Origin of the sequence: Bacillus sp. ISL-47 (assembly GCF_018613175.1) — a bacterium.
Taxonomy (GTDB): Bacteria; Bacillota; Bacilli; order Bacillales; family Cytobacillaceae; genus Cytobacillus.
Map to the genome: position 1 here is coordinate 133884 of NZ_JAGGQS010000020.1, position 53195 is coordinate 187078.

Sequence of the window (53195 nt, forward strand, 5' to 3'; positions counted from 1 at the left end):
TGTGGACAACATGTTTTTCCCAAATCTTATCTATAATTGATTTTCCCATTATTTACTCCACGCCCTTTTAAAAGAAACACGGCCGATTAAGGCCGTGTTTCAGTTTTTAGTGATTGGCTTTGTTAAACTTGTCTGTTGAATTCTCCTCCGGTCAACAGGGTGCCAAAAATTCAACAGGGTGCCAAAAATCAATCATGTGGCCTAGTGATTAAATCTATGCATAAGCTCCCATGATATTTAAGATTGCTTCGTTATCAAGAAGAGTAGCCTTCACTTCTTCGATCATCTCCGAAGTAGAAACCTGTTTTTTCCCGAATGAGGCGATATCTCTCGTACGGTAGCCTGCATCCAGCACTTGATTTACGGCATTTTCAATCGCCTCTGCTTCCTCTTCCATTCCAAAAGATAAGCGAAGCATCATGGCAGCCGATAAAATCATGGCAATTGGGTTTGCTGCATTCTTACCTTCAATATCCGGGGCTGAACCATGGATTGGCTCGTATAAATATGGTCCATTTTCTGAAATGCTTGCAGATGGCAGCATTCCCAGAGAACCCGTCAATACGGATGCTTCATCGCTCAAAATATCTCCAAACATATTCTCTGTTACCACAACATCAAACTGTTTAGGATTTTTAATCATTTGCATGGCTGCATTATCAACAAGCATATGCTCCAAAACAACGTCCGGATATTGGTTTGAAATATCCTCCGCTACCTCTCTCCACATTCGGCTTGATTCAAGAACATTTGCTTTATCGACAGATGTGACTTTTCCGCGCCGTTTTCTGGCAAGTTCGAAAGCCAGTTTTATCACACGGTACATCTCTTCTTTTTGATAAAATAATGTATCAACTACTGCATCTTCACCGTTCTGATGTGTGCGCTCGCTTGGCTTTCCGAAATAAAGGCCGCCCGTTAATTCTCTGACCATCAGCATATCAACGCCCTCAATAACTTCCTTCCTTAATGGTGAAGTATCTGAAAGGCTTGAATAATACTGGGTCGGCCTTAGATTCGCATATAAATTCAGTTCTTTGCGGATCTTCAAGAGGCCCCTCTCAGGACGAAGGTGGGGAGGCTGCCGGTCCCATTTTGGGCCGCCAACCGCTCCAAGCAATACCGCATCGCTCTCTTTGCAAAGCTCCAAAGTTTCTTCAGGCAGCGGAGTGCCTGCTGCATCAATTGCCGTTCCGCCAATTTTTCCGTAAGAAAAATAGAACTGGTGCCCGAAACGCTCCCCAACAGCTTGCAGGACTTCAATTGCTCCATTCACCACTTCTTTGCCGATTCCGTCTCCAGGAAGTACCGCGATACGTTTTTTCATTTTAATCCCTCCGCCTAGTTTTTTAGGTTGAAAGGTGCCGCAAAAGCGGTCGCCTCTATTGTCATTTTTTTATTTTGACTCAACTGCAGGTACTGCTGTTTTCTCATTCATGTAGATTACTCTATTAACAGCATTCAAATAAGCTTTTGATGAAGCTTCCAATACGTCCTGAGCTAATCCCCGTCCGCTGGTCTCCACTCCATCATACTTCAGCTTTACAAATACCTGGGCTAAAGCATCTCTGCCTGCCCCAACAGATTGAATGCGGTAATCAAGAAGGTTAACCGTACCATTTACGCACTTTTCCAAAGTGTTATATAGCGCCTCTATGCTTCCGGCTCCTGTACCCGCTTCTTGTATAACCTCATTGCTTGAACCTGATAGTGTAACAGTCGCCGTTGGGACAGAGTTGGTGCCATATTGGATTTGGATGCCGATCAGCTCGTAGAAACGCTGTTCTTTGGAGAGCTTTTCTTCTAATACGATTGCTGCAAGATCATCATCTGTCATCTCTTTTTTACGGTCAGCCAAATCTTTGAATACTGTAAATAATGGTTTAATTTCTTCATCCGAAACGTCAAGCCCCAGTTCCATCAGGCGATTTTTAAATGCATGCCGTCCTGAATGCTTTCCAAGCACCATAGAATTGGATTGGAAACCTACCAAATCTGGAGAAATAATTTCATAAGTTGTTTTCTCTTTTAATACGCCATCCTGGTGTATGCCAGATTCGTGGGCAAAAGCATTACGTCCGACAATGGCTTTGTTGGCTGGTACCGCCATGCCTGTAAGTTTGCTGACCAGGCTGCTGGTTCGGCTAATTTCCTGCAGATTCAAACTGGTTGATGCCTGATAGTGATCATTGCGGATATATAGAGCAACCGCAAGTTCCTCCAACGCTGCATTTCCGGCTCTTTCGCCTATGCCATTAATGGTTCCTTCTATCTGTGTTGCCCCATTTTCAATCGCTGACAAAGAATTGGCGATGGCCATCCCCAGGTCATCATGGCAATGAGCTGAAAGGGAAACCTTTTCTATAGAAGGAACATGATTTTTTAAGTATTGAAAAATCTCGCCATATTCCTGTGGAGTTGTGTAGCCGACTGTATCTGGTATATTGATAATCCTAGCCCCTGCCTGGATTACTTTCTCAATAATTTCAGCAAGGAATGGCAATTCAGTCCGGGATGCGTCCTCCGCTGACCATTGGACAATCGGAAACCTGGCCGCAGCATATTTCACTGTTTCTACTGCTGTTTCAATTACTTCTTCTTTTGTTTTTTTCAATTTATATTGCCTATGGATGGGAGAGGTTGCCAGGAATGTATGTATTCTTGGCTCAGCTCCATCTTTTAGCGACTCCCAGGCAGCATCTATATCTGAAATCACTGCTCTAGCAAGACCCGTTACCGAGCAGTTCCTGATTGTTTGGGCAATTTTTTGCACGGAAGCGAAATCACCCCTTGAAGCAGCTGGGAATCCTGCTTCGATAATATCAACATTCAGGCGCTCTAGCTGTCTGGCAATTTCCAACTTTTCCGAAAAATTAAGATTTACGCCGGCTGACTGTTCACCATCTCTTAAAGTTGTGTCAAAAATCTTAATTGTTCGCACTGACAGCAACTTCTTTCTTTTTGCTGCTATTTACAAATGGCATCATTTTACGAAGCTCTCTTCCCACCTGTTCGATTGGGTGCTCATTCTCTCTTTGGTTCACTGCGTTGAAAACTGGACGATTTGCCTGGTTTTCCAAAATCCAGCCTTTAGCAAACTTTCCTTCCTGAATATCCTTTAGAACTGCCTTCATTTCTTCTTTTACTCTTGCATCTACTACACGCGGTCCGCTGACAAAGTCTCCCCATTGAGCTGTATCAGAGATTGAATAGCGCATTCCTTCCAGACCGCCTTCATACATAAGGTCTACAATGAGTTTAAGCTCATGCAAGCATTCGAAGTATGCTAATTCTGGCTGATAGCCTGCCTCAGTAAGGGTTTCAAAACCAGCTTTCACAAGTGAAGTCAACCCTCCGCAAAGTACTGCCTGTTCTCCAAATAAATCAGTTTCAGTCTCTTCCTTAAAGGTTGTTTCCAAAGCACCTGCACGAAGGGCTCCAATAGCTTTAGCATAAGCAAGTGCAAGTTCCTGGGCTTCACCTGTAACATCCTGGTAGATTGCAAACAGTGCCGGTACACCTGCATCCTGTTCATATGTTCTTCTGACAAGATGTCCTGGACCTTTAGGTGCAACAAGCAATACATCACATTCTTTAGGAGGTACGATTTGACTAAAGTGAATATTAAAACCATGGGCAAACATTAATGCCTGGCTGGTTAGATTTGGTTCGATTTCTTCCTTATATACCTTTGGCTGAAGTTCATCAGGCAATAGAATCATAACCACATCTGCCTGGGCAGTTGCTTCCCCTACTGTATATACCTGAAACCCGTCTTCTGTTGCTTTTTCCCATGATTTTCCTTTTCGAAGACCGATTACAACATCAACACCGCTGTCTCTCATATTTAGGGCGTGTGCATGCCCCTGGGATCCATACCCGATTACCGCTACTTTCTTTCCGTTTAAATATGATGGATTTGCATCTCCGTTATAATACATTTTTGCCATTTTAAATCTCCCTCTCTTTTTTAAAGTTTATTAGATTATTAATTTTATAAATTGATATTAAACAATGGAATAAGACTTCTGCTGCTGGGAAGAACGCTGAGTTCCCCTTGGAAATGCAGTTGTTCCGGTTCGGGCAAGCTCTTTAATGCCGTACGGTTTAATCAAGTCAATGAAAGCTTCGACTTTATCAGATTCTCCGGTTATTTGAATCGTCATGCTGTCCTTGCTTACATCAATAACCGAAGCCCTGAATGGCTCAATCAAAGAGTATATTTCATTCCTGGTGTATGGAACTGCCTGAACTTTGATGAGAGCAAGTTCTCTTGCAACAATTGACTGGTCAGTAATATCCGTTACTTTAATGACATCAATTTGCTTGTTTAATTGTTTGGTAATTTGTTCGCTGGCCCTATCATCCTCTACATGGACGACACAGGTTATTCTGGACATCCCTTCGTGTTCGGAAAGGCCGACAGAGATACTCTCTATATTAAAATTTCTTTTTGAAAATAGATTTGTAATTCTGTTCAGGACGCCTGGCCTGTTCATTACAGTCAGGCAAATTACTCTTTTCATGGTTTAACACCTACCATTTCGTGAAGTCCTTTTCCAGGGGCAATCATTGGATATACATTTTCACCCTGATCGACTCTGAAGTCCAAAAGAACCGGTTCACGGCTATGAAGCACTTCATCTAAAATAGCTTCAGCCTCTTCTTCTGTTTGGATTACATAGCCTTTAATGTCGTATGCTTCCGCCAGTTTAACAAACGATGGCTGTACAGGAATTTTACTGTGTGAAAAGCGCGATTCATAAAAGATTTCCTGCCATTGGCGAACCATGCCGAGAGCCATATTATTTAAAATAACTATTTTTACAGGCAAGTTCAGTTCTTTTATGACTGCCAGCTCCTGAGTGGACATTTGAAAACCGCCATCTCCGCAAACAGCGAGCACACATGCTTCAGGATCGGCCAGCTGTGCACCTATGCTTGCAGGAAAGCCAAATCCCATAGTACCCAGACCGCCTGAGGTTACCCATCTGTCCGCTTTATTAAAGCGGTAATACTGGGCTGCCCACATTTGATGCTGTCCTACGTCTGTTACCACAATCGCATCTCCTCCAGTTTTGGAATGGAGCATTTCCATAACCTTTTGAGGCTTTAAACCTGCTGTTTCTTTCTCGTAGAAGTAAGGATATTCCTCCTGCCATTGCTGGATGGTTTCGATCCATTTTTTATGTGCTGGCGGTTTGCCATCCTGCTGGATCAGCTGCTCAAGGGCTTCTTTTGCATCTGCCACAATCGGGATGGAGGTTGGAACGTTTTTTCCGATTTCGGCAGGGTCGATATCAATATGGGCCACTGTTGCATTTGGTGCAAAATGATTTAGATTTCCTGTCAGCCTGTCATCAAACCGCGCACCAATATTTATTAGCAAATCACATTCTGTCAATCCCATATTGGCTGCATAGCAGCCGTGCATCCCTGCCATTCCGATGAACAGCGGATGATTAGCCGGGAATCCTCCAAGCCCGAGCAATGTATGGATAACCGGAATCTGCTGCTGCTCTGCGTACTCCTTTAACTCCCCGGAAGCCCTTGCATGAAGAACTCCCGCTCCTGCCAAAATCACAGGCTTTTTTGCTCTGCTAACTGCTTCGGTTAATTTTCGGATCTGCAAATAATTAGGCTTTAATGTTGGCTGGTACCCCGGTAAATTAACTTCCTGGTCATCTGGCGGCTCTGCTGCAGATGCTGCGATATCTTTAGGAACATCGATGAGTACCGGTCCAGGTCTTCCAGTTGAAGCTATATAAAAGGCTTCTTTTACTACTCTCGGTATATCTTCGATGCTGCGGATCTGATAGTTATATTTTGTGATAGGGGTTGTTATCCCGAGGATGTCCGCCTCCTGAAAGGCATCCGATCCAATAACGCCTGTTGCCACCTGGCCTGTAAAAACAATAAGCGGAAGTGAATCCATCATGGCATCCGCAAGTCCGGTTACAATATTTGTAGCTCCCGGTCCTGACGTGGCAATCACAACACCCGGCTTTCCTGAGATTCGGGCATATCCTTCGGCTGCATGAATACCTCCCTGCTCATGGCGGGGTAAAACATGAAGAATCTTTGAATCATACAGCTTGTCGTAAATTGGAAGAACAGCTCCTCCCGGATAACCAAAAATCACTTCAACATTTTCTTTCTCCAAGGCTCTTAATAACAGATCTGCACCGGTAACCGGTTCGGTCTCCGTTTTGGTTTCTGTTAAGGCAGCTTCCTGCAACATTTGTTGATAACCTCCTCTTGTTTTTTAATCCAATATAAAAAGCCCTTCCACCCCATACAAACCTATTGATTATAGGCTTAAGGGATGAAAAGGCTTTGATAACCTGTTCCACGGTACCACCCTGATTCACGCTTGATGCGTGCACTCATGGATAGCAAAATTGCTATCCGTTTTGATAACGGGTGAAGCACACCCGGCAGCCCCTACTCGATGATCATCTTTCAGGCCTGCGCTCCGAGGTGAGTTCATTTTATGAGGGCATTGCCGGTTTTCAGCAGCTCCGGCTCTCTGTGAACGCCTTGTCATAAAACTACTTATCCTCTTCCACGCTTTTCCTATTTGTTTAAGTTATTTTTTCAGCTTACGTGCGGAGCTGCCAGCGAGATTACCTTAATCCCTTCTGCACAACCCGCTCCCTGAATTTCTCCAGGAGATTTTTTGTGTAACTTCCCGGAACGCCGTCACCTATTGTCCGGCCATCCACTTTTACAACTGCGATGACTTCCGCGGCAGTGCCGGTTAAGAAAACCTCATCAGCTGTGTACACATCATGCCTTGTAAAGGGTTCTTCCTTCACTTCATATCCAAGCTCTCTTGCTATATCGATCACAGCGTTTCTTGTGATTCCTTCCAATGCTCCGATATAACCAGGAGGAGTGTAGAATACCCCGTCCTTTATAATAAATACATTATCTGCCGAGCCTTCCGCTACATAGCCTTGATCATTTAGCATTAATGCTTCATTCACATTGGCAAGGCGGGCTTCAATTTTGACAAGAATATTATTCAAATAGTTCAGGGATTTTACTTTTGGACTTAATACATCGGGTCTGTTTCGCCGGGTTGCAACTGTTACAATTTCCAATCCTGTTTCGTAAAGATGTTTAGGGAAAATGGCCAGAGGCTCTACAATGATAACAACATTGGCGCTCCTGCAGTTGTTTGGATCCAGACCAAGATCGCCGACTCCCCTTGACACCACTATTCGAATATAAGCACTTTCATGCTGGTTTCGTTCAACCGTTTTTACCACCAGGTCAGTGAACTCTTCTTTTGTATACGGAATGTTAAGCATAATTGACTTTGCTGATCGATACAGGCGATCCATATGCTCTTTCATTCTAAAAATATTTCCGCTGTAAACCCTGATACCTTCAAAAACTCCATCGCCATAAAGAAAACCATGGTCATAAACAGAAATTTTCGCGTTTTCTTTTGTGACGAATTCTCCGTTTAAAAAGATCCACTGTTCAGGCACGAAAAACACCTCTCACTAAGTACAAATAATTTAACACTTTAAACCACTGAATTTTTAGCTTAAAAAAATCTGCAAATTTCTATACAGAATATTTTAATTTTGCTTTTGCGATTCTGTTTAATTCAGGTTTTGATTTCTTATATTGAGGACTATCTTACGCCCATTTTGAACAGTCGTCAACACCCTTTTTATGAATTATTTGATAATTTAGATTAATCGGTTTAGCTGTATCCGCTTACAATGTTGATATATTCACATTCCTTGAGAAAAAAAATTTTTTAAAATTTTATAATCTGTAGGGATCCCAGATAACTTTGCAGGAGGGGTGCTAGAGGATCTTAGGGCACAAAAAAACTCACCAAAATGGTGAGTAAAATTCGGTAAGATATGTAGTGTTGCTAGGTGTGTAAATGGCGTCCCAGGAGAGATTCGAACTCCCGACCGACGGCTTAGAAGGCCGTTGCTCTATCCTGCTGAGCTACTGGGACGTATAATATATTAATTAAATCTTTACTACTACAGTAGGTTTCTTACTATCCTGTTCCTTCCTCTTCTAGTCTTTCAAGGAAGTATATGCGTCGGAACAAAGCTACAAAGATGTTACTTCAGTGACGTTTACGCTTTGCTGAGCTACTGGGACGTATAATATAATAACTTCTGTCTGTTTTCGAGAAAGATTATCTTAAAGACAAGTTTTATTATATTAGACAAACAATCCGAAGTCAACACTTTATTGAAAGTTTTTTGTGATTGAGGGAAGCCTTGCTCCCCTCAGTTATTATAATCAAGTTATTCCTTTTTTGCCAGTGAAAATTTTTGAGACAGACGTGGCATTTTCCCTGTGGCTAAATCATAAACATCCAGAGTAATATCTCTTTCCTTAGCCTCCAGGATTATATATGTTTTTTCTCTTCTTCCCCTTGGCAGCCTGATACTTCCAGGATTAATAAATAAAGTGTTATCAACCATTTCAGCTCCCAGATAATGCGAATGACCAAAACATACAATATCCGCTTCCATTTCACGTGCGCGGTAAGTGAGATTCATTAGTGTAGACTTTACAGAATACCTATGGCCATGTGTAACAAACAGGCGCAGCCCTTCAACTTCTTCAAAACGATCTTCCGGGAATCCTGTCTCAAAGTCACAATTTCCCCTTACTGCAGAATACCCTTTAATAGATTCGTCATCAGCTTGCAGTTCCGAATCTCCGCAATGAATCAAAAGATCCATCCCAGCATGCTTGTTACGGATTTGCTTCAGTTCGGAAGTTAGGCCATGGCTGTCGCTCAGAATGAGTATTTTCATGCTTTTTCATTTCCGGAAAGAAAAGCAGGGAGAAGCTCTTCAAGCTTTTTTAGCGCCTTTGCCCGATGACTGATTTGGCTTTTTTCTTCAGGCTTTAGCTCTGCCATTGCTTTTCCTTTCTCCTCCGCAAAGAAGATGGGATCATAGCCAAACCCATGAGTACCTCTTTTCTCTCTCAAAATAAAGCCTTCGCAGGTCCCTGCAACTGTTAATGTTTCTTTTCCAGGTGCAGCAATTGCCAGCGCGCAGTAAAATCTCGCCTGCCTGCTGTTATCGGGTGTGTTCTCCATCTCCTTCAAAACTTTGTCCATGTTTTTCTGGTCGTTTTTCTCTTCACCCGCATAGCGCGCAGAATAAATGCCAGGCCTGCCCTCCAGCGCATCTATCATCAGTCCCGAATCATCAGCAATGACCATTCTTCTGAACGCATTGGCAACCGTTTCAGCTTTTAAAATGGCATTCTCTTCAAAGGTGGTGCCGGTTTCTTCTACATCATGAAAGTCAGGATAGTCCAATAAAGTTTTGACCTCATAGCCAAGAGGCTTGAACATCCGCTCAAACTCCCTTGCTTTGCCTGCATTTTTTGTAGCGATTATAACTTCTTGCATGCTATACCTTACCCTCCAGCTTCTCTCTTTTATTATTAATACTTGTTGTGATTTTCTCTCCAAGTGCAGCCTTTTGCTGCTCAAACAGCTCTGAGATGCCTCCTTGGGCAGCACCTAATAGTTCCTGAAGCTGTGCATACGAAAATGTCGCCTCTTCCCCTGTACCCTGAAGTTCTACAAATTCTCCGCTGCCTGTCATGACTACATTCATATCCACTTGTGCTGAAGAGTCCTCAATATAATTTAAGTCTACTGCCGCCTGCTTATTATCGAGTATCCCCACACTTGTAGCAGCAAGAAAATCATTGACCGGGTACTGCGGAAGCTTCTTATTGTTGTAAAGCTTGTCCATTGCCTGTGCCATTGCAATGAATGCACCTGTAATAGAAGCTGTCCGTGTGCCTCCGTCGGCTTGTATTACGTCACAATCCAGCCAGACAGTTCTTTCTCCAAGTGCCTCTAAATCTACAACAGCACGAAGGGCACGGCCGATCAGGCGCTGGATTTCCATTGTTCTTCCGGAAATCTTGCCTTTAGCCGCTTCTCTAATATTTCTCTGTTCTGTAGCTCTTGGCAGCATGGAATATTCAGCTGTTATCCAGCCTTTTCCCTGGCCCCTCATAAATGGCGGCACTCTCTCATCGATACTAGCTGTACAAATCACCTTTGTATCTCCTACTGTAATAAGAACAGAGCCCTCGGGATGCTTTAAGTAATCTGTTTCAATATGTATAGGCCTGAGCTGCATTGGTTCACGTCCATCTGCGCGCAAAGCTGATTCCCCCTTTAATATCCATTCATTCGTCTTAAACAGAAAAACTTCCCTTCTCTGTATAAAAGGTTTGTAATTTTTGAAGGGAACTGCAATTTAATTTCGCAGTGCGTTTTTCTGCAACAAAGAAGAGGCGGCAATAAATGCCTACCTCTTTTTCCTGTTACTATATAGTATAACAAAATCCGCTTTTTTAAAAACTTCCCGTATTCACATTTTCTGGACGTGTTACTGGCTCTGTTAACTTTTCCCCATTCTCATTCACAATTTCTGCATTTCCATCAACTGTGACAGCAACACTCTCGATCCCTTTTTGTTCAGTTAATGAGAGGACAAGGGCATTCAACAGATGCTGGGAGATCATTTTATCTTCAAAGCTGCTAAACACGTTTTCGTTAAAGTTAAGAGTGACTTTTCCATCCTCCACTTTAGGATCATTAAGCAGCTGAACATCCGGCAGGAAGTCTGTTACCAGATTGGAAGCATAGTTTGGCCCTTTAATCAATTCGGTTACTACAGCTTCGACTTTGTTTTCCATTTTATTGCTTACACGTTTTGTGACAGGAACATAATAATAGTTTTCTTCATCCCCGCCAAGGTAGTACACTGTAACCGGTTTTGTATTGGTTATATCAACTACTTCTGTCGTGTCCATGTTAATTCCATTGGCTCTGCTTATTGATGCGGCAATTGGCGTTCCATTTACAGGCATTTCTTTTAATTCATGCCCGTTCAAAGTCAGCTTCACCTTATCAATGGAGTCAAATTGCGTAAGCGTCCAAGTAACAGATTCCAGAATCTTCATTTCATCTTCAGGAGCGTATTCCTGAAACTCCTTGGAAAAGTCCACAGTAGCAACTTTATCCTTAATATTGACTGAAACCTTTGTATCAGCTGGGAGGACTGCTCTGAAGTCGTTAGGAAGCAGGTCGGTTACAGGGCCGTTTTCTACCAGGTATTCCAAAGCCTGTGTAGCAACTGAATTTGTTTTCGGAAGCTCCAGCGTCTGTGGTACAACATAGCCATTTTTATCAATCAAATAAAGCTCAATTTGAAGATTTGCTACCACACCATCTTCGTTTTCTGCTGTTTCCATTTCTGTGCCGTTTGTTTCTTCAGCTACCTTTCCTCCTTCATCAGAATATGTTACTTCTTTTGGCGGATCTACTTTTTCCTTTCCCTGGCTTCCAAATAATCCGCACCCTGATAATAAAACGGATGAAACGAGAACAGCTGAAACTATAGTCGATTTTTTATTTATAGACATATTTAATCCCCCCTGAGACAGTTTGTACTACATGTATACGAGCCTATCTGTAATTTAGACCGCCTTTCGGGAGAAAAGTGTTAATAGATTTTTGACAAATTTGGACAAACCGCTTGATTCAGGCATCGATAACTGCCCATCTCTACTTTCATTTCAATCCTTGGAATCTTCAATTACGCACTGAGCAGGCTCAGGTTCTCCTTTCAGGTTAGCCAAAATTAATTATAGGGAACACAAACTCTAAAAATTGCAGTCACACAAAAAGAAGCCCAATTAGAGCTTCTCTCCCTTGTGCTATTTTTGTTCCTGCAGATCGTTCTTAACCAGCACAGCTTTTATTTTGAAATAATCGATTTCTTCAGGAAGTTCTTCCTTAATCGGCTTAAGCTTGTCCCTTCCAACTTTATCCACCGCTTCCATGACCAGCTTTTCTTCTGTATCATCAAAAATATCTGACCATATAACTGTATTGCCTTCTTTTATGGACCGGAGTATATGTTCCTGGATCGTTATCGGTGAAAAGTTTCGCTTTTTGGCTATTTCCCTAATCGGTACCCCATCCTTATAAAATTCAAATGAAATCAGGTAACTGGGGCGGTCATCCAGAGGCTCTTCAATCTCTGCCGATTTTTCCTTAACAGGGACAGCCTTAATCTTATGTTCCTCAACAAAGCTTTTAATTTCGTCGATAAAGTACTCTCCATACTTATCAAACTTCATTTGCCCAACGCCTTTAATGTTTAGCATCATTTCCTCGTTAATAGGGAAGCACCTGCTCATTTCTTTCAATGTAGTATCGGCAAACACAATATATGGCGGGACTTTTTCCTCGTCTGCGAGCTTTTTTCTTAAATTGCGTAAAACGGAGAATAGTTCATCATTTTCTTCTGTTTCCTGCATAAGATCAGGATCTTTAATTTTCATGGCGATCTTTTCCTGTCCTTTTAAAACCGGAACCGCATTTGCTGAGAGCTTAACAGTTGGAAACTTTCCGTCCGTTAAAGCTAAAAAGCCTTCAGCAAGCAGGTAATTCATAATGTCTGCAATCTCTTTTTCCTTACGGTTATTTAATAACCCGAATGTGGATAGCTGATTAAAGTTCATTTCGCGGATTCTTTTATTATGGGATCCTCTTAAAACCTGAGCGGTTAATGTAATCCCGAACCTCTCTCCCATCCGTTTAATGCACGAAAAGATCATTAAAGCTTCCTGTGTAATATCTATGCTTTTACGGTCATCCAAACAGCTGCTGCATTTTCCGCAGCTGAACGATTCTGCATCCTCATCAAAGTATTCAATGATATAGGATTGGAGGCATTTTTCAGTATGGCAATAATTCACCATTTCCTTTAATTTGCTGTATTCCTGCTCCATTTTGTGACGGTCCAAATTGCTTTCTTCTATTAGGAACTTTTGGAGTTGAATATCCTGCGGAGCAAACAGCAAATAGCACATGCTCTCCTCTCCGTCTCTTCCCGCTCTTCCTGCTTCCTGATAATAGGCTTCAATATTGCGGGGCAGATTATAGTGGATAACATATCTGACATTGGATTTGTCAATCCCCATCCCAAACGCATTTGTAGCAATCATAATTTCCGCTTCATCATAAACAAACGCATCTTGGGCTTTTTTTCGATCTTCTTCCTTTAAACCGGCATGGTATTTCGCAACAGAATAGCTCTTTCCTATTAAAAATTGATGAAGCTGGTCTGTTTCCCTGCGGCTGGAAGTATAGATGATGCCCGCTTCATTTTTGTGTTTTTCAAGGCATTGAATAATAAAATCTCTTTTATTAACACCCTTCATTACTTGAAAAGCCAGGTTTTCCCGTGCAAAACCGGTAATAAAAGTATCTTCCTCGCCAATATTTAATAGCCTTCGAATATCATCCGCCACATCCCGTGTCGCGGTTGCAGTCAATGCAGCGACCACAGGTTTCTGATTCAGGCTGCCAAGCTGGCTGACAACAGAACGGTAGCTTGGCCTGAAATCATGGCCCCATTGCGAAATGCAATGAGCCTCATCAAAAACAATTTCACTGATAGGCACTTCATTTAACAGCTCTAAAAACGAGTGTGAATCGAACCGTTCCGGCGCGACATAAACAAGCTTATATTCGCCATGACGTATTCCAGCCATTATGTTTTGGTACTCATCAGCAGACAATGAACTGTTGATATAAGCAGCAGGGATTCCGGCAGTCAATAGGGCATCTACCTGATCTTTCATTAAGGAGATTAACGGAGAAATGACGATGGCCGTTCCGGGGAGTACAAGAGCGGGAATTTGGAAACAGATTGACTTTCCGCCTCCTGTCGGAAGAATTCCTAGGGTATTGGTTTGTCCAATAATATTTTGGATTATCTCCTTTTGTCCTGGACGGAATGAGGTATATCCAAAATACTCATTCAAATAGTTTTCAGCTTGTGCCAGCAAATCGATCACCAACTCAATTAGTTTTTTGTATTTCACATTTCATGATACCAAAGCTTTCTTTTCATTGTAACCTTAAAGAAAATCGAAAAACACCTTCTGTAATAATACGATTAGAAGGTGTTTGCAGGACTTTAAAAGTTAAAGCGTCATTTTTTCTGCTTTATTCACAGGTATTTTAAGCCATTTGGATGCAATTTTTGAAAAAATTGCAGTGGATCCTGTTGTAAAAAATTTATATTCGGGTTCTTCAAGGTTCTCCTTCAGTAATCCGTGATGATGGAGAATGGTACTTGCTTCCCTTGCGGTTTCTTCACCAGAACTAATTACCTTTACGTCTTTTCCCATAACATTTTTAATAATCGGCTCTAAAAGAGGGTAATGTGTACATCCAAGAATAAGTGTATCCATTCCTCTGCCTTTTAAGGGGTGCAGTGTTTCAGCCACTATTTTTTTAGCAACAGGCCCTTCATATTCCCCGCTTTCAACAAGCGGAACAAACTTTGGACATGCGAGACTGTGAACGATCGATTTACTGTTAATTTGAATCAAGGCTTTTTCATAGGCTCTGCTCTTGACCGTACCTTCCGTTCCGATAACACCGATTGTATTGTTTTGCGTTACTTTAATGGCTGATCTTGCACCAGGAAAAATAACACCAATAACAGGGATGGACAGTTCCCGGCGAATTTCTTCGAGCGCTACTGCTGTAGCTGTATTACATGCGATTACAAGCATCTTAATATTTTTTCCTAATAAATACTGAGTCATTTGCCATGTAAAAGCTTTAACCTCATCTCCACTGCGAGGGCCGTAGGGACAGCGGGCCGTGTCACCGAGGTAAACAATGTCTTCATTTGGCAGCTGCCGCATAATTTCTTTCGCGACAGTTAAGCCTCCAACTCCGGAGTCAATAATTCCTATAGGTTCTTTCAAACGTACCGCCTCATTCTATGCGCATATCTTGATGTAACTTCATTAAGTTATCTTTAAGGAACAATACCTCTTCGTTTGTGAAGTCCTTTAGAACTTCTTTCAAGTATTCCTGCCTCTTCTTAATAACCTCTTCAATAATCCGTTCGCCTTCTTCCAACAGTTGGATGCGGACTACTCTCCGATCGTTTGGATCTTTGACCCTTTTTACCAGATTGTTCTTTTCCATGCGGTCAACCAGGTCTGTTGTCGTGCTGCAGGCAAGATACATTTTATTTGAGAGCTCGCCTATAGTCATATCGCCTTCTTCAAAAAGCCATTGCAATGCTACGAATTGCGGCGGTGTGATTGTAAAATCACTTAAGATTTCCCGTCCTTTTTGCTTGATTATACCGGATATGTATCTTAGGTCTTTTTCTATGTCAGCCACAACATCATGTATTTCGTTTGTTTTAGGATCTTCAAGCTTCATTCATAAACACTCCCATTTCAGCTTTTACGATTTAAAGAAAAGCGCCAGGCACCCGCCTATTGGCTAAAGGACTCAAACTGATCGATGGTGCCCAGAACTAAACATTATCGAAATTAAGATACTATATACTCTTTAAATAAAGGTTAATTTTTTGCCCTTGTGCATTTATTTTCACCTTTTTCGGCACAAATTTCAAGACAGAAATAAATCCCTGCCTTAAAAAAACCCATATAAATGTGTTAACCGGCATCCCAGAAGGATAGCCGGTCTAGATTAAAGTTCTAGCTCTCCCATTCGAAGGAGCTCTACAACAGCTTGTGAACGCCCCTTTACACCAAGCTTTTGCATGGCATTGGAAATGTGGTTCCGAACCGTTTTTTCGCTTATAAACAATTCACCAGCGATTTCCCTTGTTGTTTTGTCTTGTACTAACAATTCGAATACTTCTCTTTCTCGTTTGGTGAGTAACGGCTTGTGAGTATATTCATTCTCCTTCAAGTATTGTAACCCTCCTTGCCTTTCGCCAGCTATGAACCGCGGGATGGGTATATATTTAGTCACCATATCATATGTCAGCAAAAGTGCTGAAGTGACTATATTTACATAAAGGAGAAAGTTATTTTTAAAAATATGTCTTTGAGCCGCTAGGCTCGTACTTTCACTCCGCTCTTCAGCAATTCTTTCATCTCTTCAGTCCACGGGACACCTTTGCCGTTCTTCTTGGATATCTGCACCATCGTCCCTCTGCCAGCAAAACAAATTGATCCATCTGGTTTCTTGCCCATATAGTGCAGATCGACAGAAGAATTTCCGATGGCAGCAGCCTTGACATATATTTTGATCTCTTCATCAAAGAATACCTGACTTAAAAAATCGCATTGAAGGTCCGCAACAACCGGGATTGTTTCGTTATCTGGTTTTACCCAATCCTGCATAAATCCTTTGCTTTTAAAGAATTCAATCCTCGCTTCTTCATAATATGTGAAAGGAACAGTATTGTTCAAATGTCCAAACATATCTGTTTCAGAAAAGCGCACCTTAACGGGATGAAAAAAGATGAATTCTTCTTCCCATGTTTTAAAATCGTCTATATAGTTTAATTTTCCCATGGTGTTTCCTCCCGATTTTATGAATGAGCATTCACTCTGTTTTATTTTATTATAGTGTTTTTCGAATTATTTGAAAACCCTTCAGCGCCGATTTAAAAGGTAATGACTCTAAATTAATTCAGCACGTTGATTTCCGTTGCAACTCAGCGAAACAACGGGGCTACCGACGCTCCTCGACGCTCTGCGTCTGCGGGGTCTCCCTTGGTATGCTGCTCCCGCAGGACATTGAATAAGCATCCTCGAATGAATACCGCATGAAGAAAGTGCGATAGCATTTTCGAGAATCTCGCACTTCCACTCCAATCATCTCAGTGATTAAATTTAGTTAGCAACCCAAAGAAACAAATGATAAAAATACAGCTTAAAAAACCCCTCTCCAAAATGGAAAGGGGTTTTCTGTAATGTTAAATCTGGTCACTTCCAAAGAAATTTTTGAAAGACTGGAATGTTGTATCACGGTTAAGTGCCGCAATGGAAGTTGTTAAAGGAATGCCTTTCGGGCAGGACTGTACACAGTTTTGGGAGTTACCGCAATTGGCAAGTCCGCCATCACCCATGATTTGCTCCAGACGTTCCGCTTTATTCATTTCTCCAGTTGGATGAGCATTGAATAAACGAACTTGTGATAAAGGTGCTGGTCCAATGAAATCGGATTTGCTATTTACATTCGGACAAGCTTCAAGGCATACTCCACAAGTCATGCATTTTGACAGCTCATATGCCCATTGTCGTTTTCTTTCAGGCATACGTGGTCCTGGTCCCAAATCGTAAGTTCCGTCAATCGGAATCCATGCCTTAACTTTTTTCAAAGAATCGAACATACGGCTTCTGTCTACCTGCAAGTCACGGACTACAGGGAAAGTGCGCATCGGCTCAAGTCGGATTGGCTGTTCAAGCTGGTCTACAAGTGCAGTACATGACTGGCGCGGCTTGCCATTAATCACCATGGAACAAGCTCCGCAAACCTCTTCAAGACAGTTCATATCCCAGGAAATCGGTGTAGTCATTTCACCTTTTACATTAACCGGGTTACGGCGGATTTCCATAAGGGCAGATATAACGTTCATATTTGGACGGTAGCCAAGCTCAAACTCTTCCTGATAAGGGGCTGAATCAGGAGTATCCTGGCGGCTTATTATAAAACGGACAGTTTTAGCTTTAGTTTCTTGCATGGTTTAGTTCTCCCCTTTCTTTTTAGAATAATCACGCTTACGCGGTTTAATTAAACTTACGTCTACATCTGCATAATGGAATTCAGGAGCGGAATTTGCATCTACAAACTTCGCCATTGTTGTTTTAAGGAATTCCTCATCATTACGTTCAGGGAAATCAGGCTTATAGTGGGCACCGCGGCTTTCATTACGGTTATATGCACCGATTGTAATAACGCGTGCCAATTGAAGCATATTCTGCAATTGGCGGGTAAAGCTTGCTCCCTGGTTGCTCCACTTCGCCGTATCGTTAATGTTGATGTTCTTATATCGCTCCATAAGCTCAACAATTTTTTCATCGGTCTTTAGAAGTCTGTCATTATGGCGAACAACTGTTACATTATCAGTCATCCATTCGCCAAGCTCTTTATGAAGGACATAGGCATTCTCTGTGCCATCAAGAGACATAATATTGTTCCACTTTTCTTCTTCCTGTTTAACATAACGGTCAAATAATGATGAAGGAAGATCTTCAGCACTCTTATCCAAACCGCTGATGTATTTTACTGCATTAGGGCCGGCAACCATACCGCCATAAATGGCTGAAAGAAGAGAGTTGGCACCTAAACGGTTTGCACCGTGCTGTGAATAATCACACTCACCTGCAGCGAACAAGCCAGGAATGTTTGTCATTTGGTCATAATCAACCCATAGACCGCCCATGGAATAATGGACTGCAGGGAAGATTTTCATTGGAACCTTACGAGGGTCTTCACCCTGGAATTTCTCATAAATTTCAATGATTCCGCCAAGCTTAATATCAAGTTCCTTAGGGTCCTTATGGGAAAGATCCAGGTAAACCATGTTTTCTCCATTAATACCAAGCTTTTGGTTAACGCACACGTCAAAGATTTCACGTGTAGCAATATCACGTGGCACCAGGTTTCCATAGGCAGGATATTTCTCCTCAAGGAAGTACCAAGGTTTACCATCTTTATATGTCCAAACTCGTCCACCTTCACCGCGGGCTGATTCACTCATAAGGCGGAGCTTATCATCTCCCGGAATGGCAGTTGGATGAATTTGTATAAATTCTCCATTTGCATAATAGACACCTTGCTGATAAACGATCGAAGCAGCTGAGCCAGTGTTAATGACAGAGTTAGTTGATTTACCGAAAATAATCCCCGGTCCGCCCGAAGCCATAATAACTGCATCTGCAGCGAAGGATTTAATTTCCATTGAAGTCAGGTTCTGGGCAACGACACCTTTACAAGCTCCATCATCATCGATCACTACCCCTAAGAATTCCCATCCTTCATACTTTGTTACCAAACCGGCAACTTCATGGCGGCGAACCTGCTCGTCCATCGCATAAAGCAGCTGCTGGCCAGTTGTAGCACCAGCGAATGCTGTACGGTGATGCTGTGTTCCACCAAAGCGTCGGAAGTCAAGTAATCCTTCAGGTGTACGGTTAAACATAACACCCATTCGGTCAAATAAATGAATGATTCCTGGTGCAGCTTCTGCCATTGCTTTAACAGGCGGCTGGTTTGCCAAAAAGTCACCGCCATAGATTGTATCGTCAAAATGAATATAAGGAGAATCTCCTTCTCCTTTTGTATTTACTGCTCCGTTAATACCGCCCTGGGCACAAACAGAGTGAGAACGTTTAACCGGCACTAACGAAAATAATTCAACCGGAGTCCCTGATTCTGCAACTTTAATTGTCGCCATTAAACCGGCTAATCCGCCGCCGACAACTATTACCTTTCCTTTACCCATCGTGACTCACTCCCTTAATCCTAATACTAAGAAAAGCGCAAGGCGCCCGCTTATCGGCGATAATTCCCTTAAGCCGATGGCTTCTATCCTAAAAGCTGCCGCTTTTAGCCGAGGGCAATTTATGCTAGCGAAGCTTGCCTTGTGGAGCTAGACAGCTGCCTAGCTTCAAAGCTTATATTTCTTATTTTTAATATCCGAACATAGTCTGATAGTGTTTTAATGTCTATTAAATGAATGCTGTAAGCGCACGTACGCCCACAATAGAAAGTGCGATAAAAATACCGATTGTTACATAAGTTGAAATAACCTGAGAACGAGGTGATACTGTAATTCCCCAGCTTACAAGGAATGACCAAAGGCCATTAGCGAAGTGGAAAATCGCAGAAATAACGCCAATAATATAGAACCAGAACATAAATGGATTTGATAAGATGTTCTCCATCATTTGAAAGTTAACATCTGCTCCAAAAGCGGCCTGCACACGAGTTTCCCAAACATGCCATGCAACAAACACCAAAGTAATAACACCCGTTACACGCTGGAGCATAAACATCCAGTTGCGGAAGAATCCAAATCTGCTCGTATTATTTTTCGCAGTAAAAGCAATATAAAGACCATAAATTGCATGGAACAACAAAGGTAAATAAATAACAAACGTTTCAAGGAAAATCCTGAATGGAAGACTTTCCATAAAATGCGCAGCATTATTAAAAGATTCCTCTCCCCCTGTTGCAAAATGGTTCACTACAAGGTGCTGAACCAAAAACAGCCCAACTGGTATAACCCCAAGTAATGAATGCAATCTGCGATTAAAAAACTCTCGATTACCTGCCATAAACTTTCCCCCCCTGATTTGTAAAAAATGATGCTGAGCCCCCGCTCAGGACATCATCTCGAAAATGTTATTCATTTTCTTACAATTATGTGACATGTCCATTTTACTCCCAAGATAATAGAGCGTCAAGAAAACGGATACATAAAATGTTCCATATTAAAAAAATTTTTAAAAAATATTAATAGCTTTAAAACCAGTCACCAACATGCTTTCAGCTTGGCTGAAACTCTAAGCCTCGCATATACTAAAATAGTAATATTTTCTGTGCAAATCGTGCTATTTTTTCTTGAATGGATATTAAAACCCTCTGCATATTGTATATAATAGAATAATAGAAAGAGGGGAGACTATTGAGCGAATTAGCATCTGCGAAATCCACTAACGAAGATCATATACAGTCAGTCCCGGTATTTGGATATGAACTAATCCGGGAAGTGCTGCTTCGTGACCTATTAGGCAATGAAGCACCGGAAATTTTATATTGGGCCGGCAAAAGGCTTGCACGCAAATATCCTCTTGGTTCAGCCGAACATCTTGCCGAGTTTTTCCATAGCGCCGGCTGGGGAAACCTTTCCATAAAAAACGAAACAAAGCACGAAGTTGAAATGGAATTATCCAGCCCCCTGATCACCGACCGATGCAAAAAGAATGATGACTGCACCTTTCAGCTTGAAGCTGGGTTTATAGCCCAGCAAATAGAATTTCAGAAGGATGTCATTTGCGAAGCCTTTGAACATCCACGCAAAAAAACCGGAAAAATCCAAATCACAGTAAAATGGGATAAAAAAGATGCTTCCGTGTGATTTCATTTAAGTTTGGGCAAAAAGCTTTCAAAAAATTTCCTTTTGAAAGCTTTTTGTTTATGTTTTTGGCTCTGTTAAATTAGCTTGTTGGTTTTGCTTCAGGTGCTCAGCCAACCGGGGCAGTCCCGGGGCTTCTCGGCACCTGCACCTGTGGGGTCTCCCTTTGACTCGCTTTTCCCGCAGGACTTTTGAATGAACTTCCCAATTTTACACCTAAGAAGGAAATGCGAAGCATTTTCGAGGATCTCGCACATTCCGCTTCAATCCACAGCCAAATCAACAATGATCCTATAACACAGCAAATTTATTTACCTCGTGTCTAAAATTAGGCTTTTACCGCAGAACCTGACAGCTGGAAGGCTTCATGCAACGCATCAACTGCTTCAAGCATTTTTTCGTTTTTCACCACAGCAGAAACCTTTATTTCCGATGTGCTGACCATTTTCACCTGTATTTCATTATCTGAAAGCACTTCAAACATTTCTGCTGCCACCCCTGGATTGGAAATCATACCTGATCCTACAATCGAGACTTTCGCCAGTCCTGACTCCCATTCAATGCGTTCGTAATTTAAACTAGCCCTATTCTTTTCCAATACCTTTACAGTATCAGTCAGATCTTCATTTTTGATCGAGAATGACAGGTTGGTGGTTTTGGCCTCTGTCATGCTTTGAATAATGATGTCCACATTAATGTGATTTTTAGCAAGTGCTGAGAATATGGTTGATAAGCCAGTAAGTGAATTAGGAAGGCCGAGTATTGTCACCCTTGTAATATCATCTTCAAATGCCACACCGCGCACGACCAAGTTTTGTTCCATTTTTACTTCCTCCTCAATAATTGTTCCGGATTCCTTTTCAATACTTGAACGCACTTCAAGCGGAAGTCCATAGTTTTTGGCAAATTCTACTGCTCTTGGATGGAGAACGCCTGCCCCTAAATTCGCAAGCTCAAGCATTTCATCATAGGAAACGGAATAAAGCTTTCTTGCATTTTTTATATACCGCGGATCGGTTGTAAATACCCCGGTTACATCGGTGTAAATATCACATTTATCAGCTTTTAGTGCAGCCGCTAATGCAACAGCGGTAGTATCCGATCCTCCGCGGCCCAATGTAGTGATTGAACCATCCTCTGTCATCCCCTGGAATCCGGCAACAATGACAATATTGCCTTGCTGCAGTTCCTTTTGGATTTTATTTGTATCAATGTCCAATATCCTTGCATTCCCGTGGACTGGTTCAGTCTTAATCCCGGCCTGCCAGCCTGTAAATGAGACGGCAGGGTGCCCTTTCGCACCTAAAGCCATGGAAAGCAAAGAAATGGTCACCTGTTCACCGGTTGTTAGCAGCATGTCCATTTCCCGTTTATTTGGAGCAGGAGAGATCTCCTTTGCCATACCGACTAGCTGATCTGTCGTTTTCCCCATGGCTGAAACCACCACGACGACATCATTTCCTCTTTTCTTTTCCTCAATCACCCGATTGGCCACATTTTGAATTCGGTCAACGGTACCAACCGAGGTGCCTCCGAATTTTTGCACAATGATTCCCACAACTTCCCCTTCTTTCTAAACAATCTTGTTGTATTGTATTGTTTGCCGTCCCTATGTAAATTACCCTTTACCAGTTTACTTCCGTTTTTTGGACATTAAAAAAAGCAATGAGATATACTATCCCATTGCTGTGCAGCCAAATGTAAAAAAGAAGCAAACACAGTGAGATAGCTCTCCAGGACGGCATAGCCCTGACAATTCTGCATTTATTTAATGCAGAACCAGCAAAGAAATTGATGAGATTTTCTTCACTTCGGCAAACATTCCCTTTCAAAGCTTTTCACGGAAGCTCATTCTTCTCCAAGCTCTTACTGATGAAGTTCGCACCTCTACCTTCACTTAACGATGCTGTTCGAAAAATTTAGAAAAGCTTTCTTTTCGAACACATACTTTATCGCTATAAAGTGATATTGATATAAAGTTTCAATTATTATAACATATCAAAAAATGGCTGTCTATCTCCATTTAATCGCTTATGGTTACGCTTTTCCGTTCTTTTCCTCAAGGCGCTGCTTTAGTTCTTCTGCTACATTTGCAGGTATGCCTATTTCCCTGAAGTCTTCAAGGGATGCCTCTTTCATTTTCTTAACGGAGCCAAAAGCCTTTAACAATTGCTTTTTCCGCTTCTCGCCAATGCCCGGAATCTCGTCAAGGATTGACTGAAAAGCACTTTTTCCACGGAGCTGACGGTGAAAAGTGATTGCAAAGCGGTGAACCTCGTCCTGAATTCTCTGCAGCAAATAAAATTCCTGGCTGTTTCTGGAAAGCGGAATAATCTCAAGCGGACTGCCATAAAGGAGCTGGGATGTCCTGTGCTTTTCATCCTTAACCAGCCCGGAAATAGGGATATCAAGACCCAGCTCATTTTCAAGCACATCTCTTACAGCTTCCACATGGCCTTTGCCTCCATCAATCAATATCAAATCAGGAAGAGGGAGCTCTTCTTTCAATACCCTGGTATATCTGCGGCGAACCACTTCCCTCATGGATTCATAGTCATCAGGGCCTTTGACAGATTTAATTTTAAATTTCCGGTATTCCCTTTTCTCCGGCTTTCCATCAATAAAGACAATCATGGCAGAAACAGGGTCTGTTCCCTGTATATTTGAATTATCAAATGCTTCAATTCGGTGGGGAGTGTAGATGCCAAGCTGCTGCCCAAGATTTTCTACTGCCTTTATCGTACGTTCCTCATCCCGTTCAATTAAAGAGAACTTCTCCTGCAGAGCGATCTTCGCATTTTTATAGGCGAGCTTAACGAGATCCTTCTTTTGGCCGCGCTGTGGCTTTAACACTTTCACACCAAGAAGCTGTTCTGCCATTTCAGTATCAACAGAGTCGGGAGCCAATATTTCGCGCGGTTTAAAATGGTTGGCTTTTGAATAAAATTGGCCAAGGAATGTTAAAATTTCTTCCTCAGGTTCATTATGAATCGGGAACATGGATACATCCCTCTCAATGAGTTTGCCCTGCCTAATGAAGAAAACCTGCACGCACATCCAGCCTTTATCAACCGCATAGCCGAATACATCACGATCTGTAAAATCTGTCATCGTCATTTTTTGCTTTTCCATGGTTGCATCGATATGGGCAATTTTATCCCGGAGCTCTTTAGCTCTCTCAAAATCAAGTTCCTCTGCGGCTGCTGCCATTTTCTCCATTAAATCCTTCTTAATATCTTTGTATCCCCCATTTAAGAACCTTGCAATTTCATCTGTCATGCGTTTATATTCTTCTTCGCTTACATCTTTCACACAAGGAGCAAGGCATTGGCCCAAATGGTAGTATAGGCATACCCGATCAGGAAGGGTTGAGCATTTGCGCAGCGGATAAATTCTGTCCAGAAGCTTTTTCGTTTCATTGGCAGCCTGCACATTTGGATAAGGTCCGAAATACTTTCCCTTATCCTTTTTAACCTTTCGGGTTGTAATCAGGCGCGGATGCCGTTCAGCTGTCAGCTTAATAAAAGGATAGCTCTTATCATCCTTTAACATCACATTGTATTTTGGGTCATACTTCTTGATCAAGTTCATCTCAAGAATCAATGCTTCCATATCTGAGGAAGTGACAATGTATTCAAAATCCTCGATTTCATTGACAAGCCTTAATGTTTTTCCATCATGGGAACCGGTAAAATAGGATCTGACGCGATTTTTCAGGATTTTCGCCTTTCCTACATAAATGATAGTACCCTGCCTGTCCTTCATTAAATAACAGCCTGGCTGTGCTGGAAGCAGCATCAATTTATTTCTAATATTATCATTCATCCAATTCACCTCCCGGGTCCTTATTCCACTTATATAACACGATATGATGATATACTGGATCAAATATCGGTTCTGAATGAAACTCGCTGACTTTTACAAATTCCTCTTCCACTTTTGCTCCCTGTTGTTTGAACCCATCAACTGCTTTGCCGGTCACATATATGCTGGCACCTTCTCTATTTTTAATATCCTGTAAAAATAAAGGATATGTATAAATTCGTTTATGTGAAAATGGCATCTCAAGGTATTGAAATACTCTTGTTTCCTCCCACGTATAGACAATAAACTTTTCTTCCTTCTGTTCCAGGTAACTTGCAAGCTGATACATTGCTGGTATCTCTTCAGCCTGCTTCCTTACATAATAGAGCCCTGTGAGTGTTTGGGCAAGTATAAACAATCCAATCAAAACGTTGACTAATTTCCCAGAATTTCTAAGAGAAATAACAGCAATAAAAAAAACAAGCAGCATCAAAAGCGGAAGTATATGTCTTGGTTTGTCAATATTTTGAGCAAATAATGCCCAAAGAAAATAGAAAGCTCCCAATAAAACCATAAGTATTAATTGAGGATTCCTTTTTAAATCCCGTGCATTTTTAAACTTAAAAACAGCGATAACTGCAAGAACCATACTGATTATAAAGACGATTACGTTTCCGGAGCCTAAACCCACCCAAAGCAAATTCCTGCCTATTAATAGGAATAGCGTTTCCCAAAAGGGATCAGCTTGTACAGCGGCAGTTCCTCCCCAGTCTGAAAAATGTCCTTCTGTAAAGCCGAAAGCGAGCTGAAAAAGATAAGCAAATCCGCCAGTACTAAACGCCAGTGCTGAAACCCACACAAGCTGGGCCATAAGAGCGATAAAGCAATACACTAATATCTTAGGTACTGCTTTTCTTCCTTGTTTTTTAAAAAGGGCAAGCCACTGAAAGATAAGGCCTGCAGCAAACACTACATAAGATAGCCTTACCCCAAGAAGAAGTCCAAGTAAAATAGCCGGTATAAATCCTATTGCCACTTTATCTTTTTTCATAGCTGCGCTCAGACTCCATAAATACCATGGAATGATCGCCAAGGCTGCTCCTTCCGACATAGGCTGGCCTGTCATAACAGCAATATAGCTGACAGATTGCAGAATCATGACCGTAAGGGCAGCTTTATTCACACTTAAGTAGTGTCTTGCGAGAAAAAATAACGGAATCGTGGTTAACAGCATCATAGTCATATTCAAAATGGAAAGTGCCTCTGGCGGATTTTTTATAAAAGTAAAAAACAGCATTCCACCAAGGATAAAAAAGGGATATCCAGGAAAATGGGGCTGCATTTTTATAAGATCATATTCACTAATAGCAAGGGAAAAATCCACCTGATCCCAGCCCGCAGCAAAAGAAACAGCATGGCAGAACCGATAGCCGTATAGAGTGCCAAGATAGAAAATCATAACCCATACAAGATAAAATCTTTTCATTTCAAACATCCTTATCATCTGCTAAATGAAAAAATAAGCTGAAAAAAGACCCGCCTGCCGCGAGCCTTTTTGAGGGATTCTAAAATATATTTTGAACTTAAAATCTTACTTTTTCAACCTAAGCTGTTTTGCCAGAAATACTGAAGCTATTCTTTATTCTTGCCAGGACTCTTTCCCAAATTCCTTTATGAATGAGCCACATCCAAAGGGCTACAAATCCAAAGTACAGCCAGTAGCCTGCGACCTGCTCAAGAGATGGATTATGGCTGTAGCCGAACATCGCTGCCATGAATAGGCCAACCTGACCGCTGATTAATGTTTCGTTTCCTGTATCCCGTTTGTAATGCAATTCATCCTGGTAGTGCTCAGGCATGACTTGAACAATATTATACAGTTCCTGTGGCTTACCTTCCGCATTCGTATACAGGGAACCCATCTTTCCTAAATCCTGCAAAACTCCGATACCTTGTACAAGAAGGCCTGCAGCAATGAACATGATGAGTACGCCCGTTACACGGAAGAAAGCTTTTAATGATATTTTCATTGTACCTGAGAAGAACAAATAGCCAATCATTAAAGCAAGAAGCAAACCGCTTAATGCTCCAAAGCTTTGAAATACTTTTGTCACATCCCCACCGCTGATCGCAGCAAAGAAGAATACAGTCTCCACACCTTCACGAACTACAATCAGATAGGAGTGAAGGATCATAGCGCCTATGCTTCCCGCAGTTAAAGCAGCATTTATTTTCTTTTGCATGTCGCCGTTAATATCTTTGGATTGTTTAGCCATCCAGACAACCATATGGGTCAGAAGGAAGACTGATGCAAACATGATTCCGACCTTTAGGTAAACCTCTGATCCAAAGCTGGCAAAGCCGGTGAAAATAACCTGGAACAGCAATGCTACGAGAAAACTCGTTACCAATGCAAGCAGGACGCCGACATATACCCATTTCTTGTATTTATCAGCATTCAGCCTTGTCAAATAGGAAAGAATCAAACCTACAATTAACGTTGCTTCAAGTGCTTCCCGCAGAGTGATGAGAAAAGCTTGAAAGTCCATTTTGAGAATCCCCCTCAAATGATGCTTTATTTTTTCTTGCGAAGCTTTTGAGTAACAATGATGAGAATAAAGGCAACAATCAAAACGGCTGAAAAGATGAGCCATAATGTTGAATTTCCTTCATCATCTCCTGAAAAAATCCCCAGATTTTCTTCGGTTAAGTGGCTTTTATCTTTTTGTTCTTCAGAAACAATCGGGAACAAAGGATGAAGAACCTCTATTATGTAATCCACTTTTTCGTCAAATAGTTCTTTATCGCTGTTTTTGCTTCCAATACCGAATAACCCCGGATTTCCAAGTGCGGTTAGTGCATCATCAAACGCTTTATATATATTATCAACTGTTTCTTGATCTGCTTTCTTAATTACTTCAGGCTCCAAAACTGTAAAAGTGCCTCTTGCCTTTGCTAGCAATAACTTTGCCTGCCCATAATCATCAAATTGTTCCTGGGCAAAGTGAAGGCGGCGTTCCACATTCAGTTCCATAGCAGCCTGATAGCTTCTTAGGAGCAAGTCTTTGTCTTTCGTTTCCAATGCCTTTTCCATGTCGGGTTTTACCTTTGTAAAATAAAGGTCAAAATCCTTCTGGTAGGTATCATAGATTTTGCGTGCATTGTCCCAATCGTCATTTTCAACATAAGCTTCCAGTTCTTTATATGCTTCAGCGAATTGTTCTTCTCCTGGATCTCCATATGAATATGCGTGGGCGGTTAGCGAAAAACTATTATTGAGAACGAATATCAATATCAAACAAAAAGAAAAGAGTTTTTTCATCTAGCTTCCTCCTACATTGATAATGATAATAATTATCAGTCTAATTGTCAATGTCAATTTGCAATTGTCACACTTTTGCCATTACTTTTTGCTATTTTTATTTGACTGTTTGACTCAAGTATATGGGCCGTAAAATCAATATCCACTTTTCGTACAGGCCTTCTGATTTCTTTCCAAATGGCCGGGATAACAGAGCTTAAATACCCTTTGAATGTGATGAATGATTCTCCGGTAGAACGGACCCGATATTGAATGGGAACTTCCTTCACTCTGAAGCCTTTCCGGATCAGATTGAGAGATAGTACCTGCGCATAATTGTAATCATGGATAATTTCTGCGTGCTGCAAAGCCTGCCTAGAAAAAGCCCTCATGCCAGATTGCCCGTCAACAATCCACTTTCTTAGGATTACCGATTGAACCAATGTAAAACAATAATTACCGAGGCGTCGATGTAGCTTCATTCCTTTAATCGTTCCCATAAAACGTGAACCCATTGTGTAATCAGCTTCGCCTCTAAAAATGGGTGACAATAAATCCGGAATCTGACTGGCAGGATATTCGCCGTCAGCATCAATCATGACACCAATGTCTGCTCCCCTTGAATAACATTCCTGCAAACCTGCCCTTACTGCAGCTCCTAGCCCTTTATTGGATTTAAAGCTGACTATATAATCTGCTCCTGCTTTTCGTGATATCTCAACCGTTCGATCCTTTGAACCATCATCGATTACAAGTACTTTTACTTCTGCCAGCGGATGAAAATCACGGGGGATACCGCGTATAACATCCCCAATTGATTCCTCTTCATTAAATGCCGGCAGAAAGACGATCACTGTCTGTTTTTTCATGTCCTGTCGCTTCCCTTCCGGATTGCCTCTTCCAAAATTTTTCCCCTGCATTGCTCAGGGAATGGCGCTCCCAATAGATAAGCAATAGTCGGAGCCATTGATACAAGGCTGTGCTTTTCTTCTATTTTTTTTCCTTTATGAATATTTGGGCCGTGTACGATAAACGGAACAAAACGCTCTCCTTCATCTAAATGGCCATGCCCTCCGATGCCATCAGCCTGTCCATGGTCCGCGCATATCATTAAGGTTGTGTTTTCCATTTTCCCATCACGCTCAAGCTCTTCAACAAAATCTTTGACCAAAGTGTCCGCTTCTTTTATTTTCTGCAGGTATTCATCGTATAATACCCCTCTGCTGTGCCCTGTCTGGTCTGTTGCAATCATTTGAACGATGAATAAATCCGGGTCCTGTTCTTTCATAATTTTCTTTGCCCTTGCCATGATATTGAGGTCCGCTTTGTCATTATGCATAACAGCTGTAACAGTCTCTACATCGCTTCCCATTGAGTCTACAAGATGGGCAATACCCAAAAGCCTTCCTTTTTTTCCTACTTTACGCAAAGAATCAAAAATACTTTCTGTGTTTATGCCCAGCTTCCATACCATATTGGATTTAATGCCGTGCTCAAACGGGTATGTACCGGTAAACATGCTGGAGAAACAAACCACCGTCCGCGCAGGGTAAACTGTCTCCATATTCATATATTCGGTTCCTGTTTCCTTCAAATAATCAAGGAAAGGTGTTTCGGCTTCATAGAACCTTTCTTTTCTCATTCCATCAATCACAATAACAACTACTTTATCTGACACAGCACTGCTAGGCTGTTTATAAAGCTCCTTTGTATATTGTCCATACATTTTCGGCTGCCAATCAAAAAGATTTTTATGCAGTATAAAGGCAAAGATTAAAATGAATAAATAGTATAGTGCCAAGCCTGTAAAAGGAATTTCAATTGCGGCTTTTAAATTTTGGTATGACATCTCCCATATTGAAACAACCAGCAGGAATTTCGGCAGCTGCTCCTGGGCATTCCCGCTTGTCGAGTCACTATTTTTAAGGACCAGCTTCCAAAAGCGTGTAAAATTAAGCCATGTAGTTCCTATTCTTAGGTGATAATATAATGTTCCCCAGAAGAACACTGTGAAAAAAAAATATAAACCTGCCGCAAAAAACAGTAGCGTGATCGAGGCCGCATTCCAAACAATCAAGAAAACGACAAAAGGAATCCATAAATAATTGCGTAAAAATAGAGGGAAATCATAAATAAAATAGATAACGAGCAAGGGTGCCGCTACCAATAAACCTATTAGCCAGTAGATGATGTTTTCCCCACTCGCAAATTCCAAGAAGTGAAACAGCAGCATAGTCCCAAACACAAAAATAGGTGTAAAAGGTTTCCCTTCATTCAATAAGTTCCAGCATCTGGCTGCAAATTTCTCAAATTTAGATGCGCTCTTCATTCTTGTTCACCTCTCCTTTCTTTTTCACCCATTGGATGATTGTATTAAGTTTAATAGGATAAAAAATGAAAACACTAGCTCCAGCCAAATAAGAGAATAAAAATTTTATTCCGTGTGTTAGAATGGCGATGGTGTACCCGGTTTCCAGATCCATGCCAATGGCATTAAGTGCAAACGCCATAACTGCTTCATAATTGGCTAACCCTCCAGGCGTTATTTGAAAAATCTGTCCTGCCACGGTCATACTGTTTACCCAAATAGCTTCCAAAGGAGTAATTGGGTTGGCTATGAGGATGATCGTTACGAACACAACCGTCGCCTCCAGAATCCAGCTGGCGAATGTAATGAGAAAAATGAGAATACCGTTCTTGCCCAGCATTGCCTCTTTCAATACTTGATATTGTTCTGAAAGCTCCTTCGGGAGAGTTTTTTTGAGAAGAACAAGCAAGATAATACCTCCTGCAAAGGCAGTTAGCACCAGAACGAAAGAGAAATGAGCCATTATTTGAAAAACAAAGATTCCAGCGCTGGCCATGATGATTAGGCTGGCAAAATCAAGGGCACGGAGCACAATAACGGAATGCGCGGATACCAATGCTGAAATCTCCTTTTCTCTGTTTCTCATAACGCCCATTCTGACAAGATCCCCTGCTTTTACAGGCAGGATATGATTGATAAACAGGCTATAAAGCACGCCAATAAGACAGGTTGAAAAGCGCGGAATTCCTTTAAGGTACCATTTCCATGCCAGTGCTTTCAATATAAAAGAAAGCAAGTAAATCCCCATAATAATTAATAAAGCAAATGGATGGGAGAAGGCAGTTTTGAGACTACTCAGTATTTTATTTCCGTCAAAATATAAATAACTTAAAATGATGAAAGAGAAAATAATAACTAAGCTGATCACATATTTAATTTTGGATTTAAAGAATGCTTTCATTTTTCTTTGCCCATTTTACAGTCTCGCTTATTCCATCGCTAAAAGACACTTCTGGTTTGTAGCCGAGCAGCTGCTCTGCTTTCCCGATATCTGCCCAGGTTTTATCCACATCTCCTTTTCTGCTTCCTTCCCTTTTCACCTTCATATCAGAAAAATGCCCTTTTAATTCTGCAAGCAGCTCTTCCATTGAGATCGGATTGCCGGAACCCAAATTAATTATTTCGCTGCTTTGAAGCTTTTCGATCGATAGATTGATTCCATTAACAATGTCATCGATATAAGTATAATCCCTTGCTGAACCCTCGCCAAAAACCGTCACCGCTTCAGCATTCAGCAGTTTTTTTATAAATCCTGTGATCGCCATATCCGGACGTCCCCATGGTCCGTATACCGTGAAAAACCTTAAGATAATCATTTTATATCCGTAAAGATGCTCATACACGTGGCAAAAAGATTCTGCTGCATACTTGGATGCTGCATAAGGTGAAATTACCTTCCCTGCTGCCATTTCTTCTTTACAGGGTCCTTCGGAATTCCCGTAGACTGAAGACGAGGATGCAAATATTACCTTTTTCACACCTGCTTGTCCTGCAGCTTCCAGAACATTGATTGTTGCTTTTATGTCGTAATCAACATATTCGTTCGGCTGTGCGATAGAGTAGGATACACCTGGCAATGCAGCAAGGTGTATGATTGTATCAGGTGCAATTTCTTTTATAGTGCTAATTGTTTTTTCCCTATCAAGCAAATCCATCTCATAAAAATAAAAAAAACCTGCATTCTTTATCTCTTTAATATGCTCTCTTTTTCTTTCTTGGGAATAGTAGGAATGAAGTGAGTCTATTATGTATACCTCATCATTTTTTTCTATTAAAAACCGGGCTAAATGGCTTCCGATAAACCCTGCGCCCCCTGTTATCAAAACTTTCATGCTGACATCTCCTTACAATAGATAGACAAATGCTATTCTATCATAGCCGCAGATGGATTTCCTGTCTGTCTAAATCAGGCAGTTCCAAAATACTGGCTCTCAGGAATACTTCAATAAGAAAGGCCGCAAATCTGCGGCCTCTTTTTTTATTGAAGCAATTGATCAACTGACTCGATGATCGCATCACTATGTGTTTTTGCTTCTTCTTTATTGCCTTCTGAAACAGCATTAAACCATTCTTCTGCATGCGTAAATGCTTCCTGTGCTTTATCTTCACCAAGTTTTCCATTTAATTGGATTTGGAGAGCTTTCAGGAACATGTTCCCTTCAAGAGCCTGGGTTTTTGCATCTACCATTTTTTCTTCATCAAGTGATGTTGGAACTTTTTCATGATAGCTTTTTATTTTGCCAACAATCGCTTTGTTAAAAAGGTTATTTACTTCGTCAGCTTTGATAGAAGCTGGTTCTGTAGCATCTAATGAGAATAGCTCATTCAACTTGTTTGCAGCTTCTTCATCCCCGCCTGATAGTGATCCTTTTATTGCCTGATAGAAGCCCCATGCTTCTGCCTGCATAATTTTTAATTCAGCTTCTTCTTTGCCTTCTTTAACAGCCGCTTCAATTTTTTCGGCATAAGAAGCTGATGCTAGATAATAGCTTTTGTATACTGATTTATCTGTTAATTGAATATATACATTGAAGTCATCTGCATTCCCTGAAGAGAGAGCTTCTTCCTGTGCTTCAAGCCCAGCACTGATATTTTCTGCAATGCTTGCTTCTCCGCTTAATTCATAGTAGTTATCTCTTTTTTCAGCTGTAGGGATAAAAACATTTTCTGCAAGATGCTTAATTTGTTCAAACGCCTTCTCAGCTTCCTCCTGATTTCCTTCAGCAAGTAGTTCTGCCGCTTCTTTGTGAAGTGACTTCTGCTTTTGATAGAAATAAGATTGGACTGTCTTATCTACAAGCTGACGCGCAATATTGGCATCCATATCACCTGATTTTCCAGCTTCCAGTGCTGCCATAATGGTTCCGTCGAACTCCCCATTTACTTCATTAACTGCGTTTTGAAGCCCGGACTGGTATTTTTCAATGACTAAATCCCAATCTACTTCCTGATTTTCAGTTGCTTTATCCAGCTCTGCTTTCATTTCACCAACAACACTTGTCTGCTCAGCTGCAGCGTTCTCTTCAGTTGCTTCTTCTTTGGTTTCTTCCTGATCTTCTGCAGCCTTTTCTTCCTGCTTATTTTCCTCAGGCTTCTCTGCCTCATTACCGCCGCTGCTGCATGCAGTAAGCGCCACACTTGCTACTAGGAAGCTTGCAAAAATTCTTCTTAATTCTCTCTTTTTCATGTTATGTATTCCTCCTGTGAATGAAATGAATTTATTAAATTATTAAGTTATCAAATTAAATGATAATGATTTTCATTAACAATCATTATTATATAGAGAATGATTCTCACTGTCAATGAGAGAATTAAAAGTTATTTGTCTATTTTGCAAACTTAATATTAGAATAGGGCGATGCGAAATGAAGAATGGCTGTTTTCGTTATGACTGGAGCGGAAATCAACGGGCAAGCTTTATCGTCCACAAACAACAATCTTTACGATAAGAGCCTTTAGAAAAGAACAAAAAAATCCCGTATGCCCTTTTAAGGACACCGGGATTTTTACAGATATTAAGCATGTTTTGAAAGAAGTTCAGCAAGAGCTTCTTTAGGCTGGAAACCAACTACTTTGTCTACTACTTCACCGTCTTTAAGAACGATTAATGTTGGTATACTCATAACGCCAAACTTACCAGCCGTTTCCTGGTTTTCGTCAACATCGATTTTTACGATTTTAACTTTATCGCCCATTTCAGAATCAAGCTCTTCCAATACTGGAGCGATCATTTTGCAAGGCCCGCACCAAGGAGCCCAGAAATCAGCCAACACTAAACCAGAACCTGTTTCTGTAGTGAAGTTTTGATCAGTTGCATGTGTAATAGCCATTTGATATGCCTCCTAAATTTTAACTCAAATACTAACGACAGTATATCATCGTTTATAATATGTTGCTAACAATTTGCTCGATCGTAATTTACCCTATTTTAAGCGGAATATTCATATTTATCCTTATTTTGCTTATGTATAAAGGGCGGCTCAAAGCCGCCCTTTTGTATTGTAAACACAGCATGATTAGGTTAACAGCTGCATTCTACGCATTTACTTTAAGTTTTTTGAACTCTTCTGTTAACATTGGGACAACTTCAAAAAGGTCCCCAACAATACCGTAATCGGCCACTTTAAAGATATTTGCTTCAGGATCTTTATTGATGGCTACGATTACTTTTGAGTTTGACATGCCCGCTAAATGCTGGATCGCTCCAGAGATGCCGCAAGCAATATAAAGGTCTGGAGTAACGACCTTACCTGTTTGTCCAATTTGCAATGAATAGTCACAGTAATCCGCATCACAAGCTCCGCGTGATGCACCAACAGCTCCATTTAGAACAGACGCAAGCTCTTTTAATGGTTCAAAGCCTTCCTCGCTTTTAACACCGCGGCCGCCAGCAATTATTACTTTTGCTTCCGATAAGTCGACGCCTTCGCTTGCTTTGCGGACAACTTCTTTAATGATTGTACGAAGATCCTTGATATCTGCAGAAACAGAAGAAACATCGCCAGATCTTGATTCATCTTTCTCCAATGGAGAAATATTATTTGGACGAATAGTCGCAAACAGCAAGCCATCTGTTACGATTTTCTTTTCGAAAGCTTTTCCTGAATAGATTGGACGTGTGAACACAAGGTTTCCACCCGCTTCTTCAAGGCTCGTTACATCGGAAATTAATCCTGATTCCAATTTGGCAGCAATCTTAGGAGCAAGGTCCTTTCCTAGTGCTGTATGTCCAAAAATAAGTCCTTCAGGGCTTTCAGACTCAATAACAGCCATTAAAGCCTGAGAATATCCATCTGGAGTATACTGTTTTAATTTTTCATCTTCAACAGTTACTACACGATCAGCCCCATACTGGATTAATTCCTGAGCTAAAGCGCTTACAGATTCGCCGATTAAAACACCTACAACTTCTCCGCCTTCTGCTGCAGTCTTGCCTGCTGCTACCGCTTCGAAGGATACATTACGCAATGAACCGTCACGGACTTCACCTAACACTAATACTTTTCTAGCCATATGTTTTACCCCCTGCGTTTTTTTTATCAGTTAATGCCGATCAGACAACTTTGGCTTCGGTATGAAGAAGGTTAACCAGTTCTTTAACTTGATCTTCCAATTCGCCTTCAAGAACTTTTCCTGCTTCTTTCTTAGGCGGCAAGTAAATTTCAATTGTTTTTGTTTTTGCTTCAACATCGTCTTCCTCAAGATCCAGGTCGTCAAGCTCAAGCTCATCAAGAGGCTTTTTCTTTGCCTTCATAATTCCAGGCAATGATGGATAACGCGGCTCGTTTAAGCCTTGCTGAGCAGTTACCAATAGAGGAAGGGATGTTTCAATCACTTCAGAATCACCTTCAACATCACGTACTACAGTAGCAGAGCTTCCATTGATTTCAAGCTTGGTGATGGTTGTAACATAGGAAATGCCCAGAAGCTCAGCTACTCGTGGCCCTACTTGGCCTGAACCGCCATCAATGGCTACATTCCCGGCAATAATTAAGTCCGCTTCTTTATCTTTTAGATATTCTGATAAAATTTTAGCAGTTGTAAATTGGTCTCCGTCTTCGAGGTCATCTTCTGTATTGATTAAAACAGCTTTATCTGCACCCATGGCAAGCGCTGTGCGAAGCTGCTTTTCAGCTTCCTCTGTTCCCACGGAAATTACTGTAACTTCTCCGCCTTGTGCATCGCGAACCTGGATCGCTTCTTCTATCGCATATTCATCATAAGGGTTAATGATAAATTCAGCGCCATCTTCGTTGATTTTGCCGCCGGAGATCGTAATTTTTTCTTCAGTATCAAATGTTCTCTTCATTAATACGTAGATGTTCATGATTTCCCTCCTAGTAATTTAGCTCTGTTAAACTTGCCTGCTGATTTCCTCTCCCACAATGCACGTTAACATAGCCATTAATAAAAACATTTCTGCACTTCGAAAGATTGAAAATATTCAAGGCATACAGAAAGGCCAATCTGCTGCGCCCGCCCAAAATCATGTGATTGAGCGGCCGCTCGCTGGCAGACCAGAATTTAACCAATGAATCTTCTGAAGATTAAATCATCCGCATACAAGTCCATTATAATAGATTATGAGAATGAATGTAATCTTTCAGGACAAATCTTTGAAAAACTATTGCCCGGTGAAGTCCGGTTCTCGCTTTTCAATAAAGGCAGATATGCCTTCCTTACCATCATTCGAAACAAAAACCTCTCCAAACAATTCTGCTTCTCTTTTAACGCCTTCATAGAACTGTCCAGTCTTCCCATAATTCAATAATTCAATCGCTGCCTTAATAGAACCAGGGCTCTTCTTGGCAATCTTTTTGGCCATTTTATAGGCGTACTCCAATAGCTCCTCTTCAGGGTAAGCATGATTTGCCAGGCCATATTGGACTGCTTCCAGGCCTGTGATTGGGTCACTTGTGAATAGCATTTCTGCTGCACGTGCTGCACCAACAAAGCGAGGAAGACGCTGCGTTCCGGCAAAGCCAGGAATCAATCCAAGCTGAAGCTCTGGAAGACCGAGCTTTGCATTCTCAGCAACAAGGCGGAAGTGACAGCCCATTGCCAGTTCTAGTCCTCCGCCGAGAGCAGCACCATGAATGGCTGCAATAATCGGTTTAGGGAATTTTTCCATCCTCTCGAATAAGTCCTGTCCATAGGTTGAGAGGCTGGAAAAAGCATCTCCGCTTTCTATTGTCGTAAATTCTTTAATATCAGCGCCAGCGGAGAAAAATCTGCCTTCTCCGTGGATAAGAATTACCCTGATATCTTCATTCGGTTCAACTTCATCCAGAACAGCTGACATCTCTTTTAACAGACCGGACGAAAGAGCATTTGCCGGCGGACGTTCAATTGTGATCGTCGCCACCATATCCTGATGGGACCATTTTAAATATTCCAATCATATTCCTCCTTACTATATTTTAATAGCACTTTATGAGGATCAAACATTCCCGCAACCGTTGATCAGCAGCTTATGAACGGGTTCTGCCAAAGCAGTAAGGTCATATTTTTGTTCATTCATCACCCATGTCGTTACCGTTTCATCCATCGTGCCAAATATCATTTGCCGGGCAAGCCTTATGTCCAGATCACTTGAAAACTCCCCGCTATCCTTGCCGTCTGCCAGTATTTTTTCCACTAAGGCAAGGTAGCCCTTAAGGACTTCATTGATTTTATGGCGGAGATCTTTATTGGACTGCCTCAGCTCGAGCTGGGTGACTATTGCCAGGTGGCGGTCTTGAGAGAGCATTTTAAAGTGCGTTTCTACCATCATTAATAGTTTCTCTGCAGCTTTCTCTTTTCCTGCAATTTTTTCTTCGATTTTCTCTACGAAGTAACCCATTTTATCCTGAAAGAGGGATATTAAAATATCTTCTTTGTTTTTAAAATATAAGTATATGGTGCCATCAGCGACACCTGCCTGTTTTGCAATTTTTGATACCTGTGCCTGGTGATAGCCATTTTCGGCAATCACAACTACCGCCGCATCAATAATTTGCCGGTATTTGGGTTTCGTTTTCTTCAAGCTATTCCCCTCCTTTCAAGAATTAAAAACCAGCTAAACGGCAGTGTACTTTTTCCTTTATTTGGTGCAGCCGGATGGGATCGCCTGCCTTTACGTGAAATCACCATCCGTGCTGCTTTTTTAACCAGTAAAATAAGAACCAGCAAGCCAATAGTTTAACTATGATTTTAATTATTCCTGTAAAATTCGTTTCGTTGCATAAAATGAATGAATCATCATTCATGTTTTTATAATAGTAGCACAATTCATTTCTGTCAAGAAATTACCGCCGGAAATATATAGTTCATTATGACATTACTTAAAACAACGGACAAGCATAATATATCAAAAATAAAGAGCCGATGGGAATCGGTCTCTGCAATTAAGCCCGCTTTTCCTCTTCTTCTTTTAATTTCTTTTTTTCCTCATCAACAAGTGCTCTTCTCAATATCTTTCCGACAGCTGTCTTTGGAAGCTCTTGTCGGAATTCGTATAGCCTAGGTACCTTATAGGCTGCAAGATGCTTTCTTGCAAATTGATTCAACTCATCTTCGGTCGCTTCTGAGCCCTCTTTCAGCACAATATAAGCTTTTACGGTTTCACCCCGGTAAGGGTCCGGAATTCCTGCAGCTACTACTTCCTGTACTGCAGGATGCTCGTAAAGTACTTCTTCTATTTCACGCGGATAAATATTAAACCCGCCAGCTATGATCATATCTTTTTTCCTGTCCACAACATAGAAATATCCCTTTTCATCCATGTAGCCAAGGTCCCCTGTCAGCAGCCAGCCTTCCCTTAAAGTCTGTGCAGTATCTTCTGGGCGGTTCCAATAGCCTTTCATTACCTGAGGGCCTTTTACTGCAATCTCACCAACTTCCCCTACTGGGAGCGGATCACCTGTCTCTAGTGAAAAAATGGCTGAATCAGTATCCGGCCAAGGCACGCCTATGCTTCCTTTAACACGCGGACGATCCCATAGAAAATTCGCGTGAGTAACGGGTGAAGACTCTGTTAAGCCGTAGCCTTCAACAAGTTTTCCGCCTGTTACTTCCTCAAACTTCTGCTGGACTTCAACAGGTAGAGCTGCTGATCCACTGATGCAAGAATCAATGGAAGACAAATCATATTTTTTCAGATCCGGATGATTTAATAAGCCAATATAAATGGTCGGTGCCCCAGGAAATAATGTTGGGCGCTGCTTTTGGATTGTTTTCAATGTTGTTTCAGGGTCAAACTTAGGCAAGAGCACCATTTTGTGCGCTTCCATTACAGACAAAATCATTACTGTTGTCATTCCATACACATGGAAAAATGGCAAAATGCCAAGTACCACTTCCTCGCCGCGCCTGCATTTATAAAGCCATGCTTTGCACATTGCGGCATTGGAAACCAGGTTCCGATGCGATAGCATAACACCCTTTGGAAAACCGGTAGTACCCCCGGTGTATTGCAATAAAGCCAAGTCTTCCTCAAAATCAAATTTATGAATTACGAGTGGTTCAGCAGGCCTTTTTAAAATCTCTGTAAGCAAATGGTTATGTCCTTCATGTTTCACATTGACGACAATGCCATACTGTTTTTTTTGCATAAATGGATAAACCAGATTTTTAGGGAATGGAAGGAAATCTTTGATAGCGGTTACAATTATATGTTCTAAATTTGTTTGAGGCATCACTTTAGTCACTCTTGGAAATAGAATGTCCATTGTAATGATCGCCTTTGCCTCTGAATCCTTCATTTGATATTCAAGCTCTCGTTCCATATACAATGGATTTGTCTGTACAACAACTCCTCCAGCCATCAAAATTCCGTAATAGCTGATAACAGACTGCGGGGTGTTTGGGAGCATGATTGCTACCCTATCTCCCTTTTCAATCCCGATATTCTGCAGATACGCAGCCAGCTTAAGGGAAGAATCATACACATATTTATAGGTCAGTTCCTTCCCCATAAATTGGATGGCTACTTTTTCCGGGAATTCATCTGCTGCTTTCTTTAAATAATCCTGCACCGGCTGACTGGGATATGACAAGGTTGAGGGGATCTCTTCCGGGTACTGTTCTAGCCATGGTTTTGTTTCTGCCATTGTGTCCCTCCTTATTGAATGCTCAAAGGGAGAGTCCTTCTCCAATTTGAACATAACCGAAAAATTTTTAGAACATTCTAACTGTTCGTTCTTATTATAATATAATGCCGTCTCTATGACAATTAGAATAAGACCTTTCACATAGGCAGAAAATTTTATAGAAGGTTGTCCTTTATACTGGGAAATTCCTGTAAAATTAAAAAGAAAAAAACGCCATACTACAATGGCGTTTTTTTGTATTTACCTCTATCACTAAAACATTACACGATGAAAAATAAATAAATGGCTCCTATGAGAAGAAATGCTCCGCTAAGAACCAGTAAAACTTTAGCTAGTTTTTCCACTGCAATAAATCTCTCCTTAAGATAAACCTGCCCCAATGACATACGATAAACCAATCGATAACACCATCGAAATAAAGCCGACCGCTTTATTATTATTCTCGATTTCTTCATCAATTTTAAACTTAGGTGTTAAAAATTCAAAGATAAAATAGCCGATCAATAATAGAACGAATCCGAATATTCCCCAAACAATCATCGTTATTAATGTATCATTATGCAAAATCGAATGCCTGAAGATATTCGCAATCCCAAATATTTTTCCTCCAGTTGCCATTGCAACTGCAATATTTCCATTTTTGATTTCTTCCCAATTGCGGTACTTGGTGACCAGTTCAAAAATGGCTAAAAAAACAATCATACATAAAATAACAACACTGTAATACGCGGCTGTCTGAATATATTCATTTTCCCAAAATTGGTTCATTTCCATTCTCCCCGGTTGGAATTTAAGGTCTTTTCGCAGATGTTCAGTTCAAGGCCGAACTTGCTGCCCGGATTCAAACGGTTATTAGAAAAGCTCTGGTCCTGCTGATGAGCTAGAAGAGAGGCCCGGAAGCAAATATCTTATTTAAACTCAACAACTGTAACACCTGTTCCGCCTTCTCCTGCTTCGCCAAATCGGATTTTTTTAACAGATCTGTGGTTTCTCAAATATTCCTGAACACCTTGTCTCAAGGCCCCAGTACCTTTTCCATGAATAATGGACACACGCGGATAGCCTGCCAAAAGAGCGTCATCAATATACTTTTCTACTCTTAACAGGGCATTTTCGTATCGTTCACCTCGCAAATCCAGCTCAAGACTCACATGAAAGTCTTTACCCTTTACTGTAGCCATTGGCTTTGTTTCAACTGGCTTAGGGCTCTTAATGTATTCCAAATCCTTCTCGGCAACCTTCATTTTCAAGATCCCAATCTGGACTTGCCATTCCTTATCCGACACCTTTTCCAGCAGATGGCCTTTCTGTCCAAAGCTTAAAACCTTGACCTCATCGCCAGGTGCAAAGGTGTGTTTATCATTTTTAGGCTTTGCTTTGTTTTGTGTTTTCCTTATTTGCGGAGCAGCTTCAGCCAATCGTTTTTTCGCTTCAATCAGCTCATGTTCCTTAACCTCCGCATGCTTTTCCATGCGCATCTTTCTTAAATCACGAATAATCTGCTCTGCCTCAGCTTTAGCTTTTTCAATGATATCTGCAGCTTTCTCCGCTGCTTTCTCATGCATTGAATCTTTTTGCTCATAAAATTCAATCATTTGCTTTTGCAGATCTTTATGGAGTTTTTCTGCATTCTTTAATAAATCATTTGCTTCTTCCCTGTCAGATTCCGCCTGCTTTCGGCTTTCTTCAAGGGAAGCTATCATCTTTTCAACCTGATTAGTATCTGCACCAATATAGGACCTCGCCGTATCAATCACTTTGTCATTGAGCCCCAGGCGTTTTGATATTTCGAAAGCGTTGCTTCGCCCCGGTACACCAATAAGCAGCTTATAAGTTGGGCTAAGCGTTTCAATATCAAATTCTACACTTGCGTTAATAACTCCTTCTCTATTATAGCCGTAGGCTTTGAGTTCAGGATAATGGGTAGTGGCAATAACTCTGGCTCCGCGCTTGTAGACTTCATCAAGGATGGAAATCGCAAGGGCAGCCCCCTCCTGAGGATCAGTTCCAGCTCCCAGCTCATCAAATAGAACAAGGCTGTTAAAATCGACATGATTCAGGATATCCACAATATTGACCATATGCGAAGAAAAGGTACTTAAGCTTTGTTCAATGGACTGTTCATCCCCGATATCCGCATATACAGCCCCAAAAACGGCAGTCTCCGAGCCATCCAGGGCTGGGATCTGCATGCCTGCCTGGGCCATTAATGTACAAAGGCCAACCGTTTTTAGCGTAACAGTCTTACCTCCCGTGTTTGGACCAGTAATAACAATGGTGGAGTATTCATCTCCCAATGTGATATCATTGGCGACCACTTCGTCGGCAGGTATAAGCGGGTGGCGCGCTTTAAATAAAGATATCCTTCCTTCATTATTGACTTTAGGCTTCGATGCCTTAATCCGTTTGCTGTACCTTGCTTTAGCAAACATAAAGTCAATTTCCCCAAGCACTTCTACAATTGACTCCAATTCACCACTGTATTCAGCTGCAAGTCCGGACAGCGCAATCAAAATTCGTTCGATTTCCTGCTGCTCTTTTACCCTGATGCCTTGAAGTTCATTATTTAGCTGGACAATCGATTGAGGCTCAATAAATAAAGTTTGCCCGGATGAACTTTGGTCATGGATAATGCCGCCATAATGGCCGCGGTATTCCTGCTTTACAGGGATAACAAATCGGTCATTGCGGATGGTGATGATCGCATCTGAAAGCATCTTTTGCGCGCTGGAAGAACGAATCATGCTCTCCAGGCGCTCTCTTACACGTGATTCCTTTGTGCGCAGCTGATTGCGGAGTGACCGAAGCGCCTCGCTAGCACTATCAAGCACTTCACCGTTTTCATCGACAGCATTGCGGATGGACGTCTCCAAATCCGCCAAAACAATAATTTTATCTGTATATCCCTGCAAAATAGGCAGGCTGCTTTCCTCTTCTGCAAAGTCCTCTATAAATCTTTTCATTTGCCTGCTTGCATGGATCGTACTGGCAACCTGAGTGAGCTCCTGCGGGCTCAGCATTCCCCCAATAACTGCCCTTTTCACATGCGGACGAATATCAAAAATGCCACCTAATGGCACATTGCCTTTAATACGGAGCACAGTAACTGCTTCATCCGTTTCTTCCTGCCTGCGGATTACTTCTTCAAAATCTGTTGAAGGAAGAATATTTTCTGCCTTCCTCCTTCCCAAGGAAGATGAAACGTGCTCAAGCAGCTGTTCTTTTACTTTATTGAATTCAAGTATCTTTAAAACTCGTTCTTGCATGAGGACTTTCCCCTTTCAAGTCAAATTCCTAATTGCGTTCCTTCAGGAATTTGAGCAAATCTTCTGTGTCCATAGCGTTTAGGACAGAATCCTTCTTAATCCATCCTTTTTTAGCCGCGGAAACACCAATCTCCATATGGTTTAGTGTATCTATTTTATGCGCATCGGTATTAATCACAATCTTGACGCCTGCTTCCTGTGCTTCCCTAATATGCTCTGCGGCAAGATCAAGCCTATTTGGATTTGCATTCAGCTCTAATGCAGTATTCGTTTGTTTAGCCAGTTCAATGAGCATTTCCATATCCACTTCATATCCTTCCCTACGGCCGATCAATCTACCGGTAGGGTGTGCAATAATATCGACATGGGCATTCTGCAATGCTGTTTTTAAGCGAGCCATAATTTTTTCCTTTGGCTGTGAAAAAGAAGAATGGATGGAAGCAATAACAATGTCCAGCTCTTCCAGAAGCTCGTCATCATAATCAAGCGAGCCGTCAGGCAATATATCCATTTCCACTCCTGATAATATCGTAAAATCATCGAATTTCTCATTAAGGCGCTTAATTTCTTCTTTTTGCTGGCGAAGCCTTTCTGCTGTTAAACCGTTAGCTACCTTTAAATACTGTGAGTGGTCTGTAATGGCCATATATTTATAGCCGCGGGAACGGCAGGCTTCAATCATCTCATCAATGGAATAGGCGCCATCACTCCAGGTCGAGTGCATGTGAAGATCACCCTTGATATCTTCTAGGGATATTAACACCATATCTTTGTTATATTCATCCACTTCTTTTCCATCTTCCCTAATTTCAGGCGGGAAATAAGGAAGTCCAAAATGGGCATAAAATTCTTCTTCTGTTGAAAAAGTGACAACTTCACCTGTTTCCATATTTCCAACCCCGTATTCACTGATTTTTTCCCCGCGCTCTTTGGCCAGCTGCCGCATTCTGACATTATGATCCTTTGAGCCGGTAAAATGATGCAGAGTTGTCGCAAACTCATGCGGCTGCACCAAACGAAAATCAGCCGATATATCATAGGAATGCTCAAACACGACAGAAACCTTAGTATCTCCCGCTGCGATAACCTCTTTAATTCCTGGAAGATTTAATAATTGCTCTTTTACAAATGCAGGATTTTCGGTAGCTATAATAAAGTCGAGATCCTTAATCGTTTCTCTCATTCTCCTTAAACTTCCTGCCCTGGAGTATTTTTGAATGTCTTTCATATCAGCCAGAGCTGCCTCAATGCCCTCCGCTATCGGAAGCATAAATGCAAGAGGAAGGCGTTCCGGCCTTGAGCCTGCGTTTTCAAGGGCGGCCAATATCTTTTCTTCGGTCTTTTTGCCAAAGCCTGCAAGGTCCTGTACCTTTTTATTGCGGCAAGCTTCTTCTAGGTCTGCCGCATTTTCGACGCCCAATTCTTTGTAAAGCTTGGCAATTTTCTTTCCTCCCAAGCCTGGAAGCTGGAGCAGCGGAATTAAGCCTGAAGGAACCTCTTCTTTAAGTTCATCCAGGACGGAAGACTTTCCTTCTTTAATGTACTCCTCAATTACGGCCGCAGTCCCTTTCCCGATCCCGGACAACTTTGTAAAGTCTTCAATTTCAGACAAACTTTCATCATTAGATTCAAGTGCAAGTGCCGCCTTGCGGAAAGCTGCTGTTTTAAAAGGATTTTCTCCCTTTAATTCCATATAAACAGCGATTGTTTCCAAAAGCCTGATCACATCTTTTTTATTTATACTCATTCAAACCACCTGCCCGTAACAGTATTAGTATCAATATTATCTCTTATTTAGCAGTGCAACTTCAAATCAGGGCCATTTTCAAAAGGCTTTTTCCGTAAAGTGATGTTGCTTTTAGCCTTTCAAAAAGAAAACTTCTCTAGAAATAGAGAAGTTACGCTGCCATATATTCAACCCACATTTCTTTTAACTGCTTGGAGAGAACAGGCGTATTCTTAACCATTTGTTCCGCCAGAATGGAATTATTAATAGGTCCCTGCAGCACTTCAATTGGAACAAGTGCGGCTATGTATAATAGAATAAACATGATAAGATAGACTTCAATAAATCCGAGTATTCCGCCTGCCCAAACATTGAGCTGCTTTAATATCGGCAGATGCGCAACAAAGTCAAGCATACTGCCAATAATTTGCAGCAGAATTTTCACCGCAAAAAAAATCACGACAAAGGCAATGGCGCGATAGTAAGCATCTTCAAGATTTGCATTCTCAAAAAGCGTTTGAATCGCCGAGTCGCTGCTAAAGCTTGGATATGGCACCCATAATGTCAACTTGGGCGCAAGCTCCTGGTAATACATACGGGCTACTATAAAAGCGATAATAAATCCTGTTAAATGAATTAATTGCAGGATAAATCCTCTTTTTAGCCCAATGAAAAAGCCAAAAATTAATATAATGATAATTGCGAGATCCAGCATGACTATTTTCCGTCCTTTACTCTATTTAATTCGTTTTCCAGCCGTTCCAGACGGTCTTTTAGCTTTATATAATCATTAACAGCATTGACTGCGGTTAGTACGGCTAACTTACTAATGTCGAGTGAAGGATTCTTCGAACTGATTTCACGCATTTTATCGTCAACCAGCGAAGCAACAAGGCGAACATGGCTGGAGCTCTCGGAGCCTACTATTACATATTGCTGTCCATATATATCTACGCTTGTTCGATTTTTTTGTGACAACGTCCATGCCCTCCTTCTTTAAAGAATCCTACTCATTATCATAACATGAACGTATATTGGTGGGAAGTCAAAGCATGTCAAAAGAGCATAGTTCATGTAAAACTTTTTCCATAAGGAAGGCTGGGAAATGAATCTGTAATCAGGCAAAAAACACTAAACTGAAATTATAAACAATAGAGGAGATATAGAATGAGCCAAGTTGTACTTTTAAAAAAAGCAAATGAAATTTCAGAAATGAAGACCTATTATTCCCGACATTTGAACGATAAGCAGCCTCCAGGAAGTATCTTTGCAGCAAAGGTTCCCGGCTGTTCAATCACCGCTTACAAATCGGGCAAAGTCTTATTCCAGGGGAGCGGAAGTGAACAAGAAGCCAACAAATGGGGAGATACCACACGTAGCGCCCAGCCAAGCAAAAAGAAAAGCCCGGCCGCAGCTAACCTTCCGGAAAATATCAGTACCCTTTCAGTGATAGGTTCGGATGAGGTTGGCACCGGCGATTACTTTGGCCCAATCACCGTTGTCGCAGCTTATGTAAAGAAAGAACGAATCCCTTTACTGAAGGAGCTTGGCGTAAAGGATTCAAAAAATCTTGGAGACGAAAAAATCATTGAAATTGCTAAGCAAATTAAGGATATCGTACCACATAGCCTTTTAACACTGCATAATGAAAAATACAACAAGCTGCAGCAATCAGGCATGTCACAGGGAAAAATTAAGGCTTTGCTGCATAATAAGGCGATTGGGCATGTTCTTGGTAAAATTGCTCCTGAAAAGCCGGAAGCTATATTGATCGATCAATTTGCCAAAGAAGAAGTTTACTTTAACTATTTAAAAAATCAGCAAACCATCCAGAGGGAGCGTGTTTTTTTTAGCACGAAAGCCGAAGGAATCCACCTGGCAGTAGCGTCTGCATCCATACTGGCCCGCTATGCATTTGTACGCCATTTCGAAAATTTAAGCAAACAGGCTGGTTTTACGATTACTAAGGGCGCCGGGCCCAAGGTAGATGAAGCGGCTGCACGACTGATCAAGGAAAAAGGCCGTGAAGCACTGCCCGCGTTTGTGAAGCTGCACTTTGCCAATACTGAAAAAGCAATGAAGCTGAATAGCCGGAAATATAAGTAATTAGAAACAGCCAATCTGGGAAGATTGGTTGTTTTCTTTGTAAAAACGTAGGTTTCTAACACATATTCGTTGAATGACTGGTTTTCAAGGAGATATCGATGCTGATTGATGGATTTATCGGCCAAAAAAGGACATTTACCGGCCAATTTTATATATTTACCGGCCAAAACCAATGAAATACCGGCCGAACTTAGCCTTTTACCGGCCGAATAGCTTTATAATGGCTAATTTTTCAAAATTAAAAGGCAGCCCAACAGGCTGCCTTCCTCTTTACTATCCTCTTAATACCGCTCCGGCTTTTTCCTTCACAGCATCCAATACTTTGTCATGCGCTTTTGCTACATCTTCATCTGTTAATGTGCGTTCAGGATCGAAGTACTTTAGGGAGAAGGCAATCGATTTCTTGCCTGGCTCCATACGCTCGCCTTCGTACAGGTCAAATACATGAACGTCTTTTAATAGCTTGCCGCCAGCTTCTTTAATAATGGCTTCAAGCTCGCCAGCTGCAGCTCCCTTCTCAACCACAAGGGCAATATCACGAGTGATAGATGGGAAACGGGGGATTGCTTCATATTGCAATGGAGCAACTTCTGCTTCCAAAATAGCTTTCAATGACAATTCAAATACATAGGTTTCTTTTAGATCAAGTTCTTTTTCTACAGTTGGATGGACTTGGCCGACAAATCCAACTGAATTTCCGGATAGCACTACTTCTGCCGTTCTGCCCGGGTGCATGCCAGCTTTTTCAAACTGTCTGAAAGCTATTTTATCGGAAAGTCCCAGCTTATCAAATAAGCCTTCAAGAATTCCTTTTACGACGTAAAAATCAACAGGCTTCTTTTCCCCCTGCCATAGGTGGCTTTCCCATAGTCCAGTAACCGCTCCAGCCAGATGCTCTCGTTCTTCAGGCAGTTGCTCATTTCCATTGGAAAGGAAGACGGCTCCTGTTTCATACACAGCGAGGCTGTCGTTTTGACGTGCAGAGTTATATTTTAATACTTCAAGAAGCTGCGGCACGATGCTTAAGCGAAGAAGACTGCGGTCTTCACTCATTGGCATTGCCAATTGGACAGGTTTGCGCTCTTCCAAAGCATACTGAGTCGCCTTTGCTTCATTCGTCAATGAATAGGTCACTGCCTGGTAAAGTCCGGCTCCTTCAAGATATCGGCGGACCAATCGGCGTTTGTTCTGATATTCTGTAAGGTGGCCTGGTGTAGAAGCTCCGACCGGAAGAGTAGAGGTTAAATTGTCGTAGCCATATAAACGGCCAACTTCTTCAATTAGGTCTTCTTCAATCGTGATGTCGCCTCTGCGTGTCGGCACGGTAACAGTGATTGTATCATTATCAACTGCTGTTTCAAATTGAAGGCGGGCAAAGATTTCCTCTATTTCCTTCATGGACAACGCTGTACCAAGCACGCGGTTAATCTTTTCAAGAGTTACGGAAACCACTGCTGGCTCAATCTGGAGTGAATCTGCCTCTACAGAACCTTCCAGCACTTCACCGCCAGCATATTCAGCAAGCAATTGGGCCGCTCTTTCTGCAGCATCCCTGACTCTGTTCGGGTCTACTCCTTTTTCGAAACGGGAGCTCGCTTCACTTCTAAGGCCATGATCCTTGGAAGCCTTTCTTACAGTTGCACCTTTGAAATAAGCTGATTCAATAAGTACATTCTTAGTATCGGATTGTACTTCAGAATTAGCTCCGCCCATAACGCCGGCAAGTGCAATCGGCTCACTGCCATTAGTAATTAAAAGATGGTCAGATGTTAACTCACGCTTGGCATCATCAAGTGTAACAATGACTTCACCTTCTTTTGCTCTGCGGACAAAAATTTCTTTTGATCCCAAACGGTCATAGTCAAAAGCATGAAGCGGCTGCCCGTATTCAAGCAGGATGTAGTTAGTAACATCGACCACATTGTTGTGAGGGCGAATCCCGGCTGCCATTAATCGCGCCTGCATCCAAATTGGAGATGGACCCACTTTAACATTTTTAACGACTTTTGCTACATACAATGGATTATCTTCTGCTGCTTCTACCTGCACATCAATATAATCAGACGCTTTTTCAGATGCAGTTTCCACTTGAGGTTCTGGAAGTTCTACTTCTCTGCCTAAAATGGCTGCTACTTCATAGGCAACCCCCAGCATACTTAAGCAGTCTGAACGGTTCGGCGTTAATCCAAGCTCAAGAACCTGATCGTCACGGTTTAATTGCTCAATAGCATCCTGCCCAACTTCAACTTCTCCAGGGAAAACATAGATCCCTTCAGAATATTCCTTTGCGACAAGTTTGCTCTCAATGCCTAACTCCTGCAGGGAGCAAATCATCCCATTTGATTCTTCTCCGCGAAGTTTGGCACGCTTTATTTTGAAATTGCCTGGAAGTACGGCTCCGACTGTTGCCACAGCTACCTTCTGTCCTTTATCGACATTGGGAGCTCCACAAATGATTTGTACAGGCTCACCCGCACCTGTATCTACAAGACACTTATTAAGCTTATCGGCATTTGGATGCTGTTCTCTTTCAAGTACATGACCTACGACAACACCCTTTATTCCCTCATTCAGAACCTCTACGCCTTCAACTTCAATACCGCTTTTTGTAATCTTTTCTGCAAGATCTTCAGGTGTAACGCCAGATAAATCAACATATTCCTGAAGCCATTTATATGAAACGAACATGTAATATCCTCCTCAACCTCGTTTTATTCATGAATTGAAAATTGTTTTAAGAATCGAACATCATTTGTATAGAAATGGCGAATATCATCTACACCATATTTCAGCATAGCAATTCTCTCCGGCCCCATTCCGAATGCAAAGCCTGTGTATTTCTTGGAGTCGAATCCTGCCATTTCAAGAACATTCGGGTGAACCATTCCGGCACCGAGGATTTCAATCCAGCCTGTTCCTTTACATACGCTGCATCCTTTTCCGCCGCAAATTTTACAAGAGATATCCATTTCAACAGATGGCTCTGTAAATGGGAAGAAACTTGGACGAAGACGAATCTCCCTGTCTTCTCCGAACATTTTCTTTGCAAATACTTCAAGTGTTCCTTTAAGATCTGTCATACGGATATTCTCATCCACAACAAGTCCTTCTATTTGCATGAACTGATGAGAGTGTGTTGCATCATCATTATCACGGCGATACACTTTACCCGGACAAATAATCTTTACAGGTCCTTTACCTTCATGCTGCTCCATTGTTCTTGCCTGCACTGGCGAAGTATGGGTACGAAGTAGAATCTCTTCTGTAATATAGAAAGAATCCTGCATATCACGGGCAGGGTGGCCTTTAGGAAGGTTCAATGCTTCAAAGTTATAATAGTCTTTTTCAACTTCAGGACCTTCAGCCACTGTATAGCCCATTCCAATGAACAAATCTTCAATTTCTTCGATAATGAGTGTTAATGGATGGTGGTTTCCTGTTTTAACAGGACGTCCTGGAAGAGTAACATCAATTTTTTCAGCAGCCAGTTTTTCCTGGACCGCTGCTTCTTCAAGGTGTTTCTGCTTCTTCTCAATTCCAGCAGCAATACTATCTCTCACTTCATTCGCAAGGGCCCCCATTTTCGGGCGCTCTTCAGCTGACAATTTCCCCATTCCTTTTAGAACTTCTGTAATTGGACCTTTTTTACCAAGATAAGATACACGGATATCATTTAGTTCTTTTAAATCAGCAGCTGTGCTGATTTTTTCCAACGCTTCAGTTTGCAGTTCTTTTAAACGCTCTTGCATCTAAAAAATCCTCCTTTAATTGATTCCTTTTACTTTTTTTCCAAAACAAAAAACCTCTATCCCCATAAAGGGACGAGGTTTCGCGGTACCACCCTTTTTAACACATATATGTACATATAGCACGTGTTCACTTCATTGGGATAACGGCTGATGCCGGTACATCTTTACATCGAAAAGCGGAGGCGACTTGCCCAGGGGCGACAAGCATAAGGCAAGATGGCATGAAGGTCGGTTTTTACCTTATTGACATATTGGCTTATGACCTCGAGCCCCTAGGCGCCGGAGCTAGACAGTTATCAAACTACAGTGTATGCTTTCTGTCACAGCCGGGTATTTCTCTCACTTTCAATGGTCCCGATGCCAACTCAGGAGATGAAACTTCCCTTGCAATCCCAATAAAAATGCTTTCAGTCTAAGGCATTTTCTCCCTGAAAAGGCATTAACAAAGTACTGTACTCCGTCATCGTTTGTTTCATATAATTTTGGTGTTAATTATAGTATATTCTTCATGCCGTTTCAAACGGTTTTCATAAAAATGCTGCCCATTTTTTATTTTCTTAGGTGATAAAGCAGAATTCCGGCAGCGACCGCTACATTCAACGATTCACTTTTTCCCAAAATCGGGATATAGAGATTGGCAGTTGTTAGGGCTAACAGGTCTTTATTGACACCGCTTCCTTCATTCCCAACCAGCAGGGCAAAGGACTCGGCATGTTCGGCCTCGGTATATTCCCTGGCGTTTTCTAGTGCTGTCCCAAAAACAGTTACATTATTTTCTTTGAGCCTGTTCACCCATTCAAACAGGTCTCCCCTTATAACCGGCAAATGGAAATGACTGCCCTGAGCAGAGCGAAGAACCTTTGGATTATAAACATCCACACTTCCATCGCCCACAATGACGGCATCCATTCCTGCTGCATCTGCTGTCCGGATCATGGTCCCCAAATTGCCGGGATCCTGAACCGCGTCAATCAGCAAATACCTATTGCCTTCCACATCAGCAGAGGACTTCGCCTGTTCGCAAACAGCAAGGATCCCTTGCGGCGTTTCTGTATCAGCCAGCAGCCCAATGATCTCCTCCGTTACCATAGTTACAGGGGTATCTCCATAATCCCATCCAGGAGGCATGTCCCTGGATTCGTTTAAAATAATTTCCAAAACCTGATTACCTGCAAGCGCTTCTTCAACCAAATGAAAGCCTTCAACCAAAAAAGTTCCTGTTTTATCCCGCTCTTTTTTTGTTAAGAGTTTCTTCCAATCCTTAATTTTTGGATTCTTTGCAGATTGAATATGCTTCAACACTGTCTCTCCTTTTATAGAAAATCCTGTTGGTCTGGAATTTCTTTTATACAATTTTTTCATTATAGCCTATTTGGAATACATAATAAAAGCAAAATTAGAGAACATAATAACGAATTATATCTGGAAGGAGTGCATGAAGGTGAATTTAAACCTGCGTAATGCCATTTTACACAATGTGTCTGGCAACTCTCAAGACGAACTAAAAGATACAATTGTAGATGCAATTCAAAATGGGGAAGAAAAAATGCTTCCTGGATTAGGCGTTCTATTTGAAGTCATTTGGAAAAACTCTTCTGAAGATGATAAGCAGGAAATGCTGCAAGTTTTAGAAAGCGGGCTAAAATAACAAAGACGCGTAAAATAGAAAAATTGCTCTCTGATGAACTGCACCCCATTGTTAGACACAACTAACAAATAGGTGCAGTTTTTCCATTAGCCTAAGAAAAACTCAAAGCCATATTGAGTTGCGATGGCAAAAATTCCGCTCCATAATACGAGCGAAACGACCATCCAAAGGGTGGTCCATTGTTTTTTTGCACCAAGTCCCATCGCGATTGCTGCAGCTATATGGGTGCCAATAAGAATAGGGCCTGCAAGAGCCAAGCCGGGTAATCCATATCGGTTCCAAATCTTCTTGCCTCTTTTTGCCCGGCCGCTCTCTTTTTCCTCTGGCCCCTTCTTTTTACTCCGCCGAAGCTGAAAACGCTCAAACAGAACAATCAGCAGGAAGACAGTCAGAAAATTCCCCCCAAATGATAAAACGGCAACAAGGAGAGGGTTCAGCCCTTTCACGATGGCAATTGGAATAACTGCCGCTATTTCTATCCATGGAATGGCGGCCAATATGAAAACTAATATATATTCCCAGATGATATTTTCCACCCCGCTTTATTATTGTTTGTTTCCGGTGATTCTCTAGCTTTTTGGCTTCCGATCTATTTATAAAGTGTTGATTGGAGCTGGAAAATGAATATCCTCTAAAACGGCTGATTTAGCATTCCTGTAGTGCGT

Annotated in this window: 47 protein-coding genes, 1 tRNA gene, 1 riboswitch and 1 other annotated feature (1 of these 50 only partly in view); of the genes, 3 read left to right on the top strand and 45 right to left on the bottom strand. The window is 41.6% G+C overall.

The window, feature by feature from the left end; translation table 11 throughout:
- The 20 genes from leuC to J7I93_RS08105 form a co-directional block, all read right to left on the bottom strand.
- Window positions 1-49, bottom strand: partial view of a 3-isopropylmalate dehydratase large subunit gene (leuC, locus tag J7I93_RS08010; RefSeq protein ID WP_214725026.1) — the beginning only. The gene continues 1367 nt to the left of window position 1, outside the view; the window shows 49 of its 1416 coding nt (coding positions 1-49); it begins with the start codon at window positions 47-49; its stop codon lies beyond the left edge, outside the window.
- Window positions 50-214: 165 nt separating this feature from the next.
- Window positions 215-1327, bottom strand: coding sequence for a 3-isopropylmalate dehydrogenase (gene leuB / locus J7I93_RS08015; RefSeq protein ID WP_214725028.1), 1113 nt, complete (start codon window positions 1325-1327; stop codon window positions 215-217).
- Window positions 1328-1396: 69 nt separating this feature from the next.
- Complete coding sequence (locus tag J7I93_RS08020; protein WP_214725030.1) at window positions 1397-2941, bottom strand: 2-isopropylmalate synthase; 1545 nt, start codon at window positions 2939-2941, stop codon at window positions 1397-1399.
- Complete coding sequence (gene ilvC / locus J7I93_RS08025) at window positions 2928-3950, bottom strand: ketol-acid reductoisomerase (RefSeq protein WP_214725032.1); 1023 nt, start codon at window positions 3948-3950, stop codon at window positions 2928-2930. The genes J7I93_RS08020 and ilvC overlap by 14 nt, the downstream gene beginning before the upstream one ends.
- Window positions 3951-4007: 57 nt before the next feature.
- Window positions 4008-4526 (bottom strand): acetolactate synthase small subunit, encoded by a 519-nt coding sequence (gene ilvN / locus J7I93_RS08030; RefSeq protein ID WP_110067439.1) that lies wholly within the window; start codon window positions 4524-4526, stop codon window positions 4008-4010.
- Window positions 4523-6241 carry an acetolactate synthase large subunit gene (gene ilvB, locus J7I93_RS08035; RefSeq protein WP_214725034.1) on the bottom strand — a complete coding sequence of 573 codons (1719 nt, stop codon included), beginning with the start codon at window positions 6239-6241 and terminating at the stop codon, window positions 4523-4525. The genes ilvN and ilvB overlap by 4 nt, the downstream gene beginning before the upstream one ends.
- 77 nt (window positions 6242-6318) lie before the next feature.
- Window positions 6319-6577, bottom strand: a binding site (T-box leader).
- A gap of 49 nt (window positions 6578-6626) precedes the next feature.
- Window positions 6627-7499, bottom strand: a complete 873-nt coding sequence (ilvE, locus tag J7I93_RS08040) for a branched-chain-amino-acid transaminase (protein WP_214725036.1) — start codon at window positions 7497-7499, stop codon at window positions 6627-6629.
- A gap of 411 nt (window positions 7500-7910) precedes the next feature.
- Window positions 7911-7987, bottom strand: a tRNA-Arg gene (locus tag J7I93_RS08045).
- A gap of 301 nt (window positions 7988-8288) precedes the next feature.
- Window positions 8289-8807: a metallophosphoesterase gene (locus tag J7I93_RS08050; RefSeq protein WP_214725038.1), complete on the bottom strand. Its 519-nt coding sequence runs from the start codon at window positions 8805-8807 to the stop codon at window positions 8289-8291.
- Window positions 8804-9415, bottom strand: a complete 612-nt coding sequence (locus tag J7I93_RS08055; RefSeq protein ID WP_214725040.1) for an XTP/dITP diphosphatase — start codon at window positions 9413-9415, stop codon at window positions 8804-8806. Before J7I93_RS08055 ends, J7I93_RS08050 begins: the two co-directional genes overlap by 4 nt.
- 1 nt (window position 9416) lies before the next feature.
- Window positions 9417-10187 carry a ribonuclease PH gene (gene rph / locus J7I93_RS08060; protein WP_214725042.1) on the bottom strand — a complete coding sequence of 257 codons (771 nt, stop codon included), beginning with the start codon at window positions 10185-10187 and terminating at the stop codon, window positions 9417-9419.
- Between the two features lie 193 nt (window positions 10188-10380).
- On the bottom strand, window positions 10381-11454 hold the full coding sequence (locus J7I93_RS08065; RefSeq protein WP_214725044.1) for a GerMN domain-containing protein: 1074 nt from the start codon (window positions 11452-11454) through the stop codon (window positions 10381-10383).
- Window positions 11455-11748: 294 nt separating this feature from the next.
- The gene (gene recQ / locus J7I93_RS08070; protein ID WP_214725127.1) at window positions 11749-13890 is read right to left on the bottom strand and encodes a DNA helicase RecQ; all 2142 of its coding nucleotides are present in this window, start codon (window positions 13888-13890) and stop codon (window positions 11749-11751) included.
- 138 nt (window positions 13891-14028) lie between these two features.
- Window positions 14029-14823, bottom strand: a complete 795-nt coding sequence (gene racE, locus J7I93_RS08075) for a glutamate racemase (RefSeq protein WP_214725046.1) — start codon at window positions 14821-14823, stop codon at window positions 14029-14031.
- 10 nt (window positions 14824-14833) lie between these two features.
- Entirely contained in the window at window positions 14834-15292 is a 459-nt protein-coding gene (locus tag J7I93_RS08080; protein WP_214725048.1) for a MarR family winged helix-turn-helix transcriptional regulator, read from the bottom strand.
- A 273-nt stretch (window positions 15293-15565) separates the two neighbouring features.
- On the bottom strand, window positions 15566-15790 hold the full coding sequence (locus tag J7I93_RS08085) for a helix-turn-helix domain-containing protein (protein ID WP_009333184.1): 225 nt from the start codon (window positions 15788-15790) through the stop codon (window positions 15566-15568).
- 146 nt (window positions 15791-15936) lie between these two features.
- Window positions 15937-16401, bottom strand: a complete 465-nt coding sequence (locus J7I93_RS08090; RefSeq protein WP_214725050.1) for an acyl-CoA thioesterase — start codon at window positions 16399-16401, stop codon at window positions 15937-15939.
- A 404-nt stretch (window positions 16402-16805) separates the two neighbouring features.
- The gene (gene sdhB, locus J7I93_RS08095) at window positions 16806-17573 is read right to left on the bottom strand and encodes a succinate dehydrogenase iron-sulfur subunit (RefSeq protein WP_214725052.1); all 768 of its coding nucleotides are present in this window, start codon (window positions 17571-17573) and stop codon (window positions 16806-16808) included.
- A gap of 3 nt (window positions 17574-17576) precedes the next feature.
- Complete coding sequence (gene sdhA / locus J7I93_RS08100) at window positions 17577-19337, bottom strand: succinate dehydrogenase flavoprotein subunit (RefSeq protein WP_214725054.1); 1761 nt, start codon at window positions 19335-19337, stop codon at window positions 17577-17579.
- 226 nt (window positions 19338-19563) lie between these two features.
- Complete coding sequence (locus tag J7I93_RS08105) at window positions 19564-20172, bottom strand: succinate dehydrogenase cytochrome b558 subunit (RefSeq protein WP_214725056.1); 609 nt, start codon at window positions 20170-20172, stop codon at window positions 19564-19566.
- A 350-nt stretch (window positions 20173-20522) separates the two neighbouring features.
- Here J7I93_RS08105 and J7I93_RS08110 point away from each other — a divergent pair, with 350 nt between their 5' ends.
- A complete protein-coding gene (locus J7I93_RS08110; protein ID WP_214725058.1) occupies window positions 20523-20975 on the top strand; it encodes a YslB family protein in 453 nt (150 codons plus the stop codon).
- Window positions 20976-21300: 325 nt separating this feature from the next.
- Here J7I93_RS08110 and J7I93_RS08115 read toward each other — a convergent pair whose 3' ends face one another.
- The 21 genes from J7I93_RS08115 to zapA all read right to left on the bottom strand — a co-directional run bounded on the left by J7I93_RS08115 (window position 21301) and on the right by zapA (window position 46005).
- Complete coding sequence (locus J7I93_RS08115; protein WP_214725060.1) at window positions 21301-22530, bottom strand: aspartate kinase; 1230 nt, start codon at window positions 22528-22530, stop codon at window positions 21301-21303.
- Window positions 22531-22690: 160 nt separating this feature from the next.
- Window positions 22691-22870, bottom strand: a riboswitch (Lysine riboswitch).
- 139 nt (window positions 22871-23009) lie between these two features.
- On the bottom strand, window positions 23010-24797 hold the full coding sequence (uvrC, locus tag J7I93_RS08120) for an excinuclease ABC subunit UvrC (protein ID WP_214725061.1): 1788 nt from the start codon (window positions 24795-24797) through the stop codon (window positions 23010-23012).
- Window positions 24790-26262 (bottom strand): glycosyltransferase family 39 protein, encoded by a 1473-nt coding sequence (locus tag J7I93_RS08125; protein ID WP_214725063.1) that lies wholly within the window; start codon window positions 26260-26262, stop codon window positions 24790-24792. Before J7I93_RS08125 ends, uvrC begins: the two co-directional genes overlap by 8 nt.
- Before the next feature lie 118 nt (window positions 26263-26380).
- Window positions 26381-27325, bottom strand: coding sequence for an FTR1 family iron permease (locus J7I93_RS08130; protein WP_214725064.1), 945 nt, complete (start codon window positions 27323-27325; stop codon window positions 26381-26383).
- 26 nt (window positions 27326-27351) lie between these two features.
- Window positions 27352-28098 (bottom strand): hypothetical protein, encoded by a 747-nt coding sequence (locus J7I93_RS08135; RefSeq protein WP_214725065.1) that lies wholly within the window; start codon window positions 28096-28098, stop codon window positions 27352-27354.
- A gap of 53 nt (window positions 28099-28151) precedes the next feature.
- Complete coding sequence (locus tag J7I93_RS08140; RefSeq protein WP_214725067.1) at window positions 28152-28946, bottom strand: glycosyltransferase family 2 protein; 795 nt, start codon at window positions 28944-28946, stop codon at window positions 28152-28154.
- The gene (locus J7I93_RS08145; RefSeq protein WP_214725069.1) at window positions 28943-30406 is read right to left on the bottom strand and encodes an alkaline phosphatase family protein; all 1464 of its coding nucleotides are present in this window, start codon (window positions 30404-30406) and stop codon (window positions 28943-28945) included. Before J7I93_RS08145 ends, J7I93_RS08140 begins: the two co-directional genes overlap by 4 nt.
- A complete protein-coding gene (locus J7I93_RS08150) occupies window positions 30390-31346 on the bottom strand; it encodes a lysylphosphatidylglycerol synthase transmembrane domain-containing protein (protein WP_214725071.1) in 957 nt (318 codons plus the stop codon). Before J7I93_RS08150 ends, J7I93_RS08145 begins: the two co-directional genes overlap by 17 nt.
- Window positions 31330-32277 (bottom strand): SDR family NAD(P)-dependent oxidoreductase, encoded by a 948-nt coding sequence (locus tag J7I93_RS08155; protein WP_214725073.1) that lies wholly within the window; start codon window positions 32275-32277, stop codon window positions 31330-31332. Before J7I93_RS08155 ends, J7I93_RS08150 begins: the two co-directional genes overlap by 17 nt.
- A 146-nt stretch (window positions 32278-32423) precedes the next feature.
- Window positions 32424-33632 (bottom strand): hypothetical protein, encoded by a 1209-nt coding sequence (locus J7I93_RS08160; RefSeq protein ID WP_214725075.1) that lies wholly within the window; start codon window positions 33630-33632, stop codon window positions 32424-32426.
- Between the two features lie 328 nt (window positions 33633-33960).
- Entirely contained in the window at window positions 33961-34275 is a 315-nt protein-coding gene (gene trxA / locus J7I93_RS08165) for a thioredoxin (protein ID WP_110067892.1), read from the bottom strand.
- Between the two features lie 205 nt (window positions 34276-34480).
- Window positions 34481-35458, bottom strand: a complete 978-nt coding sequence (locus J7I93_RS08170; protein ID WP_214725077.1) for an electron transfer flavoprotein subunit alpha/FixB family protein — start codon at window positions 35456-35458, stop codon at window positions 34481-34483.
- 40 nt (window positions 35459-35498) lie between these two features.
- Window positions 35499-36272, bottom strand: coding sequence for an electron transfer flavoprotein subunit beta/FixA family protein (locus J7I93_RS08175; protein WP_214725079.1), 774 nt, complete (start codon window positions 36270-36272; stop codon window positions 35499-35501).
- A 297-nt stretch (window positions 36273-36569) separates the two neighbouring features.
- The gene (locus J7I93_RS08180; RefSeq protein WP_214725081.1) at window positions 36570-37343 is read right to left on the bottom strand and encodes an enoyl-CoA hydratase; all 774 of its coding nucleotides are present in this window, start codon (window positions 37341-37343) and stop codon (window positions 36570-36572) included.
- Window positions 37344-37385: 42 nt separating this feature from the next.
- A complete protein-coding gene (locus tag J7I93_RS08185) occupies window positions 37386-37970 on the bottom strand; it encodes a fatty acid metabolism transcriptional regulator FadR (RefSeq protein ID WP_214725083.1) in 585 nt (194 codons plus the stop codon).
- Between the two features lie 361 nt (window positions 37971-38331).
- Window positions 38332-40035: a long-chain-fatty-acid--CoA ligase gene (locus tag J7I93_RS08190; protein ID WP_214725085.1), complete on the bottom strand. Its 1704-nt coding sequence runs from the start codon at window positions 40033-40035 to the stop codon at window positions 38332-38334.
- Window positions 40036-40395: 360 nt separating this feature from the next.
- Entirely contained in the window at window positions 40396-40803 is a 408-nt protein-coding gene (locus J7I93_RS08195) for a DUF350 domain-containing protein (protein ID WP_214725087.1), read from the bottom strand.
- Window positions 40804-40943: 140 nt separating this feature from the next.
- Window positions 40944-43301, bottom strand: a complete 2358-nt coding sequence (locus tag J7I93_RS08200) for an endonuclease MutS2 (RefSeq protein ID WP_214725089.1) — start codon at window positions 43299-43301, stop codon at window positions 40944-40946.
- Between the two features lie 28 nt (window positions 43302-43329).
- Entirely contained in the window at window positions 43330-45048 is a 1719-nt protein-coding gene (polX, locus tag J7I93_RS08205; protein ID WP_214725091.1) for a DNA polymerase/3'-5' exonuclease PolX, read from the bottom strand.
- 151 nt (window positions 45049-45199) lie between these two features.
- Window positions 45200-45742 carry a CvpA family protein gene (locus J7I93_RS08210; RefSeq protein ID WP_214725093.1) on the bottom strand — a complete coding sequence of 181 codons (543 nt, stop codon included), beginning with the start codon at window positions 45740-45742 and terminating at the stop codon, window positions 45200-45202.
- 2 nt (window positions 45743-45744) lie between these two features.
- Window positions 45745-46005 (bottom strand): cell division protein ZapA, encoded by a 261-nt coding sequence (gene zapA, locus J7I93_RS08215; RefSeq protein WP_214725095.1) that lies wholly within the window; start codon window positions 46003-46005, stop codon window positions 45745-45747.
- A gap of 189 nt (window positions 46006-46194) precedes the next feature.
- Between zapA and rnhC the strand changes: the two genes are divergently transcribed.
- On the top strand, window positions 46195-47133 hold the full coding sequence (rnhC, locus tag J7I93_RS08220; protein ID WP_214725097.1) for a ribonuclease HIII: 939 nt from the start codon (window positions 46195-46197) through the stop codon (window positions 47131-47133).
- A 273-nt stretch (window positions 47134-47406) separates the two neighbouring features.
- On the opposite strand, the gene pheT is transcribed toward rnhC, so the two are convergent.
- The 3 genes from pheT to J7I93_RS08235 form a co-directional block, all read right to left on the bottom strand.
- Window positions 47407-49821, bottom strand: coding sequence for a phenylalanine--tRNA ligase subunit beta (gene pheT / locus J7I93_RS08225; protein WP_214725098.1), 2415 nt, complete (start codon window positions 49819-49821; stop codon window positions 47407-47409).
- A gap of 23 nt (window positions 49822-49844) precedes the next feature.
- Complete coding sequence (pheS, locus tag J7I93_RS08230) at window positions 49845-50882, bottom strand: phenylalanine--tRNA ligase subunit alpha (protein WP_214725100.1); 1038 nt, start codon at window positions 50880-50882, stop codon at window positions 49845-49847.
- Between the two features lie 549 nt (window positions 50883-51431).
- Window positions 51432-52181 carry a TrmH family RNA methyltransferase gene (locus tag J7I93_RS08235; protein WP_214725103.1) on the bottom strand — a complete coding sequence of 250 codons (750 nt, stop codon included), beginning with the start codon at window positions 52179-52181 and terminating at the stop codon, window positions 51432-51434.
- A 142-nt stretch (window positions 52182-52323) separates the two neighbouring features.
- On the opposite strand from J7I93_RS08235, the gene sspI reads away from it, so the two are divergent.
- Window positions 52324-52530 (top strand): small acid-soluble spore protein SspI, encoded by a 207-nt coding sequence (sspI, locus tag J7I93_RS08240; RefSeq protein ID WP_214725104.1) that lies wholly within the window; start codon window positions 52324-52326, stop codon window positions 52528-52530.
- Window positions 52531-52616: 86 nt separating this feature from the next.
- On the opposite strand, the gene J7I93_RS08245 is transcribed toward sspI, so the two are convergent.
- The gene (locus J7I93_RS08245; RefSeq protein WP_214987847.1) at window positions 52617-53066 is read right to left on the bottom strand and encodes a small multi-drug export protein; all 450 of its coding nucleotides are present in this window, start codon (window positions 53064-53066) and stop codon (window positions 52617-52619) included.
- Window positions 53067-53195: the final 129 nt, after the last annotated feature.

Excerpts from the sequence above, each read along its gene's own strand:
- leuB (WP_214725028.1), bottom strand. The coding sequence starts at position 1,327 with ATGAAAAAACGTATCGCGGTACTTCCTGGAGACGGAATCGGCAAAGAA.
- ilvC (WP_214725032.1), bottom strand. The coding sequence starts at position 3,950 with ATGGCAAAAATGTATTATAACGGAGATGCAAATCCATCATATTTAAAC.
- ilvN (WP_110067439.1), bottom strand. The coding sequence starts at position 4,526 with ATGAAAAGAGTAATTTGCCTGACTGTAATGAACAGGCCAGGCGTCCTG.
- ilvB (WP_214725034.1), bottom strand. The coding sequence starts at position 6,241 with ATGTTGCAGGAAGCTGCCTTAACAGAAACCAAAACGGAGACCGAACCG.
- J7I93_RS08050 (WP_214725038.1), bottom strand. The coding sequence starts at position 8,807 with ATGAAAATACTCATTCTGAGCGACAGCCATGGCCTAACTTCCGAACTG.
- J7I93_RS08055 (WP_214725040.1), bottom strand. The coding sequence starts at position 9,415 with ATGCAAGAAGTTATAATCGCTACAAAAAATGCAGGCAAAGCAAGGGAG.
- J7I93_RS08065 (WP_214725044.1), bottom strand. The coding sequence starts at position 11,454 with ATGTCTATAAATAAAAAATCGACTATAGTTTCAGCTGTTCTCGTTTCA.
- J7I93_RS08080 (WP_214725048.1), bottom strand. The coding sequence starts at position 15,292 with ATGAAGCTTGAAGATCCTAAAACAAACGAAATACATGATGTTGTGGCT.
- J7I93_RS08090 (WP_214725050.1), bottom strand. The coding sequence starts at position 16,401 with ATGGGAAAATTAAACTATATAGACGATTTTAAAACATGGGAAGAAGAA.
- sdhB (WP_214725052.1), bottom strand. The coding sequence starts at position 17,573 with ATGCAAGAAACTAAAGCTAAAACTGTCCGTTTTATAATAAGCCGCCAG.
- sdhA (WP_214725054.1), bottom strand. The coding sequence starts at position 19,337 with ATGGGTAAAGGAAAGGTAATAGTTGTCGGCGGCGGATTAGCCGGTTTA.
- J7I93_RS08105 (WP_214725056.1), bottom strand. The coding sequence starts at position 20,172 with ATGGCAGGTAATCGAGAGTTTTTTAATCGCAGATTGCATTCATTACTT.
- uvrC (WP_214725061.1), bottom strand. The coding sequence starts at position 24,797 with ATGAATGATAATATTAGAAATAAATTGATGCTGCTTCCAGCACAGCCA.
- J7I93_RS08125 (WP_214725063.1), bottom strand. The coding sequence starts at position 26,262 with ATGAAAAGATTTTATCTTGTATGGGTTATGATTTTCTATCTTGGCACT.
- J7I93_RS08130 (WP_214725064.1), bottom strand. The coding sequence starts at position 27,325 with ATGGACTTTCAAGCTTTTCTCATCACTCTGCGGGAAGCACTTGAAGCA.
- J7I93_RS08135 (WP_214725065.1), bottom strand. The coding sequence starts at position 28,098 with ATGAAAAAACTCTTTTCTTTTTGTTTGATATTGATATTCGTTCTCAAT.
- J7I93_RS08140 (WP_214725067.1), bottom strand. The coding sequence starts at position 28,946 with ATGAAAAAACAGACAGTGATCGTCTTTCTGCCGGCATTTAATGAAGAG.
- J7I93_RS08145 (WP_214725069.1), bottom strand. The coding sequence starts at position 30,406 with ATGAAGAGCGCATCTAAATTTGAGAAATTTGCAGCCAGATGCTGGAAC.
- J7I93_RS08150 (WP_214725071.1), bottom strand. The coding sequence starts at position 31,346 with ATGAAAGCATTCTTTAAATCCAAAATTAAATATGTGATCAGCTTAGTT.
- J7I93_RS08155 (WP_214725073.1), bottom strand. The coding sequence starts at position 32,277 with ATGAAAGTTTTGATAACAGGGGGCGCAGGGTTTATCGGAAGCCATTTA.
- J7I93_RS08160 (WP_214725075.1), bottom strand. The coding sequence starts at position 33,632 with ATGAAAAAGAGAGAATTAAGAAGAATTTTTGCAAGCTTCCTAGTAGCA.
- trxA (WP_110067892.1), bottom strand. The coding sequence starts at position 34,275 with ATGGCTATTACACATGCAACTGATCAAAACTTCACTACAGAAACAGGT.
- J7I93_RS08170 (WP_214725077.1), bottom strand. The coding sequence starts at position 35,458 with ATGGCTAGAAAAGTATTAGTGTTAGGTGAAGTCCGTGACGGTTCATTG.
- J7I93_RS08175 (WP_214725079.1), bottom strand. The coding sequence starts at position 36,272 with ATGAACATCTACGTATTAATGAAGAGAACATTTGATACTGAAGAAAAA.
- J7I93_RS08190 (WP_214725085.1), bottom strand. The coding sequence starts at position 40,035 with ATGGCAGAAACAAAACCATGGCTAGAACAGTACCCGGAAGAGATCCCC.
- J7I93_RS08195 (WP_214725087.1), bottom strand. The coding sequence starts at position 40,803 with ATGAACCAATTTTGGGAAAATGAATATATTCAGACAGCCGCGTATTAC.
- J7I93_RS08200 (WP_214725089.1), bottom strand. The coding sequence starts at position 43,301 with ATGCAAGAACGAGTTTTAAAGATACTTGAATTCAATAAAGTAAAAGAA.
- polX (WP_214725091.1), bottom strand. The coding sequence starts at position 45,048 with ATGAGTATAAATAAAAAAGATGTGATCAGGCTTTTGGAAACAATCGCT.
- J7I93_RS08210 (WP_214725093.1), bottom strand. The coding sequence starts at position 45,742 with ATGCTGGATCTCGCAATTATCATTATATTAATTTTTGGCTTTTTCATT.
- rnhC (WP_214725097.1), top strand. The coding sequence starts at position 46,195 with ATGAGCCAAGTTGTACTTTTAAAAAAAGCAAATGAAATTTCAGAAATG.
- pheT (WP_214725098.1), bottom strand. The coding sequence starts at position 49,821 with ATGTTCGTTTCATATAAATGGCTTCAGGAATATGTTGATTTATCTGGC.
- pheS (WP_214725100.1), bottom strand. The coding sequence starts at position 50,882 with ATGCAAGAGCGTTTAAAAGAACTGCAAACTGAAGCGTTGGAAAAAATC.